Annotated in this window: 49 protein-coding genes and 1 other RNA gene (1 of these 50 running past the window's edge); 29 read left to right on the top strand and 21 right to left on the bottom strand. The window is 42.3% G+C overall.

Annotated features, from left to right (window positions below):
• The 3 genes from VXQ11_RS11845 to trxB all read right to left on the bottom strand — a co-directional run.
• Positions 1-512 carry the 5' portion of an arginyltransferase gene (locus VXQ11_RS11845; protein ID WP_416706113.1) on the bottom strand. It extends 304 nt beyond the left edge of the window, so 512 of the gene's 816 nt are visible here — the first part of the coding sequence; its start codon is at positions 510-512; its stop codon lies beyond the left edge, outside the window.
• A 21-nt stretch (positions 513-533) separates the two neighbouring features.
• Positions 534-1,265, bottom strand: a complete 732-nt coding sequence (gene aat, locus VXQ11_RS11840) for a leucyl/phenylalanyl-tRNA--protein transferase (RefSeq protein WP_064095801.1) — start codon at positions 1,263-1,265, stop codon at positions 534-536.
• Between the two features lie 82 nt (positions 1,266-1,347).
• Positions 1,348-2,310 carry a thioredoxin-disulfide reductase gene (trxB, locus tag VXQ11_RS11835; RefSeq protein WP_416706112.1) on the bottom strand — a complete coding sequence of 321 codons (963 nt, stop codon included), beginning with the start codon at positions 2,308-2,310 and terminating at the stop codon, positions 1,348-1,350.
• 249 nt (positions 2,311-2,559) lie between these two features.
• Between trxB and VXQ11_RS11830 the strand changes: the two genes are divergently transcribed.
• Positions 2,560-5,622 (top strand): DNA translocase FtsK, encoded by a 3,063-nt coding sequence (locus VXQ11_RS11830; protein WP_416706111.1) that lies wholly within the window; start codon positions 2,560-2,562, stop codon positions 5,620-5,622.
• A gap of 59 nt (positions 5,623-5,681) precedes the next feature.
• Here the strand turns inward: VXQ11_RS11830 and VXQ11_RS11825 are convergent, their stop codons facing one another.
• The 6 genes from VXQ11_RS11825 to VXQ11_RS11800 form a co-directional block, all read right to left on the bottom strand.
• A complete protein-coding gene (locus VXQ11_RS11825; RefSeq protein ID WP_064095798.1) occupies positions 5,682-5,969 on the bottom strand; it encodes a PA4642 family protein in 288 nt (95 codons plus the stop codon).
• A gap of 310 nt (positions 5,970-6,279) precedes the next feature.
• Positions 6,280-6,552, bottom strand: a complete 273-nt coding sequence (minE, locus tag VXQ11_RS11820; protein WP_005096032.1) for a cell division topological specificity factor MinE — start codon at positions 6,550-6,552, stop codon at positions 6,280-6,282.
• A 2-nt stretch (positions 6,553-6,554) separates the two neighbouring features.
• Positions 6,555-7,367 carry a septum site-determining protein MinD gene (gene minD / locus VXQ11_RS11815; RefSeq protein ID WP_064095797.1) on the bottom strand — a complete coding sequence of 271 codons (813 nt, stop codon included), beginning with the start codon at positions 7,365-7,367 and terminating at the stop codon, positions 6,555-6,557.
• Positions 7,368-7,433: 66 nt separating this feature from the next.
• Positions 7,434-8,147, bottom strand: a complete 714-nt coding sequence (gene minC, locus VXQ11_RS11810) for a septum site-determining protein MinC (protein ID WP_064095796.1) — start codon at positions 8,145-8,147, stop codon at positions 7,434-7,436.
• Positions 8,148-8,306: 159 nt separating this feature from the next.
• Positions 8,307-9,371 carry a preprotein translocase subunit SecA gene (locus tag VXQ11_RS11805; protein WP_416706110.1) on the bottom strand — a complete coding sequence of 355 codons (1,065 nt, stop codon included), beginning with the start codon at positions 9,369-9,371 and terminating at the stop codon, positions 8,307-8,309.
• Positions 9,372-9,373: 2 nt separating this feature from the next.
• Positions 9,374-10,315, bottom strand: coding sequence for an acyltransferase (locus tag VXQ11_RS11800; RefSeq protein ID WP_416706109.1), 942 nt, complete (start codon positions 10,313-10,315; stop codon positions 9,374-9,376).
• Positions 10,316-10,567: 252 nt separating this feature from the next.
• On the opposite strand from VXQ11_RS11800, the gene VXQ11_RS11795 reads away from it, so the two are divergent.
• The 9 genes from VXQ11_RS11795 (at position 10,568) to VXQ11_RS11755 (ending at position 19,895) form a co-directional block, all read left to right on the top strand.
• Positions 10,568-11,221, top strand: coding sequence for an OmpA family protein (locus VXQ11_RS11795; protein WP_064095793.1), 654 nt, complete (start codon positions 10,568-10,570; stop codon positions 11,219-11,221).
• A gap of 147 nt (positions 11,222-11,368) precedes the next feature.
• The gene (locus VXQ11_RS11790; protein WP_004730583.1) at positions 11,369-13,408 is read left to right on the top strand and encodes a UvrD-helicase domain-containing protein; all 2,040 of its coding nucleotides are present in this window, start codon (positions 11,369-11,371) and stop codon (positions 13,406-13,408) included.
• Between the two features lie 47 nt (positions 13,409-13,455).
• Positions 13,456-13,908, top strand: coding sequence for a dUTP diphosphatase (dut, locus tag VXQ11_RS11785; protein ID WP_416681229.1), 453 nt, complete (start codon positions 13,456-13,458; stop codon positions 13,906-13,908).
• A 385-nt stretch (positions 13,909-14,293) separates the two neighbouring features.
• Positions 14,294-15,712, top strand: a complete 1,419-nt coding sequence (locus tag VXQ11_RS11780) for a phosphomannomutase/phosphoglucomutase (protein ID WP_416706108.1) — start codon at positions 14,294-14,296, stop codon at positions 15,710-15,712.
• A 10-nt stretch (positions 15,713-15,722) separates the two neighbouring features.
• Positions 15,723-16,631 carry an acetylglutamate kinase gene (argB, locus tag VXQ11_RS11775; protein ID WP_064095790.1) on the top strand — a complete coding sequence of 303 codons (909 nt, stop codon included), beginning with the start codon at positions 15,723-15,725 and terminating at the stop codon, positions 16,629-16,631.
• A 132-nt stretch (positions 16,632-16,763) separates the two neighbouring features.
• On the top strand, positions 16,764-17,612 hold the full coding sequence (locus VXQ11_RS11770) for a class II glutamine amidotransferase (RefSeq protein ID WP_064095789.1): 849 nt from the start codon (positions 16,764-16,766) through the stop codon (positions 17,610-17,612).
• Between the two features lie 272 nt (positions 17,613-17,884).
• Complete coding sequence (locus tag VXQ11_RS11765; protein ID WP_064095788.1) at positions 17,885-18,340, top strand: bacteriohemerythrin; 456 nt, start codon at positions 17,885-17,887, stop codon at positions 18,338-18,340.
• A 143-nt stretch (positions 18,341-18,483) separates the two neighbouring features.
• The gene (locus VXQ11_RS11760; protein ID WP_416706107.1) at positions 18,484-19,563 is read left to right on the top strand and encodes a hypothetical protein; all 1,080 of its coding nucleotides are present in this window, start codon (positions 18,484-18,486) and stop codon (positions 19,561-19,563) included.
• Positions 19,563-19,895: an RnfH family protein gene (locus VXQ11_RS11755; RefSeq protein ID WP_416681234.1), complete on the top strand. Its 333-nt coding sequence runs from the start codon at positions 19,563-19,565 to the stop codon at positions 19,893-19,895. Before VXQ11_RS11760 ends, VXQ11_RS11755 begins: the two co-directional genes overlap by 1 nt.
• A 100-nt stretch (positions 19,896-19,995) precedes the next feature.
• Here VXQ11_RS11755 and VXQ11_RS11750 read toward each other — a convergent pair whose 3' ends face one another.
• Positions 19,996-20,394, bottom strand: a complete 399-nt coding sequence (locus VXQ11_RS11750; RefSeq protein WP_064095785.1) for an outer membrane protein assembly factor BamE — start codon at positions 20,392-20,394, stop codon at positions 19,996-19,998.
• A 112-nt stretch (positions 20,395-20,506) separates the two neighbouring features.
• Between VXQ11_RS11750 and fur the strand changes: the two genes are divergently transcribed.
• Complete coding sequence (fur, locus tag VXQ11_RS11745; protein WP_005096051.1) at positions 20,507-20,944, top strand: ferric iron uptake transcriptional regulator; 438 nt, start codon at positions 20,507-20,509, stop codon at positions 20,942-20,944.
• 67 nt (positions 20,945-21,011) lie between these two features.
• On the opposite strand, the gene VXQ11_RS11740 is transcribed toward fur, so the two are convergent.
• Positions 21,012-22,133, bottom strand: a complete 1,122-nt coding sequence (locus tag VXQ11_RS11740) for a PilT/PilU family type 4a pilus ATPase (protein ID WP_064095784.1) — start codon at positions 22,131-22,133, stop codon at positions 21,012-21,014.
• A gap of 27 nt (positions 22,134-22,160) precedes the next feature.
• On the bottom strand, positions 22,161-23,198 hold the full coding sequence (locus VXQ11_RS11735; RefSeq protein ID WP_064095783.1) for a type IV pilus twitching motility protein PilT: 1,038 nt from the start codon (positions 23,196-23,198) through the stop codon (positions 22,161-22,163).
• A gap of 123 nt (positions 23,199-23,321) precedes the next feature.
• On the opposite strand from VXQ11_RS11735, the gene VXQ11_RS11730 reads away from it, so the two are divergent.
• Complete coding sequence (locus VXQ11_RS11730) at positions 23,322-24,011, top strand: YggS family pyridoxal phosphate-dependent enzyme (protein ID WP_144724293.1); 690 nt, start codon at positions 23,322-23,324, stop codon at positions 24,009-24,011.
• A gap of 31 nt (positions 24,012-24,042) precedes the next feature.
• On the opposite strand, the gene VXQ11_RS11725 is transcribed toward VXQ11_RS11730, so the two are convergent.
• Genes VXQ11_RS11725 through VXQ11_RS11715 form a run of 3 tightly spaced genes read right to left on the bottom strand, consistent with a single transcriptional unit; the run spans position 24,043 to position 30,022 of the window.
• Positions 24,043-25,149, bottom strand: a complete 1,107-nt coding sequence (locus VXQ11_RS11725; protein WP_416706106.1) for an acyltransferase family protein — start codon at positions 25,147-25,149, stop codon at positions 24,043-24,045.
• 5 nt (positions 25,150-25,154) lie between these two features.
• Positions 25,155-28,760, bottom strand: a complete 3,606-nt coding sequence (locus VXQ11_RS11720; RefSeq protein WP_416706105.1) for an AAA family ATPase — start codon at positions 28,758-28,760, stop codon at positions 25,155-25,157.
• An 8-nt stretch (positions 28,761-28,768) separates the two neighbouring features.
• The gene (locus tag VXQ11_RS11715; protein ID WP_416706104.1) at positions 28,769-30,022 is read right to left on the bottom strand and encodes an exonuclease SbcCD subunit D; all 1,254 of its coding nucleotides are present in this window, start codon (positions 30,020-30,022) and stop codon (positions 28,769-28,771) included.
• 471 nt (positions 30,023-30,493) lie between these two features.
• On the opposite strand from VXQ11_RS11715, the gene VXQ11_RS11710 reads away from it, so the two are divergent.
• On the top strand, positions 30,494-30,952 hold the full coding sequence (locus VXQ11_RS11710) for an ABZJ_00895 family protein (RefSeq protein WP_416706103.1): 459 nt from the start codon (positions 30,494-30,496) through the stop codon (positions 30,950-30,952).
• A gap of 156 nt (positions 30,953-31,108) precedes the next feature.
• Positions 31,109-32,014 carry a TIGR01777 family oxidoreductase gene (locus tag VXQ11_RS11705; protein WP_416706102.1) on the top strand — a complete coding sequence of 302 codons (906 nt, stop codon included), beginning with the start codon at positions 31,109-31,111 and terminating at the stop codon, positions 32,012-32,014.
• Here VXQ11_RS11705 and VXQ11_RS11700 read toward each other — a convergent pair.
• Together VXQ11_RS11700 and hemB are read right to left on the bottom strand one after the other, a co-directional pair.
• Entirely contained in the window at positions 32,003-33,127 is a 1,125-nt protein-coding gene (locus tag VXQ11_RS11700) for an NAD(P)/FAD-dependent oxidoreductase (RefSeq protein ID WP_416706101.1), read from the bottom strand. The two genes, VXQ11_RS11705 and VXQ11_RS11700, sit on opposite strands and share 12 nt — an antisense overlap.
• 15 nt (positions 33,128-33,142) lie before the next feature.
• Positions 33,143-34,156, bottom strand: coding sequence for a porphobilinogen synthase (gene hemB / locus VXQ11_RS11695; RefSeq protein ID WP_064095775.1), 1,014 nt, complete (start codon positions 34,154-34,156; stop codon positions 33,143-33,145).
• Positions 34,157-34,261: 105 nt separating this feature from the next.
• Here hemB and VXQ11_RS11690 point away from each other — a divergent pair, with 105 nt between their 5' ends.
• On the top strand, positions 34,262-34,759 hold the full coding sequence (locus VXQ11_RS11690; RefSeq protein ID WP_416706100.1) for a thioesterase family protein: 498 nt from the start codon (positions 34,262-34,264) through the stop codon (positions 34,757-34,759).
• 79 nt (positions 34,760-34,838) lie between these two features.
• Here the strand turns inward: VXQ11_RS11690 and glpK are convergent, their stop codons facing one another.
• A complete protein-coding gene (gene glpK / locus VXQ11_RS11685) occupies positions 34,839-36,323 on the bottom strand; it encodes a glycerol kinase GlpK (RefSeq protein ID WP_416706099.1) in 1,485 nt (494 codons plus the stop codon).
• 130 nt (positions 36,324-36,453) lie between these two features.
• On the opposite strand from glpK, the gene ssrA reads away from it, so the two are divergent.
• From ssrA to VXQ11_RS11630, 11 genes are all read left to right on the top strand, one after another.
• Positions 36,454-36,812, top strand: a transfer-messenger RNA (tmRNA) gene (gene ssrA / locus VXQ11_RS11680).
• Between the two features lie 183 nt (positions 36,813-36,995).
• The gene (locus tag VXQ11_RS11675) at positions 36,996-38,135 is read left to right on the top strand and encodes a tyrosine-type recombinase/integrase (protein WP_168406609.1); all 1,140 of its coding nucleotides are present in this window, start codon (positions 36,996-36,998) and stop codon (positions 38,133-38,135) included.
• 611 nt (positions 38,136-38,746) lie between these two features.
• On the top strand, positions 38,747-39,955 hold the full coding sequence (locus VXQ11_RS11670) for a hypothetical protein (RefSeq protein WP_416706098.1): 1,209 nt from the start codon (positions 38,747-38,749) through the stop codon (positions 39,953-39,955).
• A gap of 196 nt (positions 39,956-40,151) precedes the next feature.
• Positions 40,152-40,903 (top strand): IS5 family transposase gene (locus VXQ11_RS11665; RefSeq protein WP_416706097.1). Its coding sequence is split into 2 segments (ribosomal slippage): positions 40,152-40,386 and positions 40,386-40,903, totalling 753 coding nucleotides; the frame shifts between segments, so codons are not numbered across the junction.
• 206 nt (positions 40,904-41,109) lie between these two features.
• Positions 41,110-41,997 (top strand): YagK/YfjJ domain-containing protein, encoded by an 888-nt coding sequence (locus VXQ11_RS11660; protein ID WP_416706096.1) that lies wholly within the window; start codon positions 41,110-41,112, stop codon positions 41,995-41,997.
• Between the two features lie 449 nt (positions 41,998-42,446).
• A complete protein-coding gene (locus tag VXQ11_RS11655; protein WP_416706095.1) occupies positions 42,447-43,481 on the top strand; it encodes a DUF932 domain-containing protein in 1,035 nt (344 codons plus the stop codon).
• Between the two features lie 150 nt (positions 43,482-43,631).
• On the top strand, positions 43,632-44,696 hold the full coding sequence (locus tag VXQ11_RS11650) for a YqaJ viral recombinase family protein (RefSeq protein WP_416706094.1): 1,065 nt from the start codon (positions 43,632-43,634) through the stop codon (positions 44,694-44,696).
• A 175-nt stretch (positions 44,697-44,871) separates the two neighbouring features.
• Positions 44,872-45,771, top strand: a complete 900-nt coding sequence (locus VXQ11_RS11645; protein ID WP_416706093.1) for a hydrolase or metal-binding protein — start codon at positions 44,872-44,874, stop codon at positions 45,769-45,771.
• 95 nt (positions 45,772-45,866) lie between these two features.
• Positions 45,867-46,097, top strand: a complete 231-nt coding sequence (locus VXQ11_RS11640; RefSeq protein WP_005096077.1) for a helix-turn-helix transcriptional regulator — start codon at positions 45,867-45,869, stop codon at positions 46,095-46,097.
• Between the two features lie 72 nt (positions 46,098-46,169).
• Positions 46,170-46,754 (top strand): class I SAM-dependent methyltransferase, encoded by a 585-nt coding sequence (locus VXQ11_RS11635; protein ID WP_416706092.1) that lies wholly within the window; start codon positions 46,170-46,172, stop codon positions 46,752-46,754.
• The gene (locus VXQ11_RS11630) at positions 46,747-47,766 is read left to right on the top strand and encodes an HNH endonuclease domain-containing protein (protein WP_416706091.1); all 1,020 of its coding nucleotides are present in this window, start codon (positions 46,747-46,749) and stop codon (positions 47,764-47,766) included. Before VXQ11_RS11635 ends, VXQ11_RS11630 begins: the two co-directional genes overlap by 8 nt.
• Positions 47,767-47,827: 61 nt before the next feature.
• Here VXQ11_RS11630 and VXQ11_RS11625 read toward each other — a convergent pair whose 3' ends face one another.
• The gene (locus VXQ11_RS11625) at positions 47,828-48,442 is read right to left on the bottom strand and encodes a hypothetical protein (protein ID WP_416706090.1); all 615 of its coding nucleotides are present in this window, start codon (positions 48,440-48,442) and stop codon (positions 47,828-47,830) included.
• Positions 48,442-49,446, bottom strand: a complete 1,005-nt coding sequence (locus tag VXQ11_RS11620) for a hypothetical protein (RefSeq protein ID WP_416706089.1) — start codon at positions 49,444-49,446, stop codon at positions 48,442-48,444. The genes VXQ11_RS11625 and VXQ11_RS11620 overlap by 1 nt, the downstream gene beginning before the upstream one ends.
• Before the next feature lie 197 nt (positions 49,447-49,643).
• Here VXQ11_RS11620 and VXQ11_RS11615 point away from each other — a divergent pair, with 197 nt between their 5' ends.
• The 3 genes from VXQ11_RS11615 (at position 49,644) to VXQ11_RS11605 (ending at position 56,844) form a co-directional block, all read left to right on the top strand.
• Positions 49,644-52,406 carry a type I restriction-modification system subunit M gene (locus tag VXQ11_RS11615; protein WP_416706088.1) on the top strand — a complete coding sequence of 921 codons (2,763 nt, stop codon included), beginning with the start codon at positions 49,644-49,646 and terminating at the stop codon, positions 52,404-52,406.
• Position 52,407: 1 nt separating this feature from the next.
• A complete protein-coding gene (locus tag VXQ11_RS11610; protein ID WP_416706087.1) occupies positions 52,408-53,631 on the top strand; it encodes a restriction endonuclease subunit S in 1,224 nt (407 codons plus the stop codon).
• Positions 53,632-53,703: 72 nt separating this feature from the next.
• Complete coding sequence (locus tag VXQ11_RS11605) at positions 53,704-56,844, top strand: type I restriction endonuclease subunit R (protein WP_416706086.1); 3,141 nt, start codon at positions 53,704-53,706, stop codon at positions 56,842-56,844.
• 30 nt (positions 56,845-56,874) lie between these two features.
• Here VXQ11_RS11605 and VXQ11_RS11600 read toward each other — a convergent pair whose 3' ends face one another.
• Complete coding sequence (locus VXQ11_RS11600; protein ID WP_416706142.1) at positions 56,875-57,645, bottom strand: TIGR02391 family protein; 771 nt, start codon at positions 57,643-57,645, stop codon at positions 56,875-56,877.
• Positions 57,646-57,671 lie beyond the last annotated feature (26 nt).

Raw genomic sequence — 57,671 nt, 5'->3', positions numbered from 1 at the left:
TCATCCAGCAGGTCGCAGGTGGAAACGCTGATTAAACGCTGATCCTGCCATAATTCCAGAAAGAAGCTATCAGTACAGCTTTGCAATAAAAATTTTTCAAACTGATCGCGAGTCGGAGGGAACATGTCGCCATCTGCGTGACGTTCGTTTATGTAGCGTTCATACAATGCATAATGTAAATCACCCGCCTGCTCTGGAGTGGTAATTTTCATCACCAGATCCTGATTACGTTTCCAGGCTTTTTTTTGTGAACTGTTCATGCGAAATTCAATAACAGGTACGCGCGAAGACAGGCATTGACGGCAAAGATGGCATTCAGGGCGATAGACGAAATCACCACTGCGGCGGAAACCGGTACGCGACAGCTCAGATAAAGTCACCACATCAATACGATGTGCAGGATCCAGAAAAACCATGCGCGCCGACTTATTGGGCAGATAGCTGCAATCATGCGGCGGCGTAATATAATACTGTAAATCGTTCAGTAGGGCCTTGGGCTGATAAGAGTTCATAACAACTACCCTCTGTTATTTTCATTCACTTAATCGCGCGTTTTGCGCTATTGTTTTACTTGAAAATACACCTTCCTGATACTTTTTCCAATCAATCGCCGGCTTTTTTACGATATCTTGTAACGAATTAAGATAGGCTTGGCGAGAAAGTGTACAGGCACCCAGACTTAACAGATGATCATTGACCAGTTGGCAGTCAATCCAGGGCAGCTTATTTTCTTGCCCAATCAACATTAAAGTGTAGAAAGCCATTTTAGAAACATCAGTTTGTGTACTAAACATGGACTCACCAAAACAGCCCTGACCGATGGTCACACCATAAAGTCCACCTACGATGCGATTTTCATCCCAGACCTCAATGCTATAGCCGTATCCTGCTTCAAACATGTCGCAATAGCCTGCGATGATATCTTCACTGATCCAGGTATCTTCAGCATAAGCACGAGGCAGGGAGCAGCAACGGATTACCCTTTCAAAAGCATGGTTGACTGTAATTTTATAATCCTGCTTTTTCATATTGCGTAGCAGGGATTTGCTTGGATGGTAATCTTCGGGGCGAATAATGCAACGCGGTTCCGGACTCCACCAGCAAATCGGATCACCTTCTGAAAACCATGGAAATAAACCATGCGTATAGGCTTCAAAAAGTGTGGAAGGGGAGAGGTCTGCACCAATACAAATCAGGCCTTCACCTTCAGGATCAACCTCGAGCGGATTGGGAAATATATACTGTGAAGGAGGAAGGAGATGCATGCAAAAATCCGATCTTTAAATAGGCTATTTTTATCATACATAAAAAAACCGCCCAAGATGGACGGCTTTTTATAGTTGCTGCTTAGTCCAGTTTGCCCATCGCATCAAGATATTTATCTGCGTCCAGCGCAGCCATACAGCCTGAACCTGCAGAAGTAATGGCCTGACGGTAAATACTGTCAGCAATGTCACCAGCTGCAAATACACCTGGTACAGAAGTTTGTGTTGCATTGCCTGCTGTACCGCTTTGCACTTGGATATAACCGTCACGAAGCTCTAACTGGCCTTCAAACATGCTGCTATTTGGCTTATGACCAATTGCGACAAACATGCCGGTCACGTCGACATTTTGAGTCGAGCCATCCAGGGTTGACTTAATACGCACTGAGGTTACGCCGGATTGTGCATCGCCCAGGACTTCATCGACCTGATGATTCCAGATAATACTGATCTTGCCTTCTTTTTCTTTAGCAAATAAATGCTCTTGCAAGATTTTTTCAGAACGTAATGAGTCGCGGCGGTGAACCAGGGTTACGTGAGAAGCAATATTAGATAAATACAACGCTTCCTCTACAGCAGTATTACCACCACCTACGACCATCACTTTCTGATTTTTATAGAAGAAACCATCACAGGTCGCGCAAGCGCTGACACCTTGACCCATAAAGGCAGCTTCAGATTCCAGGCCAAGGTATTGTGCAGTGGCACCGGTACAGATGATCAGGGCATCACAAGTAAACTCTTCCATATCACCTTTTAATACGAACGGGCGCTGGTTAAGATCCACTTCATTGATATGGTCATATACGATTTTGGTGCCAAAGCGCTCTGCATGGGCCTGCATACGTTCCATCAAGGCTGGACCGGTTAGGCCTTCAGGATCACCCGGCCAGTTATCTACTTCTGTTGTCGTGGTAAGCTGACCGCCCAGTTGCAAACCTGCAATCAGGGTAGGTTTCAAGTTTGCCCGCGCTGCATAGACTGCTGCACTATAGCCTGCAGGACCAGAACCTAAAATAATCAGTCGTGAGTGACGTGCGCTCATCAGCTGTATCCTTTTTTATTTAGAAATTTATTGAATTATACGTGAAACTGTATAACAGTGGTGTGAGATTAAAGTCGATATTATTGATCATTGAAATCGATTTGGGCTATATAGCATAAGTAACATTGTGCTTGCACAATAGTGCATCTTTTTTTATAGAACAGGTGCATAATATATAGATTATTGCGTCGCTTTTTTTAAGTATTAAAGCAAAAGAATATTCATGAAGAATTGGTTACAGGACAGTATATGACAGCGGTGTCGAGTGCCTATGCACAGCGCTTAATAATGACATTATTTTTAGTCTCATTTGGGATTTATCTGTTTCTTGCAACAGTGACCTATACGCCATTTGATCCGGGATGGATGCACATTTCCAGTGATACACAAACCGTTTCGAATGCGAGTGGGGTTGCGGGTGCCTGGATTGCAGACCTTTTGTTTGGCTTTCTCGGTTGGGCAAGTCTGCTGATTCCTGTCTATCTGTTTATGGAAGCAATTCAGGTCTGGTGGCCGCGCAGCTTCCTGAACCGGCCATTTCGCTATGCTGCCCAATTCTTCCTGTTACTGACCACCTCAGCATTGCTGTTTTTATTTTGGCAAGTGCCTGCAGATACGCTGGATAATTCTTCCGGCGGTATTATTGGCTATGAATTAGGTCAGAGTCTGGAACAACTGCTGACTGTATATGGTGCAGCATTCTTCCTACTGGTGCTTTGGGTGGTATTATTTACCTTGGCGTTTGGGGTGAAGTGGAACAAGACCTGGAGCAGCCTCAAAGCAACGCCTGCTTATTTACAAGACCTGTTCTACCGTAATGTGCCTGAAGGCATGTCTGATTTTGACCGTACTGCACCTGTTGCGAAAAAAGAGCCAGTCAATACTACGAAAAAAGTAGCGGTTGCAGTCACGCCTGCGCCTGAGCATCAACTGGTAGAAATAGATCCGGTAGTGCGTGATCAGGTGGCTGAACGTCTATTTGATGATTTTGCCGATAAAGAATCCCAGCAATCCCGGTTCGATGACGATATTCCTGAAAATGTGCAGCAGGTTGCTGAGGAGCCAGTCGAAACATTTAAAAAAGCACAGCAAGAGCCACCACAGTCTGATCGTGTGGTAGCAACAGGGCAGATATGGCGTGCCTTACATTCTACTGAGGATCAGCGCCATAAACAGGATATTGATGCCTTACTCAAAGCAGCCGAAGAGGAACAGCTTAACTCTTCTGTATCGCCTTTAGCTGCAGAACAAGCTGTTTCAGCGCAGGCTCCTTCTCAAACCAGAACCACATCTGCGCCACATACAGGCCTGGACTGGGATGATGATGAAATCTTTGACGAGCTTCTGGCTGCGGTTCCACAGGGCAAGACAGCGACGGATGTGCATAGCCCATTCAATCCGGTAACGGCTGAAAAGACCTCAAGAATTGTAGAGGATATGGTAAATGTTGCTCCGGCTATGGCTGCTATGGCAACGGCACATGGGGTGAAAAATAGCGCATTACAGGCCGATCTGGATGACCTGGGTGATTTGCTGATTGAGGAAGATGAACCAAGGCAACCGGTACGTGCATCGAGTTATGCGCAATCTTCTGCTTTTGTACAGGCCCCGATTCAGCATCAGGGTATAGAGCAGGCTAAATCTGCCACTTCGGCCAGCAATGCTGCAGTCCGGGAAGCATTATCCAAAGAAGATTTTATTGAAGCCTGGCATGAAACTGCTGGCAAGCCACAGGATGAAGACGAGTTTGATTTTGATGCGCCTTTAACTGATGCATCAGGACGTCCGATGTCACGTGCCATGCAGGTGGCAGAGCGCCGTAAAGATTTATCACCGCTTCCAGGTCTGGATTTACTGGATGAAGTCGATCCAAATAAAAAAGTGAATTTTACCGAAGAGCAGCTGGCACGTTTATCTGAACTTCTTGAAATCAAGTTACAAGAATTCAACGTCAAAGCCAAGGTGGTAGAAGCACAGCCAGGTCCAGTCGTGACACGTTTTGAACTGGATCTGGCGCCAGGGGTAAAAGCTTCTAAAGTGACGAATATTTCGCGTGATCTGGCACGTTCGATGTCGATGGCATCGGTGCGTGTGGTTGAAGTCATTCCAGGCAAGCCGTATATCGGAATTGAAGTACCAAACAGTACCCGTGAAATGGTCCGTTTAATCGAACTTTTGACCATTCCCGCCTTTACTGATCCGAATAGTATTCTCTCTATGGCAATGGGTAAGGATATTTCCGGTAATCCGGTAATTGCTGATCTGGGTAAAGCGCCGCATATGCTGGTGGCAGGGACCACAGGTTCCGGTAAATCGGTGGCGGTCAACTCGATGATTCTATCGATGTTGCTGAAATATACCCCAGATGAATTGCGTCTCATTCTGATCGATCCAAAGCAGCTGGAACTGGCAAACTATAATGATATTCCACATTTGTTGACGCCTGTAGTCACCGATATGAAAGATGCGGTCAGCGCATTGAACTGGTGTGTCAATGAGATGGAACGTCGTTATAAGCTGATGTCTTTCCTGAAAATCCGTAAACTGAGCGACTATAACCGCAAGGTGGAAGAGGCGATTGCCAATGGTGAAGACCTGATCGATCCAACCTGGAAAGCTAGCGATTCTGTTGTGGGTGAGCGTGCGCCGCGTTTGACGCCGTTGCCTTCTATTGTGATTGTCGCGGATGAGTTCGCGGATATGATCATGCAGGTGGGTAAAAAAGCCGAAGAAATGATTACCCGTCTGGCACAAAAATCACGTGCGGCCGGTATTCATTTGCTGCTTGCGACCCAGCGTCCCTCAGTAGATGTAATCACCGGTTTGATCAAAGCCAATATTCCAACACGTGTCGCATTGCGGGTTAACTCCAAGATCGACTCGCGTACTATTCTGGATGCGGGTGGTGCAGAAGACTTGCTCGGTCACGGTGACATGCTGTTCTTGGGTCCGGGTAAAATCGAACCTGAGCGTGTGCATGGCGCTTTTATTGCCGATGACGAAGTCAACCGGATCTGTGATGCATGGCGTGAACGTGGTTCACCAAATTATGTCGACGAGATCCTGACGCCATTTGATGAAGAGCCATCGAGCCGTGGTTTTGAAGACGGTGGCGACGGTGGATCAGACCGCGATGCGCTGTATGACCAGTGTGTTGCTTTTGTTTTGGAAACCCGTAAGGCTTCTACTTCATCCTTGCAACGTAAATTCAGTCTGGGCTATAACCGTGCTGCACGGATCATCGACCAGATGGAAGAAAACGGCATTGTCAGTGGTATGGGTGCTAATGGCAAACGCGAGATTCTGGTTTAGTAGTCTAGCTTCAATAAAAAAGCCTGCTTTGAAAGCAGGCTTTTTTATGTATTTTTGACTCAGGCAAACTTTGCCAAGACATCCAGAAACTCGGCACTTTGACGTGGGTAGGTGGCAATCACGTCATGAATGCGTTGGCCTTCCGGATTGGTTGCATTGACATTGCGGCCATCAGCAACAAATTTCGTCAACAGGCGTTCATAATCGAATGGACGCATATGTTTGAAAGCATGATACAGCACATGAAAATCCGCATTAACACCTGCAGGAGGAAGCTGGTTCAGGTAGGCAAATACACGCTCATCTGACCATTCTTCGTTAAAAGTTGCTGGTTGAGATAATGCCATCGCAATTTCCTTGATCTAATGTAGTTTTTTCGGCATGAAAAAAGGCAAAATATGAGTACGCAAGTGACAATGTCTTTAAAACGACGTTGTCTAGGCGAAGTCTCGTTACTCGTCTTGCGACTGGGTAAAGCAGAGCTTTATGACCAGCCTACTCGAAGCAAGTTTCTCGCCTTGCGGCCGGGTAAAATAATACTTGGTATATCTAGCTTACTCGCAGCAAAGCTTCTCGTCTTGAGCCTGAACAAAGCAGTGCTTTGTTCAGGCTCATATTTTGCCTTGAATCAATTTGCTTGACCAATCAAAAATCAGATTATCGTTCTTCAGGTAAATTGATATTCATTTCAAGCATTTCAATATTGGCTTCCGAACGTACCGACATTTGAATATGCTGCTCATCGACACCGCGGACATAACGATTGACCACCTGCATGATTTCAGTCTTCATCTGGTCAATTTTGTCTTGGCTCAAACGACGACCCAAGCCTTGTTCGGATGCAACGATGACCTTCAAACGGTCTTTAGCAGTCCGTGCACTTGATGGTTTATCCTCGCCACTAAAAAGTTTACTCCAGAATCCTGCCATGTCTACGCTCCAAATAGTCGTGCTAACCAGCCCTTAGGTTTCACCTCGATATGACGGTAAGGACGCTCTTCTCCAAGGAAGCGCGCAACCAGGTCATCATAGGCCTGACCAGCTGCAGCTTCAGTGAAATTAATCACTGGCTTACCTTCATTCGATGCCTGTAAAACGCTTGGACACTCAGGAATAACGCCTAAGGTTGGTACACGTAAAATATCCTTAGAAATATCATCAATGGTCAACATTTCCTGTTTATCGGCACGTTCCGGATTGAAACGGGTAATACACAGGTGCTTACGAATGCGACCTTCGTTTTGTTCTACTTTTTTTGTTTTGCTATCGAGCATGCCAATGATACGGTCAGAGTCACGTACTGAAGAAATTTCAGGGTTGGTCACAATGATCGCTTCGTCAGCATGGTACATGGCCAAAATAGCACCACGCTCGATACCGGCAGGTGAATCACAAATAATATAGTCAAATTCCTGCGAAAGCTCATCCATTACGCGTGCCACACCTTCATCGGTTAAGGCATCTTTATCACGTGTTTGGGAAGCAGGTAAAATATATAAGTTTTCAATATCTTTATCGCGAATCAGTGCTTGTTGTAATCGTGCTTCGTTATTTAAAACATTCACAAAATCATAAACTACACGGCGTTCACAGCCCATAATCAAATCAAGGTTACGTAAACCTACATCAAAATCAATAACAACAGTTTTGTGACCACGTAGGGCTAAACCTGTTGCAAAAGATGCACTTGTTGTAGTTTTACCTACACCACCTTTGCCTGACGTTACGACAACAATTTTCGCCACCGAATCCACTCCTGTTATGGTTCAAATCCCCTGTTTAAAATGGGGTTTTTGGTGTTTATTTATACATTAAAATTGTAGAGCTTCAAATACAAGCTCTAGTTGATCATTCAAGTAAATATGCACTGATTTTTTAACCACATGAGGTGGAATGTCATCCGCCACACAATAGGTTCCTGCAATCGAGATTAGTTCTGCTTCGAGGTTATGGCAGAAAATGCGTGCTGCAGTATTACCGCCAGCACCCGCAATCAGGCGACCGCGGGCACTGCCATAGACATGGATGTTACCCGATGCAATGATTTCTGAACCGCTGTTAAGACCGGCATTGAGAATAATGTCGCCATTATGTTGCACAATACATTGACCGGTACGCAGAATTTCATCATGGTATGAGGTGATGTGGGCAACGATTGGAGGCGCAGATGTTTGCTCATTATCCTCTGCAGCAGGTTCTGGCTTAACTTCCACGACCTGCTCTTTGGTGGCTTTAATTTCTTCTAGCTGGCGGTCAGGTGGCAGTACCGGGAACTGAATGGCACGCGCCTGATCGCCAAGTAAGCCTTCAGTTACGGCCATAGGCTGTACATCCAGACTGATTAACAGCTGGATTAATGCAATGAGTTCCTGTTCAACTGAACTTTCAATGACTGCCAAAGTGCCGGGTGGAAATGCTGCTTGTAATTTTGGGCTAAGTTGCTGGCGGATTGCATCATGATCATTGGTATCTAGGCTAATGCGTATCGCATTGACCATTCTGCCTTTTATCCGTATATCAGCCATAATTCTTCCTTAAATACTTCTGACGTGCTGGTTTTGTGTCGAAGCAATGTTGTAAATAGTGCAAATCCTAGAACAAATTGCAGTAATTCTCTAGCGATCTCAGTTATTTTTTTATGCGAACAGAACCGGACGGATTGATCCGATTCTGTACTTTAAAATTTACTTATCTATTGAGCTCTGATTTTGCTCATGTTCTTCTAGAATCTGTTGCCACTGTTTGACTTTTACCTGTTTTCGGATTGCTTCAAGTGTTTCAAAAACAGCCGATTCAACCAATTTATCAATATGTGGATTATGTTCAATCTGTATCTGGCTGATTTTATCTGAAATTAGGGTAAAAGTCGGATTTTCTTTTGTACCTGTATGGGTAAACGGCTCAATCAGGCCCTGAGTAATATTTTCGCCTAGGCGTTGACCAATACTTTGAATTTGCTGTTCAATCCGGCTGCCCACAATTGGAATCAGACGTAGCAGCTGAGTAAGTTCTGGAGTATCTTCAATCGCCTGATTAACCACTTGTCCAACATTTTTAGCGATCATGGAACGTTGAGCCTGTAGTTCCTTGCCTAAAGATTCCTGCAAGATATCTGCCAAAGCAATGGCCAGTAATTTACGGTGATGTTCCACCAAATCATCAATCAACTGTTTATGTGATGTGCTTGTGGTCAGTTCACGCTTGATACCGTCCAGTACGGTCAGGACCACCCGGCTGGAAAGCTCTTCCATCAGCATGTTGTAATAAAAATTGCCTTGGCGGTACCAGCGAGCGGGAATCACTTTATAACCATGGCTATGCAGGTTATAGCCAATCGCCACTGCACGCAGCAGACGCAGAAAACGCAACTGCGGGAGAATGGCTAAAATTTCATACCAGTGCACAAAAGGGAAGAACCACCAGCGTCGGTGATGACGCAGGACAATCGCAATGACCCAGCGTGCCAGTAATTCACAGATCAAAAAAGTGGTAAACCAGCCCTCGGTAATGATGACCCAAGGACGTAATTCAGTTTTATAAAACTGTAATATTTCAGGTAAACGAATGAAGTCAAACAACCAGTGACCAAAATCGCTCATTAAAATGGCATTGGCACTGAGACAGAACAGGTTGATGATAATTAAAACCATCATGAAAATGTCGTAAATCAGTGCAATTTTCCAGCCCCAAGTTCCTTTACGAACAAATTTAAATGAGCTGGAGGTAATGTCCGGGTTGTCGTTGTTCATAATTACTCAGTTACAGATCCGATCGGGGCTTGGGCAAAGTTCTGCTGCATTTGTGCGATGAGCTGATCTTTTTCAGTCCAGATCTGATCTATCCATTTCTGGAAACGTGCACGGTATTCAGCATCATCTTCATAATTGCCACCGAGCACCCAGTCAGGAATATCAATTTTTCTTAAATTTACCGCAATACGTGGCACTTCACCTAACCAGAATTCACCATAACCTGGAATGCCGTCAGGATAAACAATGGTCATATCGACCAGCGCATCAATTTTATCGCCAAGAATACTGAGTGCCAATGCCAGACCACCGGCCTTAGGCTTCAGTAAATAGGTATAAGGAGATTGCTGCTGATCATGCTTTTCCTGGGTAAAGCGGGTGCCTTCCAGATAATTTAACAAGGTAAATGGCTGACTGATCAGCTGTTCACAAGATTTACGTGCCTCTTCCATATCCCGGGATTTCAGCGCAGGATTTTTGGCAATCTGTTCCTTGCTATGTCGTTTCATCATCGGGAAGCCCAAAATTTTAAAGGCCTGACCAACAAAAGGAATAAAAATAAGTTCCCATTTGGTAAAGAAACGCGTCAGGGGCATACGGGATACGCCAAAGTATTGATTAACGGTCGTATCCACCCAGCTTTGATGATTACAGGTCATCAAATAGCGGCCCTGCATATTCAAATCCAGTGATTCATCTACGCTAATTTGCCATTGCGTATTTTTCAGGACATGATCAATCAGCCAGTTGTTGACCCCTAACCAGCTATTAGTAATTTTGATATTGGTTTCATCTACTTTTGCGGATTTTTTAAAAAGTTTAGTTAAGCCCAAAGCCAGCACCGGGGGACCATGAAAAAAAGTACTGCCGGTCATGACTGAAGTGACCGTCAGGCCACGTGCCAGTTTTTTTAACGTCGGTTGCTTGTTGCTATTCGATGACATATCAGATCAGTCCCCCGAGATTAATCGCTTAAATTTTTTCATATTTTGAGTAATATAGAGACAGTTGAGCAAATAAAAAAGTCTGAATAGGAAACTATGAAGATATTGTGATGAAGTACCTTGAAATAGTTACATATAAACATTACAAAATATTACTAAACGATTTATTATTAACAAAAATTCAATGGTGATCCCATTCTATTTCATCCATTATCTCGCTTATACAACAAAGCATACAAAAGGAGGCATGCAATGCGTGCACTAGTAATTTCAGCAGCTGTAGCAGGGGCAGTAGCGCTTACAGGTTGTCAATCAACAGGGAATAACCTGGGTGGTGTTGAGTATGACAAAACTGCTTTAGGTACCTTGATTGGTGCAGCAGCAGGATACGGTATTTCTAAAGGCAATGCGAATACTAGCCGTCAAAACAACCGTGCTGCTGCTATTGGTGCAGTCTTGGGTGGTGCAACGGGTGTTTATCTAGATAACAAAGAGAAAAAATTACGTCAGCAAATGGCGGGTACTGGTGTAGAAGTTAACCGTAATCCAGACGGCTCTGTTGGCCTGATCATGCCAGGTAATATTACGTTTGATACCAATAAATCGAATATCAAACCGAATTTCTACTCAACTTTAAACAAGGTTGCACAAACGCTGACTGAAGACACCAAGAGCGGTATCCTGGTGACTGGCTATACAGACAGCACTGGTAATGACTCAATCAATATCCCGTTGTCTCAGGCACGCGCACAAGCTGTTGCAAACTACCTGATTGCTCAGGGCATTTCACCTACACGCATTAATGCGCAAGGACTTGGTTCAGCGGATCCAATCGCATCTAATGCGACTCCACAAGGCCGTGAGCAAAACCGTCGTGTTGAGCTAAGCATTTACGCAATCCAATAATTCTTTATGGATTGAACGGCGAATTAAAAAACCACCTTCGGGTGGTTTTTTTGTGCCAGAACCTTGACCATTAAAAACGTAATTTGCATTAGGCAAAGTGCTACAGAGATGACTATAATCGGAGCCGAATCTAGAAGAGGAAGCCGTATGTCACTCGCCAGTCAGTTAAATGACAAGCAACTTGAAGCCATGAAATACACTCAAGGACCCTTGTTAGTACTTGCAGGAGCGGGTTCAGGCAAGACTTCAGTGATCACGCGAAAAATCGCGTATTTAGTCAAGCATTGTGGGATTCCCGCACATCGTATTACTGCGATGACCTTTACCAACAAGGCAGCGCGTGAGATGAAAGAACGGGTCAGCAAATTGTTGACGCGTGAAGAAAGTAAAGGCGTTTCAGTTTCGACCTTTCATACCTTTGGCCTGAATATGCTGCGCCTGGAGTTGAAACATACCCCACTTAAAAATAATTTCTCGATTCTGGATGCAGATGACTGCAAGCGCATTCTGATGGATTTGATGCAGCGTGATAATTTGTCCGGTGCGGAAAGCAAAGAACTGATTGCCAAAGCCATGAAAATGATCTCGGACTGGAAAAATGATCTCATTCCACCCGAGCAGGCGCACACCACCTGTGAAACGGCCGAAGATGTCCAGTTTGCGCATCTATATCAGCTCTATGAGCGCAATTTGCGTGCTTATAATGCAGTAGATTTTGATGACCTGATTGTGATGCCAACGCGCCTGCTACAGGAAAATGCCGAAGTCCGTGACAAATGGCAAAACCGCGTACGTTATCTGCTGGTGGATGAATATCAGGATACCAACACAGCACAGTATATTCTGGTGAAATTACTGGTTGGCGTGATGGGACAGTTCACTGCCGTAGGTGATGATGACCAGTCGATTTATGCCTGGCGTGGGGCTAAACCGGAAAATATGGCTTTGTTGCAGCAGGATTTTCCTAATCTGAAAGTGATCAAGCTGGAACAGAACTATCGTTCGACCAGTCGTATTCTCAAAGCTGCCAACACCGTGATTGGCAATAATCCGCATATTTTTGATAAAAAGCTCTGGTCGGACAAAGGCCATGGCGAAGTGATCCGTGTGATTACCTGCCGCAATGATGATGACGAAGCAGAACGCGTGGTCAAAGACCTGATCACGCATAAATTGATGAACGGTAAAAGCTGGAAAGATTATGCGGTGTTGTACCGCGGTAATTTCCAGGCGCGTATTTTGGAAACCCATCTACGTCAGATGCAGATTCCGTATAAATTATCTGGCGGACAGTCCTTCTTCGCACGTGCCGAAATCAAGGACATGATGAGTTATTTGCGCCTCATCATTAACCCTGAAGACGACAGCGCATTCCTGCGAATTATCAATACCCCAAAACGGGCGATTGGTCCGGTAACGCTGGAAAAACTTGGATTATTTGCTCAGGAAAACAACCTGTCCTTGCTGGCTGCAGCAGCGGATCAGCGTCTGACCATGGCGATTCCGAAAAAGGCCACGACTCAATTGGCCGAATTTGCCGATTTTATTGAGGGCTTTACCCGCAATTTACTGGATGATGATGAACCGGTACCGATCATCCGCCAGATGATGATTGAAGCCGGTTATATCGATTACATCAAGGAAACTGCAGCTACGCCGGCACAGGAAAAAACCAAGCTCGACAATATCGAGGTGCTCTACAGTAGCATTCAGAGCCTGATTAACCGCGCTGAAGATGTTGATGAAAAAAATATTGAAAGTGTGATTCGTAAAATGGTGCTGCTGGATATGCTCGAGCAGCAACAGGAAGAAGAGGACACCGATAAGGTCAACCTGCTGACCTTGCATGCGTCCAAAGGTCTAGAATTTCCTTATGTCTATTTAATCGGGCTGGAAGAAGAAATTCTGCCACATAAAAACTCGATTGCTGCTGAAACGGTCGAAGAGGAACGCCGTCTGATGTATGTGGGGATTACCCGTGCACGTCAGGGACTGACCATTACTCTGGCAGAACAGCGCAAGGCAGGCGGGCAGATGAAGCAGATGACCCCAAGCCGTTTCCTGGATGAATTGCCGGAAGATGAGCTGGAATGGTTAGGTCGCAAGAAAAAGCTGGCTGGCAACATCGATCCAAAATTACAGGCACAGCATTATCTGGATAATTTGCGCAACCTCATCAAACGATAAGGTGCAGCGCTGTCACTTATTTTAAATGAAACAACAGGAATGAATAAATGAAAGTTCAGGTGAAAGTCCTTGACTCGCGTCTCGGTCAGGAATGGCCATTACCCACTTATGCTACGACGGGTTCAGCAGGGCTGGATTTACGTGCGTGTGTTGCAGAAACTACGATCATTGAACCAGGCCAAACGATTTTGGTAAAAACTGGTCTAGCCATCTATATTGAAGATCCTGCATTTGCTGGCTTGATTTTGCCTCGTTCGGGTTTGGGCCATAAACACGGGATTGTGCTGGGTAACCTGGTGGGTTTAATTGATTCTGATTATCAGGGTGAGTTGATGGTGTCGGTTTGGAACCGTAGCCAGACTGCCTTTAGCTTAGAGCCGGGTGAGCGTTTGGCACAGTACGTGCTGGTGCCGGTAGTACAAGCTGAATTTGACCTGGTGAATGAATTTGAAGCAACCGAACGTGGTGCTGGCGGTTTTGGTCATACTGGTAAAAACTAAGTTTTAATAGTGACTTAAATGACTTACATTCTTTAAATATGATGTAAGTCATTTTTATGTTGTTGAGAAAATATTAATGAATGGACTGATTAATATGCATTTAAACATACAGGTCTATTTTATGGTCAGATAGATTTATTTAAATTTATATATAGATTAGAGGTTGAATAAGACAAAATTTAAAATAAATATAAGTAAATAATCGCTATTTGATTACAAGAATCCTATACTTCTAAAGTTGTTGATTATATTTTTATAATTGATTGTTACATTGAAATCGTTTAAAAATGGCTAGTCTTAAAACAAAAACAAATGTTTAAAGTCATTATGATGAAACCATCATTTTATATCTCCTGATACTAACCAATTGTGAAAAGAATAGTTTATGGGATCCCTGAAACATCCTCTCCCTTTACATATTTTTCGTGCTTATGACATACGCGGTAAAGCCAGTGTGTTGGGTGCGGGAATTATTGATGCAATTGCCCACGGTTTGGCACAGCAATATCGGGCTGCGGGACAGGTGCGTGTCGCCATTGGTTATGATGCACGGCTCAGCAGTCCAGCTTTTGCAGACATTATCGCGCGTATTTTTAAAGATTATTCACTTGAGGCTACTATTATCGGCTGTTGCTCCAGCCCAATGCTGTATTTCACTGCACGTCAGTTCGATGGCAATGGCATTATGGTCACTGCCAGTCATAATCCTAAAGAAGATAATGGAATTAAATGGATAATCTGTAGTGAGCCGCCCTGTCCTGATCTGATTCAGCAGGTGGCGCAGCTGGCAGAACCTCACTGTAGTCAGCAGTTGCTGACATTGCCGGAACAGCCACATCTGATTATTCCAGAGTTTTGTCTCCAGTATCAGCAGGGAATATTAGAAGATATTCAATTAAAGCGACCGTTTAAAGTGGTACTGGATGGCTTGCACGGCTCAGCTGGGCGTTGTGCCCATCTGGTACTCAATAAGCTGGGATGCGAAGTTACAGCATTGCGTTGTAATGCTAATGGTCATTTTCCCGATCATGCACCGGATCCTTCACAAGACAAACATCTTGAGACCTTACGCCAAACTGTCATGCAACAGCAGGCTGACCTCGGTATTGCCCTGGATGGTGATGGCGATCGCCTGGTTCTGATCGATGAGCAGGGTCAGATTATTACAGCTGATCAATTGTTATGCCTGTTTGCTGAAATCTGCCTGAATGATTCGGTGTCACACCAATTTGTTTATGATGTGAAATGTTCGACTCTGGTTCGAGATACGGTGCAATGTCTGGGTGGCGAAGCGGTGATGATCCGTACAGGTAGTTCCTTCTTGCGGACTTATCTGGCGCAATCTCAGCAGCAGGCGATTTTTGGTGGTGAATATGCCGGGCATTATGTATTTAATGATGGTCGTGGCTGGGGCTATGATGATGGACTCTATGCAGCGCTCAGAGTCATGGAGTATCTAGACCAAACGGGACAAACTCTGGCACAGGCCTTGGCAGCTTATCCAAAACGTCATGGTACTGAAGATCTTTATATTTCCACACATCACGTGCCTCCTGTTGAACTTTTAAACTTCGTTGAGCAGCAATCTGAAAGAATTAATGCGCAAATCAGTAAAATTGATGGCATACGTCTTGATTTTGAGGATGGTTTTGGCATCATTCGAGCATCCAATACAGGTGAGTATTTCACGGTGCGCTTTGATGCCAATAATGCCCAAGCTCTGAATGAGATTCGTCATCTGTTTGTAGCCATGTTGCGTGACCGTTATCCAGAGATCGCTCAAGACATTTTAGATGCTCAATAAGGAGAGGCGAATGCCAAATCAACAAACAGGCATCGACAAAGCACAGATTTTGACAGAAGCTTTGCCGTATATTCAACGCTTTGCGGGTAAAACCCTGGTGGTAAAATACGGCGGTAATGCGATGACCGATCCTGAGCTGGAAAGTTCATTTGCACGTGATATCGTATTATTGAAAACAGTCGGTATTAATCCGATCGTGGTGCATGGTGGTGGTCCGCAAGTCGATTCCATGCTGAAACAGCTGGGCCGTGAATCTGACCGTATCGACGGAATGCGTGTGACAGATCCGGCGACCATGGAAGTGGTCGAGATGGTACTTGGCGGTAGCGTCAACAAATCTATCGTGAACCTGATCAACCAGCATGGTGGCCGCGCCATTGGTCTTACCGGTAAAGATGGTAACCTGATCCGTGCACAAAAACTGCTGATGGAAAAAGTGGCTGAAGATGGTTCGGTTCAGCAAATTGATCTGGGTCTGGTCGGTGAAGTTGTTGGTGTAAAGACCGATGTTCTGGAAATGTTTACCAGTAGTGATTTTATTCCTGTCATTGCTCCGCTGGGTGTGGACGAAGCAGGCAATACTTATAACATCAATGCCGATCTGGTCGCTGGTAAAGTCGCTGAAGCTTTGGGTGCAGAAAAACTGATTCTGCTGACCAATATCACGGGTGTTCTGGATGAAAATAAAAATCTGCTGACGGGCTTGACCACTCAGGAAGTTGATCGTCTGATTGAAACCGGCGTGATTTATGGCGGCATGATTCCGAAAGTGGGTTGTGCCCTAGATGCCGTAAAAGGTGGGGTGGTGAGCGCACATATCGTCGATGGCCGTGTACCGCATGCAAGTTTGCTGGAAATTTTCACTGATCATGGTGTTGGTACCCTTATTACCAACCGTGTAAATCCGCATCGTTCATAATCGATTTTTTGTGAAAAAGAGTCTCTATGCAGGCTCTTTTTTATTTGGATTTCTTATAGCCAGCTATTTGAAATGGCAGGGACAGTCATGCACAATAAGCTTCTAAGTGAAATAAAGAGCTGAAATCAGACCATGTGCCAACTGCTCGGAATGAATTGTGCTACGCCAACAGATATTACTTTTTCTTTTCGCGGGTTTTCCCAGCGGGCAGGCATTACCTCTGATCATGCCGATGGTTTCGGGATAGCTTTCTTTGAAGATAAAGCCTGCCGTCTGTTTGTTGATAACCAGTCGGCGGTTGAATCTCCGATTGCTGAACTGGTACGTAATTATCCGATTAAATCCCGCAATGTGATTGCGCATATCCGCAAAGCCACGCAAGGTAAAATCAATCTGGAAAATTCCCATCCTTTTAGCCGCGAACTCTGGGGCCGGCAATGGATTTTTGCTCATAATGGTGATTTGCATGATTATTTCCCCGCACTAAGTGGACGTTTCACTCCAGTAGGGAATACGGATAGCGAGCGGGCTTTTTGCTATCTGCTGGACCAGTTAGTGAAACGTTTTGGCTATCATGAACCAAAACTGGATCAGGTTTTTGATCTGCTGGCCGAAATTTCACCTGGAATCGCGGAACATGGTACCTTTAATTTCTGCCTGTCGAATGGTCAGGCGCTATTTAGCTATGCGATTACCAAACTCCACTGGCTGGTACGTGAATACCCGTTTAGACCGGCGCAGCTCATCGATATTGATGTCGAAGTAGACTTTAGTCAGGTCACCACACGTGAAGACCGTGTGGCAGTCATTACTACTGAACCTTTGACCCAGAATGAAGAATGGACAGCCTTTCAGCCCGGTGAAATGATCCTGTTTCAACATGGGGCGAAAGTGCGTTCTCAAGTGACGCATGTCGAACGTTTGGAACGTGAACGGCTGGATCCTTCCCTAAAACGCATCACGCGCGCTGACCAATATTAAAAATTGCATCAAGACGGAGTTTAAACTCCGTTTTTATATTAAAAAATAGAGAAAAATTTAAGAATAAATAATGGTTTAACACTCATTTTTGGTTAATTAATATCTTAGCTTTTTACTCAAGATAAATTATTTTTAACTATATATAACAGAAACTTAAAATGAAAATACCGGCTTTGGGCTGAAAGCCGACTAATTTGCTTCATTTTTATTTGAATCAATAAGCTATATGCTCATTTTCACGTTATAAGTCCTTAATATTTCTAGGTGGTCGTATGAAAATGAAATGGGTCCCAGATTATAATACTGGTATCGATGTGATTGACGATCAGCACAAACGAATTCTCGATTATATCAACGAAATTGATGGAATCGATGCAAATACCGAACGTGCCCGTATTAAACAGATTCTTGACAATATTATTGATTATACCCAGTCACATTTTACCTTTGAAGAATCTCTTCAGGAAGAAGCCGGGTATAAATACCGGGTGCCGCATAAACGTGTGCATGATCTGTTTATTAAGAAAATCGAATCTTATCGTGACCGTTTTGAACTGGGACAGTCAATTGAAAATGAACTGCATGAAGTATTATCGAAATGGCTGATTAACCATATTCAGCATGATGATGCCGATTATGTGGGTGCAGTCAAAGAAAATATGATGGGTATCATTAAAGAAAAAGAACAGAAAAAAGGTAAAAACTGGTTCGCCCGGTTTTTCTCATAATAAAAAATTTCAGCAAATAAAAAGAATTAAAATTTAATTATAAATTTGGCGCAGCAAATCATCCTCATGGTGGTTTGCTTTTTGTTTTTGATTTTCACTGCTTCACAAGGCAAAATAGCGCTAGATTTTTATAGGAATGCATCATGCAGGACAATGCTATGTCAAAATGGTTATCGCCGCTGATGGCTTTCTGTCTATCGTTTATTATCATCGCGACACTCGCACCGATAACCGGTATACAGATTGAACGTCAGCTGGATTTCTGGATGCTCTGGTTAGCCACCATGCTGATTCTGGCGCTTCCAGTCTGCTACTTGGAAATTGCTTTGGCCAAGCGCTCCAAAACGACGCCATTACAGGCGCTGTCGTCGCTGACCCGTGAAGCTGATGCGTCACAGAAATGGCGTATTGTCGGCTGGTTAAGTGTGATTTTTATTCCGTTTTTGGCAGGTGCAATGCTAAACAATGCCAGTAATGTTCTGGCAGTAGCTACCCTTGATCTTGCACCAAATCTCTTGTTGATCGGATTGGCAATCGTGGCGCTGGCTCTTTCATTGTTACCGCGTCAAATTCTGTTAGTAATCACCACGATTGGGGTACTGGCATCTTTGATCTTGGCAAATGTAATGGGAACTGCGCTACCTGCATGGCAAGTTACGCCAGTTGAGTTTTCTGAATGGGGAAATGCAACGGTATTGGCACTGGTTGCAAGTGGTCTGGGCATGGGCTTGTACTGGCAATCTAGCCTGAACACTGTGCGACAACAGGATATCGCCAGCAAAACGGTATTGCCGATCTGGGTTGCGCAGTTAGTTGCTGTTATTGCATTTGCCTTCTTCGCAGTACAAGCGCAAATTCCTGCATTTACTTTGGTCACCGCCATAGTGGCGGCTGCTGCATTAATGCTGCAAATGGCACGTGAACAGCTACAGCAACGTCAGCTTCATCCTGTAGTGCAATGGGCAATTGTCGCTGTAGTCACGCTGATCTGGGTTATTCCAAATCTAAGCCCAATTTTCAATGTGGTCTTACTCGTCTGGGGGCTGGTGATTTGTCTGATTTATGCACTGTTTGCCGGCTGGATTATGAAGATCAGTCATTTGCGCAAATCGATGAATTTCAGCTCTGAAGCGTTTTATAACATTTGGCGTATTGCAGTACGTGTAGTGTTGCCAGTTGGGATTATTCTGGCAATAGCCGCTGTTCTAGGACAATTCGTCTAATGAGTGAGGCGATGATCTGGGTGGCGTATGCGACGCCGCAACAGCAGTTTCATCTGGCTGTGCCATTTCAGCCCGGCATGACGGCACTGGATGCGATTGAGCAAAGTGGAATCCGTGAGCAGGTCGACTTGCCTGAACCGTTATCTTTGGGCATCTTTGGCGTGCGTTTGCAGGCTCATCAGCAACCACTGGTAGCAGGGGATCGGGTAGAAATATACCGGCCACTGACCATTAATCCCAAAGATATCCGGCGTAAACGTGCCGAGAGAAATCCGGTAGGACGTTATGCCAGAGGTAATCTTTTAAGAAAGCTGAAACCGTCTTCCGAGTGAAAAGCTGTTGTAAAGAACAGTGTACTCCATGATCTGCTCAATCAATCAACTTAATCAAAAAAGCCCCTGATGATTCAGGGGCTTTTTTATAAGGAACCGGTTATAGTGGCGGAGCATTTAAAATTGCTTCTTTTGATCCTGGTAAACCGGGTTGAGATTCCGGAATCGTTTCCAGACCTTCAATGCGTTCCACGATCCCAGACTGGTTAAAGTAGATTTTCAAATGCTGGCCTTGGGCCGCCGGGATCTTGGCTTTTTTCGCATAGGTCCCTGGGGTATAGTTATAGATGTAGTCCCAACGTAAAGGATTCAGGGGATCACTTACTGTTGGACTGCCCAGTAAGAAACGCACCTGTTGATGACTCATTCCCACCTGAATTTTAGCGGCTTGTGCCTTGGTTAAGGGAGTTCCTTGTGGAATATCTACTTTATAAACACCTAATGTCGAACAGCCGACGAGCAATGAAGTGACGAATAACGTCAGCATGATTTTTTGCATTTTGCTAAACTATCCCAAATTAATTATGATGCATTTGATCCAAGGATAGATCATACTGCATCTAAACTTTGTTGCATATTCCAACTTTGATTTTGTTGAGAGACCTTTTTACATGACTATTTCAAACCAAGATTTACGAAAAGCTGGACTGAAAGTTACCCTTCCACGAATTAAAATATTAGAATTACTAGAAAATTCAAGACAACATCATTTAAGTGCGGAAGATATTTACAAGACTTTACTCGATCAGGGTGAAGATGTAGGTTTAGCAACTGTGTATCGTGTGTTAACGCAGTTTGAAGCCGCGGGTATCATCGAACGCCATAATTTTGAAAATAATCATTCAGTTTTTGAAATTATGCAGGAAGATCACCACGATCACCTGGTATGTTTAAATTGCAGCAAAGTTGTTGAATTTATTAATGATACGATTGAAAAAGAGCAGCATGACGTTGCTGAGAAATTTGGATTTGAATTAACTGGTCACTCACTGAATCTGTATGGCTACTGCGATGCGCCTGCCTGTCAGGAAGTTTTCCGTAAAAAATAATTTGAGCGCTGGTTCAAACAAAAAACAGGCTTCATGGGAAGCCTGTTTTTTTATGCCTTTACGATCATTAGCTCTGACCATCAAAAGTAATATTGGAATGCGCACGTAATAAGTGGCTGCCACCTTCTTCTGAGAGCTTGATTTGCAGACGCAGGTCGTTAGGCGAGTCCGCATGTTTCAGCGCATCTTTATAGCTGATCTGTTTTGCTTTATACAGATCATACAGCGCCTGATCGAAAGTCTGCATGCCCAGTTCACGGGAACGCTTCATCAGGTCCTTGATCTCATGCACATCACCTTTACGGATCAGGTCGGCAATCAGTGGTGAGTTAATCAGAATCTCAATCGCAGCACGGCGGCCATTGCCATCGATGGTTGGGATCAGTTGCTGCGCCACAATGGCTTTCATATTCAAAGACAGATCCATAAACAGCTGGTTATGCCGGTCTGCTTCAAAGAAGTGAATAATCCGGTCAATCGCCTGGTTGGCATTGTTGGCGTGTAGCGTGGCAAATACCAGATGGCCGGTTTCAGCAAAGGCAATGGCATAGTCCATGGTCTCGCGGGAACGAATCTCACCAATCAGAATCACGTCTGGTGCCTGACGCAAGGTATTTTTCAGAGCAATTTCAAATGAATCCGTATCAATACCGACTTCGCGCTGAGTAATAATACAGCCTTTATGCTGATGCACAAACTCGATCGGATCTTCAATGGTAATGATATGACCTTTGGAATTTTCATTGCGATAACCGACCAAAGATGCCAGCGAGGTTGATTTACCGGTACCGGTTGCCCCGACAAAAATAATGATGCCACGTTTGGTCATTGCCAGTTCTTTCAGAATTGGCGGTAACTTGAGTTCATCCATCGTGGGAATAACAGTTTCAATCCGGCGCAGCACCATCCCCGGTTCATCACGCTGCTGGAAAGCACTGACACGGAAACGTGCGGACTTGTCCGGATTGCTGATCGCGAAGTTACATTCACGTGTTTCGGCAAATTCCTTACGCTGCTTTTCGCTCATAATCGAGTTCAGCAGTTGCCCCACAGCCGGCCCCGGCAATTTCACCGAACCAATGGGTAGAATTTGACCGTTAATTTTGATAGAGGGTTCGACATCGGCTGTGATGAACAGATCCGAGGCCTTTTTCTCTACCATGTAGTTGAGTAAGCCGTTAAAGTCCATGATAAAACCCCAATAAAATGAATTTTTTTATAAGAATGATTCAGGCTGTTTTGCTGCAGTACGGGCGACTTGCGGGCTGATAATACCTTTAGACACGAGTGTTTTCAGGCTTTGATCCATGGTAGTCATACCATAATTGGCACCGGTCTGGATCGCAGAATACATTTGAGCCACTTTGTTTTCACGGATCAGGTTACGGATCGCCGGAATACCAATCATGATTTCATGTGCAGCTACACGACCGCCACCATTTTTCTTGAGCAGGGTTTGTGAAATTACCGCTTGCAGCGATTCAGACAACATGGCACGAACCATGTCTTTTTCTTCGGCCGGGAATACATCGATCACACGGTCAATAGTTTTTGCCGCTGAGGTGGTATGCAGGGTCCCGAACACTAGGTGACCGGTTTCTGCTGCAGTTAATGCCAGACGAATCGTTTCAAGGTCACGCATCTCACCGACCAGAATAATATCCGGGTCTTCACGTAACGCAGAACGTAATGCTTCATTAAATCCATGAGTATCACGATGTACTTCACGCTGGTTGATCAGGCATTTTTTGGATTGGTGTACAAATTCAATTGGATCTTCAACTGTTAAAATATGGTCATAGCGGTTGTCATTGATATAGTCTAGCATCGCTGCAAGCGTGGTCGATTTACCTGAACCGGTGGGCCCTGTGACGAGGACCAGACCACGTGGGTATTCGCAAAGATCTTTAAAGATTTGGCCCATGCCAAGGTCTTCAATGGTCAAGACTTTAGATGGAATGGTACGGAAGACTGCACCTGCACCACGGTTCTGGTTAAATGCGTTGACACGGAAACGGGCCACGCCGGGAACTTCAAAGGAAAAGTCAGTTTCCAGATTTTCTTCATAATCGCGGCGTTGCTTGTCGTTCATAATGTCGTACACCAGTTTGTGTACTTCTTTATGTTCCAGTGCAGGCAGGTTGATGCGACGGACTTCCCCGTCTACACGGATCATTGGCGGTAAACCTGCTGATAAGTGTAAATCCGACGCACCATTTTTAGCAGAAAAGGCTAACAGTTCTGTAATATCCATAAGGTCCCCGAGTTCATTAAAATGTTATTTATTTTGCTAGAATAATAAGGCTTTCCCACAGCTTAACCAACACTTAGTTCACGAGCAAGGGAAAAAAATCCGGACGAAATGAGAACCCCATCAATGAATATGCTGCAACAGTCACGAAATCAGGTTTTAGCTCAGATCCAGGCCGCATGCACTCAGGCCGGGCGTGAGCCGGATTCGGTACAACTATTGGCCGTGTCCAAAACCCAGCCGAGTAGTGTGCTGGCAGAGATGTATCAGACAGGCCAGCGGGCCTTTGGTGAAAATTATTTGCAGGAAGCACTGGAAAAAATCACCGAACTGAAAAACCTAGAGATTGAGTGGCATTTTATTGGACATGTGCAGCGTAACAAGACCAAGCATCTGGCAGAAAATTTTGCCTGGGTACATGGAGTCGATCGCCTTATTATTGCCGAGCGTTTATCAAATCAGCGTGGAGATAATCAGTCCGCACTGAATATCTGTATTCAGGTAAATATTGATGGTCAGGATACGAAAGATGGTTGTCAGCCGGCAGAAGTTGCAGATCTGGTGGCACAAATCAGCCAACTGCCGAATGTACGTTTACGTGGTTTGATGGTGATTCCAGCACCGAATAATCCTCAAGCTTTTGCTGATGCCAAAGCTTTATTTGATGTAGTAAAAACACAACATGCTCATCCTGAAGACTGGGATACTTTAAGTATGGGCATGTCTGGGGATATGACCGAAGCGATTACTGCGGGTTCTACCATGGTTCGTGTTGGCACAGCCTTATTTGGTGCACGGCCTAAAAAAGATGTATAAACTACTAATGTCAGTTTTTTGCAGCAAAGCGTTATCGCAGGGTATTGGATAACGCTTTTTTTCTGGCTGGTTCGAGCCATTTAGCCATCAGCCAGGCAAAAACTATTAAGCTGCACATGCTCGCAAGCAAGGCTAAAATTGCTCCGCCCAGACCATAGGCCAAAGTTGCCGGAATACATCCCAAAATAAATAATAGTAAGGGGAAATGGGTGACATACAAGGTATAGGAAAAGTCTGCAGACTGAACCCAAACCGGATGATAGTGACTGCGGTGATGTTGGAGTTGTACCAGCCAGCAACTAAATGCCAGACCCAGACAGAAATTAAAAGGGACAAAATTCACAGCACGGTATTGCTGGGCCTCATCAATCACCTGAAACTGGTAAGCATCAAAACAGGCGATTAGAAATGCTAAGCCGAATAGGGCTAATTTGACCGATTGTAAGCGGTTTAAAAAACGTATCTGGATATATCGAAATGAACAGGCAAAGGCACTAAGCCAGACCAGAAAATAAATAAAAAACTGGATGTTCAGTAATGATAGTATAGCCAGAACCATAAAAAATCCGATTTTGGCTATTTCCGAATTTTTTAAAAAAGGTAGGAATCCGGCCAGCACATAAAACCACACTTCATAGCTCAGGCTCCAGAGCGCAGCATTGGCTGAAACCGTTGGCGTCACAAAGCCATTTAAAAATAGCAGCGAACCAACAAATTCCATCATGTCTACACTATAGTCAGTCCGGATCATCATGCCAAAACTGTGTTGAAAAGCATGCGTGTGGCTGGCAAATAACAGTGGAGCGAGTAGATAAAGAACCAGCGTCAACCCCATGGCAAACAGGAAGGGCGGCAAAATTCTGTGGCAACGCTGTCGAGCATAACGGTGCAGATTGAACTGACCATGCTGATGAATGTTGTGCTGAATCGAATAGCCAATCAGATAGCCACTTAAGGCAAAGAAAATCATGACTGCAGCCTGCCCAAGCAGACGTATCCATGAATAAATGCTGGTATCGAAAGGCGCAATAAATGCCTGAAAGCAGTGACTGAACAGCACCACAATGGCACTGATCCCCCGTAGGCTCTCAAGCTGTAGGCTGAAATAGGGCGAGAGCGTATTCGGGGCAGTATCCATGATCGTTAACCTATAATCTGAATGGTACTGGCGCCTGCACCGACAGGCTTGACCTGAATTTGTACCGGAATCCGTTCATGCATTTCCTGTATATGTGAGATCAAGACGACTTTACGGCCCTGGCTTTGCAAATGATCCAGCGCATTCATGACCATATGTAAGGATGCCGGATCGAGCGTCCCGAACCCTTCATCAATAAACAGTGATTCCAGTTTCATGGAGCCGGAGGCCATATTGGCAATTGCCAAAGCCAAAGCCAATGAAACCAGGAAGGTTTCACCCCCCGATAGGGACAGCACAGGGCGGACTTCACTATTCATGTCCAGATCAATAATCGCCAGACTCAGGCTATCCGGAATACGGTGTAACTGATAGCGGGGTGCCAACGGTTGTAACTGCTGATTTGCATATTCCACCAGAATATCCAGATGATGTTCCTGGGCAATTTTCTGGAATTTGGTGCCTTCCTTATGTCCGATCAGATCGTAAATACGTCCCCAACGGTATTCTTCTGCTTTGATCTGCTCAATTTGCTGCTGATATTTGGCATAGGTGTTTTGATTATTGGCATTCATACGCAGTTTGGCATCAGTTTCATTGAGCACTTCCTGCTGCATTCTTTTTTCCTGATGCAGCATGCCAAGCTTTTGTTCAATTTCTTCAAATTCATGTTCTGGCTGTAGTTTTAAATGGGCCTGATATTGTTCTTCCAGTAATTGCCAGGCTGTCCTGGCATTTTCGAGTGCCTGTTTCTGGTTGGCCAGATTCTGACGAATGCGTTGATGGGTGCTCAGATCAATACTGAGCCATTGTTCAATTTGAGCTGCCGTCACTTGCGGATGTGTTGCTTGCCATGCCTGAATATCTTGCTGATATTGAGCCAATTGCCGATCGATCTGCTGAAGTTGGCTGATAAATTCTTGTAATTTCAAGTGGGTTTGATGCCACTGTTTTTCGGCCTGCGCCGTGCATTGACGCTGTTGTTCTAAAGCCTGCTCTAAGGTCTTGGCTTGTAGATCTAGTGCATCGCGCCATTCTGCAGCGATACGGTAGACTTGTCCTGCATGCTCTTTGGTCAGTTCAGCCAGTTGTTGACGCAGGTCTTTGCCTTGCTGAATTAACTGCTCTACAGACTGGCTTAATTGAGCAAAATTTTGCTGTTCCAATTGTAGTTGATACTGGCTCTTTTCCAATATCTGCTGCTGTTGATGCAGGTCAGATTCCAGCTGCTTTTGTACTGCCAACTGCTGCATGCGCTGCTCTAATTGTCGTTGCAACTGAGGTAAGCAGAGCATAGGTGGCTGCGACTGGTACTGCTCGGGCAGTACGCTTAAAACTGGATGTATCAGCTGGTCGAGTTGCTGACGTTGCTGTAGAGCCAGTTGTAATTGGTGCAATTGCTGTTGTTGTTGACGCCATTGTTGTAATGGTTGCTGGAGCTGTTGTTCCTGCTGTTGTGACAGTTCTAGCTGCTGGACCAGACTTTGAGTGTGATTTGCCAGTAACTGGATGAATGTAGGAAGATCATTGTGCTGCTCGGTAACCACTTCCAGTTTGAGTAGTTGAGATTTACAGTCAGCAGAGGATTGTTGAATCTGGTTTTGTAGGACCTGGCAACGCTGTTGCTGTTGCTCAATTACTGTTTGTGCTTTGGATATTTCAATGCGTTGCTGCTGCTGAGATTGCAGTTGCTGATCGAGCTGCTGTTTTGCCTGCCGTAACTGTTGCTCCTGTAACTGGCTCAGGCTCTGTTCCAGACGTTCATGGGCGGCATCGACAAAAGGATGGGCCATACTCCCACAGACCATGCATGGCTCATCCGGTTTTAACTGGGCACGAAGATCCTGCACACTTTGCGCATGCAATAAACGTTGCTGGGCAAGTATTTGTTCCAGGTGTTCATATGCCTGTTGTTCAGTCTGAATCTGCTGATACAGTGCCTGTTCGGCCTCTTGCTGGATTTTTAGTTGTTGCTGTTGGCTATTTACAGCAGATTGCAGTTGTTCAAATTCTTGTGATTGTTGAACGATTTGTTGCACCTGCTGTTGCAGCAGGTCGAGCTGACGCTGTTCGGTTTGGCGTTGCTGACGCACTTCCTGAATGGTTTTGAGCTGCTCTTCCAGCCGTTCCAGACTATGATGCTGTTGTATCCACTGGTTCAGATTTTCTGAAAGTGCTGTAACGGTTTTTTCCAGTTCAGGCAAAGGCTGCTTCAGGCTGTCCGGATTCTGTTGCTGCAGTTGCTGATACTGACGCATAAAGTCTTGTATACGTTGCAAGGTACTTTGCGGTTCCAGATCGAACACATTTAAAAAGCCAGATTCAGCCAATTGTTGTGCAACCTTTTCTTGCCGAGCTTGTAGCTGATTCAAAGTCTGCTGTTGCTGTCGAAGTTGTTCTTCTAAAGGCTGTAGACGAAGGATTTGAAACTGGCTTTGTTCTGCATGCAGTTTTTTGTACTGCTCTGATACCGTATCAATTGCATGATCCAGTCTTAAACCTGCTTCCAGATGCGGTTTCAGGCCTGCCAAGTGTTGCTGAAACTGTTGCTGCTTTTGTTGTAAGGCTGTAAATTTGGCTTCTTCTGCTACAAAGCTCTGTTTGAGCGTTTCAAATTCCAGTGTAAATTGGGTGTGCTGGTGCTGAATCTGCTCTTTTTGAGGGGCTAGACGGGTACGACTCACAAACTGATCCCGGATCGACTGGAATTCATCCAGCTGCTCCAGTAGCTGTTGCTGTCCTGCAGACTTATTTACTGCATCCTGCTGTACTTCGTAGACTTCTTTTTTGGCATGGACTTCTGCATAAAGTTTATGTCGGTCCAGATGCCATTGTTTCTCATTTTCCAGCAGTTTTTCAGATTGCTGCAAATTCTGAAGTTGCAAAGACAAAGAGTTCTGCTGCTGTTGTAAAGCGCTGATGTCTTCTTCAGACAAAATTTCAATATGCCCGATCAGCTTTTCCAGATCGTTGCGCTTGTTTTTGACTTCGCTGAATTTCTCTGCGGCTTTCTGACTGACCAGACTGAAAATCTGTGAATTAGTCAGATATTCCAGCAAATCTGCACGCTCATTGTCTTTGGCTTTAAGAAAGGCACCGACTTCTGACTGTGGCAATAAAACTGCGCGGGTAAACTGCTCAAAACTTAAGCCCACCAGTTTTTCAATGAGGGGGGTGACTTCCGATATTTTTTGCGTCAGTGTCGTGTCATCATCCAGACATTTGACGTAGCGGTCTACTTTTAGATTGCCATCGACTTTCTGGCGTGCCCGTTTAATTTCCCAGCGTGCCATATAGCGTTTGCTGTCGAGTGCAATAAATTCCAGTTCGGCAAAACCATGCACGCAGCCACGGCGCAGAATATTCTTGGAATCCTTGATGGACACATCCTGACCGCCAGTATCTTTCAGGCTGCCTGTGGCACCTTTTAGGCGGGGAATTTCATTATATAGCGCCAGGCACATGGCATCGAGCAGGGTGGATTTCCCGGCACCAGTTTTTCCGGTGATGGCAATCAGCCCGGCATGAGCCAAAGGACTCGATTCAAAATCAATATGATGGGTGCCGGTGAGGGAGGCCAGATTATTAAGACTTAGACGTAAAATTTTCATGGCCGATCCTAGGCTTGTTGTTTTTGTGCAAGTTCATGTTGGGCTTCATTCAGTAATTCCTGAAAATCCCGTTGTACCGAATGATCCTGCTCATAGCCCATTTTTTTCCAGATATTGAAAAATAGCGATTCCGGGGTAGGGGGTGCCAGATCAATTTTAGACTGGCTTGAACTAAGGTCGACCTGTTGCTGGTAAATCCGGCTGATGCGTAGCAGTCGGTAACGGTTAGCAGGTAGGGCCTGTTCTATTTGCTGACGCAGATCTACCGGAGGCGGCGCATCAGTGGTGTATTCCACTTCCAGAAAATGCCGTGCAGAAAGCTGCCCGATTTCTCCGGCAGGCAAGGCCTGAATTGTAGTGATTAAATTTTCCAGCTTTTCACGAATGCGGAACAGCTCGACAGTACGCGGAATGCTTAAGGCATCGTACTGAAAGCGGTTTTCCGGGTTTTGTTCGGGATCAATCCGGACTTCAACCACCTGATGCTGGTAATGGATTTCACTAAATGATAGCGGAATCGGGGAGCCACTATAGCGAATATGCGGCTGACCGACCTTTTGTGGTTTATGCAAATGCCCCAGCGCGACATAATCAATCACGTCATCAAACAGTGCCGTCGACAGGGCTTCTTCATTGCCGACAATAATCGGACGTTCAGAGTCCGAGGTCTCACCACCTTGCATGTGCGCATGTGACATTAAAATCAGTGCCTGATGTGGCTGTTTGCGGGCTCTGGCTTCGGCAATCAGTTGTTGATGCAGATAACTGATCGCGTTCTGGTTATTGCTGGTATATTCATTCAATCCGGTAATTTCGGCACTGCGTAAATAGGGCAGGGTCAGACACCAGGCGATGATATTTTTATCCTGATCATAAATAGGAATAAGCAGACGATCCAGGTTCAGGGTATTTTCTGCAGTGCGGCCTACAATTCCCACTGCTTTGGCATTGAATTTGGCCAGCAAGGGTTCAACCTGCTCAATCCGGTAACCGGAATCATGATTGCCTGCAATCATCAGGGTCTGCATATGTGGCGCCAGGTCGTGGGCATCGGCCAGAAACTGGTACAGCTGTCTTTGCGCACTGGACGCAGGATTGATCACATCAAAAATATCACCGGCAATCAGCAGGGCATGCGGCTGCTTTACTTTGATTTGCTCAAGTAGCCAAGTCAAAAACTGCGCATGTTCAAATTCACGGTCATGGTTATGGAAAAATTGTCCCAGATGCCAATCGGAAGTGTGAAGAAAATGAACTGCCATGTAATGAACCCCAAGATATCTGCCTTGCTACTATAGGAAAAAGCACAGGTAAAAATCTACTTGTAAAACGATATTTCAGCGAATTGTTGGTGATGCTTAAGCTGAATTTATTTTGATCAGTATGGATATTAATGGACGGTTGTATCCGGATCATCAGATATTAAAGGCTCTGCAAGCCCTCAGATGTTAAAAATAGGGATTTTAAAAAATAAAAACCGACGATTCGAGTGATGATGAAATCGTCGGTCAAATTTGTGTTACAGGAAGATTTTGGCTGCTATTCAAAATTTTCCTGTACACTAAGACTTATTGCTTTAGCTCTAAAGGTCAGCAAAAATTCGTGGATGCCAGTCCAAATTTTTGCCCCTTGTACTCTATATAACGTCACCCTCTAGTGGATGGTTGACAATAAAATGAAAAAAAATTTAAATTTTTTTATACTCACCTGTTGAAGATCACCGAGCCATGCACATGTTGCCACTAAGTCGTTATTTTACCTGGTTTTTCTTTATCTGTTTTATTTTTACCTGTATTTGTGGTGTGGTGGCAGCCCTATTACCGATGGGTATGGGCGCAATCTTGACGATTGTTCCCTATCTGGTGGCCATGATTTGGGTGCTTTTTAAATTTCTAAAACAGCAAAAACGTGCGCCGACCCAGGCAGAACGTAAAAAATTCACGCTCGGTTTTAGCCTGATTTATTGGGGTTATAATTTATTATTTCTCTTGCTCGGTATTGTAATCGCCACCCGTTCCAATCCAAGTGCCTGGCAGGACTTTCTGCTGTATCTACAGCAACCACAGTTTATGAGCATTGTGCTGATCATGTTTTTGATGATGGCGATTCCGCTGTATCTGCTGACGTACTGGTTTTATGGCAAGCAGTCACAACGTATGGCAGAGAAAATGTTTGGCCATCCACCTCAGTAAGTATAGATGAATCATTGTGTGACGGCCGATATTCATAAATTAATTGAATGATGAAAGATACAAATTCTCCACTACAAAAATATTCCTGCTTTAAAAAAGCTGAAGATGAGTGGCGTATAATTTAAAACCAAAAAATAATAAAGTGAAGAATGACTGATGTATAAACCTGTAGTGCTGGTGACGGGAGCGAGTGGTTTTATTGGCAGTCATCTCGTACGGTTTTTACTGGATCGTGATTATCGGGTGATTGGTCTGACCCGTCAGAAAAATAAACCCGAACCACATCCGGACTTCCATTGGATTAATCAACTGGAAGAATTACAACAGCATCAGATTGATTATGTGGTCAATCTGGCTGGCGAAAGCATCGGTCAAAGCCGCTGGACGGCAGCGCGTAAAAAGAAATTGCTGGATAGCCGTTTAGACACTACCAAACAGGTTTTTGATTATTTAGAAAAATATCAGATCAAACCGAAACGAATTATTTCAACATCGGCCGTTGGTTATTATGGCATTGATCCGACAGAGCGTTGGGAACAGGTCTGCACGGAGCAAAGTCCGCCACAAGATATTTTTATGTCTGAACTCTGTGCGAAGTGGGAGCAGCGGGCCTTATCCTATACTAACCAGAACACCAAGATTGTTCGCTTTGCGGTGGTGTTTGGCAAAGGTGGCGGGATTCTTCCGCAGATGCTATTGCCGATTAAATTGAATCTGTTCGGGCGGATTGGTCATGGACATCAGCCAGTGACCTGGGTGCATCTAGAGGATGTACTGCGAGCGATTGAATTCTTGATGCTTGAGGATACAATCGAGCAGATCTTTAATGTGGTCGCGCCAGAAAAGAGCAGTCAGGCCCAGTTTGCGCGAACCGCGGCCCAGATTCTGCAGCGTAAACCCTTACTTCCACTACCCGCATGCAGTCTGAAAATGATGCTGGGAGAACAGTCACAACTGGTATTGAACGGTCAGTATGTACAGCCCAAAGCCTTGCAGGAGGCTGGATTCCAGTTTCATTATCCAACCCTAAAAGAGGCGCTGGATAATATCCTAAAGCACTAAGCGACTGGGCTCGAATAAACGGACTGGATCATAAGGATCCGGATCAACGATCGGGCTTTGTTCAAGTATGAGTTGAGCGAGTAGTTTTCCTGATGCTGGCCCCATGCATAAACCATTCCGGAAATGTCCAAAATTGGCCCAAGCATTTTGCAGCTTGGGAATTTTTCCAATATAGGGAATACCATCGGGTGAGCTGGGTCTTAATCCGGCCCATTGCTTGACCAGCGGAAAATCTGCCAGTTCCGGTACCATCTCGATACACACCTGTAAAATATCCTGCCGGATTTCCCTAGAAGGCGAGGTGTCGAAACCGATCTGACGCATACTGGACCCACATAACACATGTCCGTCTGGTCGTGGAATCAGGTACATCACCTTATTCATGCACATGGTCGGCAGCCAGTTTTCTGGCGTTTTAAACAGCAGCATCTGGCCTTGCACCGGTTGTACCGGAATTTCCAAACCAAGTTGCTGTGACCAGTATTGTGACCATGCTCCGGTTGTGAACACATACTGATCTGCCTGAAAAATCCGGCCATGTTCATCTGAGATACTTTTTACACAGCCTTGCTGAAGATTGAGCCGAGTGATTTTACAGTCTTCTTGCCAGGTGACACGAGGATGCTGCTTCAAATAGCGAATGATCGACTGTAATAACCGTGGATTACGGATATTGGCCAGTTCAGAAAAATAAATCGCCTGTTTGAACTTGCTATTATCAACTTTGGGATTGATCTGTTGCAGTTTAGCTTGATCAAGTAATTTTGCCTGTTGCTGCGGCTCTTGATGTGTTTTGGCATAACTTAAACCGATTTCAAAATCGGATTCATCAAAAATCAGCATACCTGTTTCATGAATCTGGAAATCGATGCCAGTGAAAGGTTGCAGTTTTTGATTCCAGTCCTGATACATGGGTTTGGCATGTCGGGCCAGAGCATTTACAGCAGCGGGATAACGCCACGGATACATCGGGGAGAGGATACCTCCTCCAGCCCAGGATGCAGCCTGTCCGGCGGCCTGCTGATCAAAAAGGGTAACAGAACATCCCTGTTCAAGCAGTTCCAGCGCCGACATCAGACCGGTGATGCCAGCGCCGATAATGGCAATATGCATTACGCCGAAATCCTTTTACTTCATGTCTTTCAGTTTAAGCGCAGCTTCTTCAGCAAAATAGGTCCAGATACCATCTGCACCGGCACGACGACAGCTCATCAATGATTCTAAAATGACGCTATCAGATAACCAGCCATTTTGAATTGCCGCAGCCAGCATCGCGTATTCGCCACTGACCTGATAAACAAAGGTCGGTACGCCAAAAGTGTCTTTGACTTCGCGGACAATATCCAGATAAGGCATGCCTGGTTTGACAATCACCATGTCCGCACCTTCCTGAATATCCAGCGCAATTTCATGCAGGGCTTCAGCACGGTTACCGACATCCATCTGGTAATTGTATTTATTGCCGCCTTTTAAGTTGCTGGCAGAACCAACTGCATCACGGAACGGGCCATAGAAACTTGATGCATATTTGGCTGAATAGGCCATGATCGAAGTATAGATATGACCATTTTGCTCAAAGGCCTGACGAATCGCACCGATCCGGCCATCCATCATGTCACTTGGAGCAAACACATCTGCACCGGCTTCGGCATGGCTCAAGCCCTGTTTAATCAGGCACTCAACCGTTTCATCATTTAAGACATAACCGTTCTCATCAATAATGCCATCCTGACCATGCGTGGTATACGGGTCTAATGCGCCGTCAGTAATCAGCACCATTTCTGGCAGTTCTTTTTTCAATAAACGTAAGGTGTTTTGCACCAGACCATCTTCACGCCATGCGGCTTCTGCAGTCAGGCTTTTATCTTCTTGTGGGGTGACCGGAAATAGCGCCAGTTTATTGACACCGAGTTCCAGCAGACGTTCTGATTTTTTTAACAGCAAGTCCGCTGACAGACGCTGGATATTCGGCATGCTTGGAATATTTTGGGTCTGGTTTTGTCCTGGCAGGACAAATACTGGATAAATGAGATGATCTGCCGCGAGATGGGTTTCACGAACCATCGAACGTAAATGTTCATTTTTACGAATACGACGCATGCGAGTTGCAGGAAACGCGGGACGATTGAACGTATAAGTCATAAAAATCTCAGTAATCAGTATTAAACTAGGCCTCTATTGTAGCCCTAACTCAAATTTTTGGGCATAAATTAGCGGTTTTTTATTGTGGTGGATTCGGGCAGAGTGATGAGTAAGACAGAGAGAAACTGGACGGGTAATATACATCTGGGCTCGAAAGTGGATATTGATGTAGTCCTGAACCAGCTGGTACATGCTTTTAATAGCTCTCCTTTTTTTAAGCATAACGGCATGACCATGCGGGTGGTGGATGGCCAGATTGAGGCCTATGTAGAAATGCAGGATTTCATGATTGGTAATGTGGCTTTCCAGATTCTGCATGGCGGTCTGGCTGCAACTGTACTGGATAGTGTCGGTGGTATTGTGGCCATGGGCGAGCTGTATAAAAAAGCCGAACCGGAAACGATTGCAGATACCATTAAAAAAGTGTCGCGTCTGGCGACGGTCGATATGCGGGTGGATTATCTGGCGCCTGGACGTGGCAAATATTTTATCGCGCGTGCAGAAACCTTACGTTTGGGGCGTAAGGGCTGCACCATGCGCATGACCATGGTCAATGATGAAGATAAGGCGATTGCAACAGCGATTGCGTCTTATGCCTATTAATGAAATCGTGAACTGAGGGAGTTAAAAAGCACTGTTTAACAGTGCTTTTTTATGATGATCAAATATGAACCTAGAGGATTTAGAGATCAGATTTAGCCCGTTTCAAGGCATTTTTCCATTTGGCTAAATGCATTTCTCTTTCGTCATTTTGCATTTTGGGTTCAAAAGCACGGTCCAGCTGCCAGGACTGGGAAATTTCATCCAGGTTTGAAAATACGCCAGCTTTTAATCCGGCCATGGCGGCCGCACCCCAAGCAGTAGCTTCCAGCATTTTCGGACGCAGTACCGGTACATTCAGAATATCGGCCTGAAATTGCATCAGCATGTCATTGCTGCTGGCACCACCATCAACCCGCAGTTCTTTAAGTGGATGTGCAATATCAGATTGCATCGCACTGAGCACATCCGATACCTGAAAGGCGATTGATTCTAATGCTGCACGAGCGATATGCGCTTTGGTTGTACCGCGTGACATGCCACAGAGTAAGGCACGTGCTTCACTATCCCAATGCGGCGCGCCTAGTCCAGTAAAGGCTGGAACCAGAACCACGCCGTCACTATGCTCGACCTGGTGTGCCAGTTTTTCCACATCACTGCTTTTTTGAATAATTCCGAGGCCATCGCGTAACCATTGCACTACAGCACCAGCCATAAATACGCTGCCTTCGAGCGCATAGGTAGTTTGGCCCTGGGCTTGCCAGGCGAGAGTAGAAAGCAGCTTGTTCTGGCTGAGCTGAATGTTATGCCCGGTATTGAACAGCATAAAGCAGCCAGTACCATAGGTGTTTTTAGCACTGCCCACCTCAAAACAGGACTGGCCAAAGAGTGCAGACTGCTGATCCCCCAAAATTCCGGTAATGGGTATATTGGCCCCAAGTAAGCCAGAAGCAGTGTCAGCGACATAACAGTCAGAAGAGATAATTTTCGGTAAGACTGAAGCTGGGATATTAAACAGCTCGAGTAGCTCTTCATCCCACGACTGTTGCTGCAGATTCATTAACATGGTACGAGAAGCGTTACTGGCTTCAATGACGTGCTCTGCGCCTTGGGTCAGATTCCAGATCAGCCAGCTATCGATCGTACCAAATGCCACATGGCCTTGTTCAGCGAGTGCCCGTACTCCCTCGACATACTCTAAAAACCAGACAAATTTTCCCGCACTAAAATAAGGGTCAATCCGTAAGCCTGTTTTTTGCTGAACTTTGGACATCAGGCCCTGTTCAATCAGCTGGTTACACCAATCTGACGTACGACGATCTTGCCAGACGATTGCCGGGGCGAGCGGTTTGCCATTTCTACGATCCCAGACCACCGTGGTTTCTCTTTGGTTGGTCAGGCCAATGGCTTTAATATCCTTCGCCAGAATACCTGCGGTAGCGAGAGCTTGCTGTACCACAGCAATCTGTGAACTCCAGATTTCCTGGGCATCCTGTTCTATCCAACCAGAGTGAGGGGTGTGGATCTGCGTTTCATGCTGCGCTGTGGCTTGGACTTGCCCGTGTTCATTAAAAATAATGGCCCGACTTGAAGTGGTTCCCTGATCCAGGGCCAGTAAATAGCTCATAATTTTTCTGTTATTCGGCTTGAAAAGTAAAATATTAGCGCAATAATGTAATTAAGCGCATCAAGTTGTGTAAATGTTCAGAAAAGGCATCGTAATTTTTGACATTTATGCTATGATTGCCTTGTACTTTGGGGGTGTTTCTGGCTTCGACGCTGGTGATGAAACTCATAGATGCATGCCGAGAGCGCATTTTCTCTCGTAAATCAAATTTGCATTTTTTAGTCGCAAACGACGAATCATACGCTCTAGCTGCCTAAGGGCAGCTTGTCCGCCTCTCCGAATACTTGTGGTTAGAGAGTCCGACTGAAGCGCACGCACACAAGTCCGTATAAAGCCAAGCCTCGGGGCTTTGTACTAAATTAAGAGGATCGCGATTTGTATCCTGTTCGTCGGGTCACAAAGAGTTAAAACAATAGACGATATCTAAGCATGTAGTATTCTCGAGCGTAATGCTGGCGGACGCGGGTTCAACTCCCGCCACCTCCACCAAAATTCTTTCCGAAGTAATCCATCGGAATCTAAAAAAGCCTTTAAACTCAATGTTTAAAGGCTTTTTTTTTATGCCTGTTTGTCCGATATAGTCTGATCCCATTTGACCCCATATTTGCTCTTTGTGGGTAAATATTGGGAAAATTTACCCAGAAATTAATACATCAATTATGGGTAATCGACATGCCACTTACAGATACTGAATGCAGAAAAGCACAGCCGAAAGATAAACAGTATCGTCTTTCGGATTTACATGGTTTATCCCTCATCATTACCACCAAAGGTCAAAAATATTGGAATGTACGCGTCACTGTCCATGGTGAACGTAAGTCTGAATCGCTTGGCCCATATCCAGATTTAAGCTTAAAAAAGGCAAGGGAGCTTGCATATGAGCTTAAGTATCGATACTCACGTTCAGTATTGCATGAAGACTTAAAGCCCTATTTCAAAGAAGTTGCAGAAGATTGGTTTAATAATCAAAAAGAAACCTGGTCATCCAAACATATCAGTAATGTGCGAGCTTCATTGGATGAGCTTTATATTGCTCTTGCTAATAAGCGTATTAATCAGATTCAGGCTCCTGAGATTCTGCAAATCATTAAGAAGATTGAGGCAAGAGGCTCGCTTGAAATTGCAAAACGTACCTTATCTCGTTGTGGGATGGTCATGAAATACGCTATTGCCCATGGATACCGCTATGACAACCCGGCAGGTGATTTAGTTTATGCCCTCAAGAATAAACGGGTCAAAAACTTAGCTTCGCTTTCGGCTTCTGAAATGCCTGAATTTTTAAGAAAGGTAAGAGCATACCCAAGTGATGCTCAAACGCACCATGCCATTATTCTGATCATGCTGACAGGCGTTCGGGTTAGTGAGTTGCTGCAAGCACGCTGGGAAGAATTTGATCTGGAAGGACGTAAGTGGGATATCCCTGAAGAACGAATGAAGAACAGACTTCCGCATCGTGTACCGTTGACGGACATGATGATTGCTGTGCTTCAGGCATTAAGACTTACTCATAATCAGGAGCTGCTTTTTCCACATCGTTTAAATAACAAAGAACCGATGCGTAGCGAATCTATTTTAGCGGTAATCAAACGTTCAGGCTATGCAGGTCGGATGACCACACATGGTTTTAGGTCGCTATTCAGTACAGTCGTAAACGAATCGAATCTATTTAATCCAGATGCTATTGAGCGCCAGCTTGCCCATGTACCACAGAATAGAATTCGCTCGGCCTATAACCGAGCACAGTACTGGGATGAGAGAGTAAGGTTGATGGAGTGGTACGGAGAGCAAGTGAAAGGGTGGATGGCTCAGTAAAGAGCCTTGCCTTCATCATCACACATTTCAAGTAAATACGATTCATTAATCAATTCTTCAAGCATTTCACTCTCACTTTTGTTTTTAAAATTGGCAAGTTTTTTTAGCTCGGCCTTTGCTTTTTTAGAGCCTATCTAGTATTAATTTTCATCTGAAGTTTGTCCAATTTTTAGTTTGCTAAATCCATTTTTTTCATTAAAAAACCGCTGCTTCGGAAAGTCTTAGAATAAGCCAAATACAATTGTATTTGGCTTATTTTTTGGTTTGAATATTTAAAATAATTAATTAAAAATTTAGAAAATTTTATTGTTAAATATAGTAAACTTCAAAAAATAGCTTCTGACTTAAAGTACTTCATTCTTACTTTTTGTATAAGGAAAAATATTTTAGAATTTAAAATATATAGAAAAATCTTAAGACAAATAAATAAAATAAATACCAAAAAAAGAATTTAATATGGAAAATATTAAATTCTTTAATTTTTTTTATATAAAAATATGTTTTTTATTAAAAAAATAAGGTATTAATAGACATTAATTTATCTAAATTATACAAATATACGGTTTATAAATTTATTATTTAATACTTATCTTATTGAATTGGTGGTGATTTTGAGGGTTAAACTAGATATTTTGGTTGATGAAATAAAAATTATTATGCGTGAGTTGCATCAAAATATGCATTTCTACGACACTAGGAGTACAAGATACTCGGCAAGTTCAAGTATCGAAAATTTTCAAAAAGCTGAAAAAATTGAAGTATTCATAGCTTACATCATGCATTACAAGAGTGACTTGTTTCGGAGAGCACCTTCAAGAAGAGCTGAAACTTTCGCATTTGATTGTACAAACCTATCTAGTGTATTTATTCCTTATGACTTTTTTGAATACTCTTGTGGAAATAGGCAAGTTTTTTTTTATGGCTATCAACGCTATAGTCTAAATTTACAAATGTTTGTAAATTTATTACATGCACAAAATTCGGAACATAAAACTGCTATATGGATAAGAGATCAAGTGGGTTCCTATGGAAATACTCCTACACATTTGCTCACTGATGACAAACTTTCAAACTCCACTAGAGAGAATATAAACTTATTTGTAAATACTTTAAGATCAACCTTAACGAAAGTAGAGCATGAAAAAAAGTTAAAAGTTTTAATTAAGAAAACAAATACAAAATTTCGTGACTATAACAACTATATAGATGAAATTTTCGATAAATATGGAGATTTATCATTTGTTTGCGTAGAGTTGAGTTTAGGTGCTAAGGGATTAAATACAACAACTTTAGGGAATGCAGCTATCTTTGAAGCAGATAGTCCATGTATAAATTTAGCAGAGTTTAAAGACAAATTTTTAAACAATGCGCGAAATGTAGACCCTTTGAGTAGGATGGTAGGTTATATCGGGAAATGGGAATGGTCGGTTATTAAATGTGGACTATATTTTCGTATTATATTTATTTTTCCTACTTCTGAGCTAGGTGATATGAATGCTCTTCAACATGAAATAAATTTCTATTGGTGTGAGAAAATTACATTTGGTCATGGCCTGTGTCATCATGCTCCTATTGCGGTAGCACCAGCAAAATTTAAGAAACCGTATTGTCATATTAAAAAGAGTAATGTGAAGGAAAGGGAAGCTTTTAAGGAAAGAGCAGTGGGCTATATTACAAAATCTGAAAAATTCTACTATCCAGTAGAGCTAAAGAATTTATTGAATAGCCTAAAAACTGAGAAAGTATCTGAACGAGAGTTGAGTTTAACCTTTCGATCAAAGTCGAAAAAGAATAAGTTAACTTTAGCTTCAAAAAAATGATGAATGATAAGGGTGGGCTGGATTGTGTTTCTTATGATCGTTAGCCCCCCCATGTTCTTGAGCTATTCTCTTAATGGGTTTTTATAATTATATTTAATATTTAATTTAATATATCTAGGGCGTGTCCTCATTTGAAAAATTGGTTTTAAATACTTAAAATCCTCCTTTAAGCTCTTTTGATTTCTATATTTTTTCAATGGCACGTACTCTTCTCACCGATGATATCTGGCAGCAAATTCAAGATACTATGCGATTACACGGTTGTTACTGTTCAAAGAATAGTAGAAATATCATGGAAGCGATCTTATGGAAACTGCGTACAGGCGCCACATGGCGTGATATTCCTCAAGAATTTTGTCCTTGGCAAACTGCTTACAATCGCTTTAATCGTTGGGCAAGCAAGGGATTGTGGGATAAATTTTTTTTAGATTACGAGGCATCTTGGATCAAGAATGGGTATTCATTGACGGAAGCTACATACGCGTGCATCAACATGCAAGTGGAGCTCGGCATGGTTTCGAAAGAGCAATTGGACAATCACGCGGTGGACGAACAACAAAAATACATCTTGCAACCGACGCGAATGGATTACCGATTGATTTTAAAATCACTGAGGGTGACGTCCACGACAGTCAAGTTGCAAAACAACTGATTGATACGGTAGACGAGGCAACTTATCTCATTGCTGATAAGGGGTATGATGCTGAGCACATTAGAATATATGCCAAGAACAAGAATATGATTCCCATTATTCCATTGAGATCAAACAGTAAGAGATCGAATAAGGAATTTGATAAATATCTATATAAATTAAGACATTTAGTTGAAAATGCTTTTGCGAGATTAAAACATTTCCGTGCTATTGCAACTCGATTTGATAAACTGGCACGCAATTATAAATCTATGATTCGTATAGCCTATATATTTATTTGGTGCAAAGCCAAATGAGGACACACCCTAATAAGAATTTAAAAATATCTAATCTATTCATTTCCTTACATAGAGATTTACCATTGAACTGGTCTCACTGCTTATGGCTAGCAGTGATAGATAAGAAGCTCATAAAAAAATACATAGCATGCTTAGGTATGATTAATAACCTAAGCGTGATGAGCATGTTTGATACTTCATTATTTTACAATGAGTCCTATGTGATGACTCAAATTGATCTTTTTATAAGAAAAATCCCTTACCAAGGGATTTTGTTAAAAGAGTTCAGGAAAACTCTATCTGAATTAATTGCACCCTTTAAATTTCATGATAAGCCAGAACTATCTTATTGCCTATCTATTAAACTATTTTCCCATATAGTTGCTTTAATTGATAGAAAGTTAGAACTAGATGGATTTGGTATAAATTATAATAAAATTATAGGCTTAGATGATAATTTAACTAAAGCTCTTATTGGAGGTATAAAGGACCAAGGATCTGCTCTGAAGGCAGATACAGAAAAGTTAAAAAGACAGGAAGTCTTAAACCGTGAGTCTTTAAAAGAATATGTAAATCAACTTACACAGCATTATGCAAAATTGCTTTTTGTGAGAGTGGATCTTTATTTTGATGAGGAGGGAGCAATAGACGTATCAATGGTTGAATATGCTCAATATATGAAAACCTTGAGAAATAGAATATCCAATAAGGATGGTTGTTTTTCTGATTTACAGGGATATGCCTGGGCAGTAGAGCAAGGCGAGCAGCGAGGATACCACTGCCATTTACTTCTTATCTACGATGGTCACAAGCATCAAAATGACTGCTACTTAGGTTTAGAAGTGGGTAAGTGTTGGCAAAAGCTTCTCAATGGAAAAGGGACTTTTTTTACATCCAACTATCCGGATTATAAAGCCAAATTTAAAGATGCTGGTTCTTTGGGAGTGGGAATGATTCATCGTAATAATGCCAGTGAAGTAGCTAATGCAATCAATGCGGCAATGTATCTCGTGAACCCTGAGAAAACCAATCAATTTTTAAAAGTCAAATTACCTAAAATGAAAACATTTGGGACAGGTCAATTTAATGTTAGCTGGAGAAGAGGAATCTAAAGCTAAATTATTTCAAATATATAACATCACTATGAATGTCATGGCTCTTTTACTTTGAGCTATTAGATCAATGAATTTTAAGCCTGCCTTCAAAAGCAGGCTTTTTCGTTATTTGGAGCTATATATTATGAAGCAATGCCCATCTTGTAATTCTAGTCAGATCAGCTTGATTGAGATCAAGTCACGAGTGCCAGCAGTATCCGATGTTTCAACTTTACTGACTTCTCCTACCACAATGTCAGCATTAGGGGTAAACCTAATTCGTTCAACCAATCTACCCCCAGTTATTGGGGCAATTGCAGGGATCGTTATTAGCGGGATGTTTATGGTGTTAATGAATGATGAAACTAATCAACCTATGTACTATTGCCATTCATGTAAAAACCATTTTGATGCCAATTTACGTCAATCCCCTCAAGTCTATAACGGATATTAAAAGGAGACTAACTATGGCACATCAACTTGAACAAATGGCTTATGTCGGTGATACCCCTTGGCATGGCTTAGGTAATCAACTCACTCAAAATCAGCCGATTGAAGTCTGGGCCCAGCAAGCAGGTATGGATTGGCGCATCGAATCCTCGAATGTAAGTTACATGGCACAGAATGAACGTGGGCAGAGCATCATCATGCCGTATGAAGAACAGCGGGTACTGTATCGTTCCGATACTCATGCTCCCTTGTCTGTGGTCAGTCAGCGTTATCAGGAAGTCCAGCCGATGGAGATTCTGGAGTTCTACCGGGATCTGACCGAGCAATCTGGCTTTGAGCTGGAAACCGCAGGTGTACTCAAAGGTGGGAAGAAGTTCTGGGCATTGGCACGTACCGGGCAATCTACGGCACTCAAGGGCAAGGATGTCAGTAATGGCTATATTCTGCTGGCGACTGCCTGTGACGGTACACTGGCGACTACAGCACAGTTCACCAATATCCGGGTGGTATGCAATAACACCTTAGCGATTGCCTTACGTGGACAGAGCAGCAGTGCGGGTGTGGTCAAAGTCCCGCACAGTACCAAGTTTGATGCGGACAAGGTCAAACAACAATTGGGTATTTCAGTCCGTGCATGGGATGAACACATGTATGAAATGAAACAGCTGAGTCAACGTAAAGTCACTCAAGGTGAGGCAGCAGCTTTCTTTGATGCAGTGTTCAACAATACCAGCATGAGTGTTGCCGATCAGGAGGAGAACATCATTCAATTCTATCGCAATATCGCTACTCCAACTCCAGCCAAAGAAAAGCCTGAACCGAATGGACGTGCCATGGCTAAAGTCATGGACATGTTTAATGGACAAGGTCGTGGTGCAGAACTCAGCTCAGCCAAAGATACTGCTTATGGTCTACTGTGCAGTATTACAGAGTTTGCCGATCATGAACGTCGTGCCATGAGTACCGATCATCGTCTCGATTCTGCTTGGTTTGGTGCAGGTGCTGCATTAAAGCAGCGTGGACTGGAACAAGCACTTCGCTTAGTGGTTTAAGTTTCATTTAAGCTAGTGCTATTACAATAATGGTCAAGGGTCATGTAGATGATCCTTCTCCAGTGAAAATCCCCTTTTGCCACATCTCCAGATGTGGCTTTTTTTATGCCGAAAATTTTTACAGACCTCACTCTTTATAAGGATCAGAGCATGAATCAGATTGCACCGATAAATATCCCTCAACGAACTCATTTCCCAATTCCGAATGAGAGCAATGAATCAAATACAGCCGCTAAAAGAACAACGACTGCCAAGCGTTTAGCCAATACTAAAAATATGGATTACCAGGAATGGCTGGAAGTACGTAAGCAAGGTATTGGCAGTAGTGATGCCGCAACCGCCTGCGGCCTCAACCCTTACATGTCGATGCTGGAACTTTGGATGATCAAGACTGGTCGAACTCAGCAGAATGTTGATGATGACAGCTCAGGCATTGCACCGTTGTATTGGGGCAAACAGTTAGAGCCGCTGGTGGCTGAGTACTATAGTCTGCACACCAATAATAAAGTCCGTCGGGTCAATGCCGTGCTTCAGCATCCCGACCCAGACAAAGCTTTTATGTTGGCAAATCTGGATTATGCGGTGGTGGGGAGTGATGACGTCCAGATCCTGGAGTGTAAAACTGCCGGAGAGCATGGTGCCAGGCTATGGCGAGATGGTGTGCCGTTGTACGTGCTGTGTCAGGTGCAACACCAACTTGCAGTGACAGGCAAGCAGGCAGCGCATGTCTGTGTTCTGATCTGTGGACATGAAACCAAGATCTTTAAAGTCAGCCGTTCTGAATCAGTCATTCAACACATCATTCAGGCAGAGCGTTATTTCTGGGAGTGTGTAGAAAACGATACACCGCCATCAGTCGATGCCAGTGAATCCGCAGCCAAAGCCATTCTGCAACTCTATCCAGCGCATGTACCCTTGACTGTTGAAGATCTCTCGCAAAATGAAAATGCCAATTTGATGTTCGATCAGCTCATCAAAATGAAAGAAGAAATTCAACACAAGCAGGAACGTTTTGACCAAGTGAAGCATCACATCCAGATGCTGATGAAAGATGCTGAACGAGCCACCTTTGCTCATGGCTCGGTGGTCTGGAAGAAAGCCAAGGACTCCATCAGTCTGAATACCAAAGCATTACTTCAGCATCAGCCTGAACTCATTGAGCTTTATCCACTTCAAAAGCAGGGTAGTCGTCGATTCAATATCTATACCGACTAAGTCTGTTTCAGCCCATTCAAATAGCGATACACAAAAACCGCTCCCCGCCCTCCATTCGCTAGGAATAGAGGGCAAACGGTCGCGGCTTTTGTAGCGAGCTATATACATATTTCTTGAATCAGGTGATCTGCATAAAGCTGGATGATCTGTACAAAATCAAATTGAGGAAAATAAAATGATTAAAGGTTTAGCGATTACACCACCGGCTCTGGGGCGTATCAGTATTGGTCGGGTAGTAGAAAAGAATGGAAAACGCCTACCTGAAAAAGATGATCAATTCACCATTACGTCCCAAATCCAAAGCAAAGAAGGATGGGTGAAACATCCACTGGATGAACAGCTTCGAGCCAATACACCTAATCAAAAACTCAGAACTATACCCGTCCGAATGATCTTCAATGATCCTGACTTAAACCTACGTGCAGAATACAGCCTATTTGACCGCCAGACTGGACGGCCAGTTTGTGTCGGCAACGGTGAAACCTGCCAGCGCTTAACCAATCAAGGCGTAGAGCAGCATCCTTGTCCATCGCCAGATTTATGTCCTCTGGCACAAGGCGGCAACTGCAAACCTTATGGACGTTTACATGTGAACCTGGATGACTCGGATGAGTTTGGCACCTTCATCTTTAGAACTACGGGCTTTAACAGTATTCGGACTTTGGCTGCACGGCTGAGTTATTACCATGCAGCTTCAGGAGGCTTATTGTCTTGCTTGCCTTTGCAACTCACTTTAAGAGGCAAAAGCACCACACAAAGCTATCGTCAGCCGGTGTATTACGTGGATCTGACTTTACGGGAGGGCATTAGTCTGAATGATGCCATTACTCAAGCCAAGCAAATTGATGAACAGAGCAAGCAGGCAGGGTTTTATCAGGAGGCTTTGGACTTTACGGCAAGGAAGGGTTTTGCGAATGCGCGATTTGAAACGGATATAGAGGAAGGATTGGATGTGCTGGAAGAATATTACCCTGAACAAGAACAAAACCGGGTGATGGAGCAACAAGCTTCGCCTGAAGAGTTTGTACAGGATATTCAGCAGGGGTTGCATCAGAGTGTGAGAGCGGTGAATTAAGCCAGAGGAGAGAAGATATCTAACGTTAAATTTTACAGACCAGCTCTATTATTTGAGCGAATAGCCGCTCGCATCAATGATTAGGAGCTAGCTTCATGAATGCGTTTATCGGTCAAACATTTCAAATGAATCAACTCATCAGTATTAAGCAGGTCGTAGAATTTGTCGGTGTGGGGCGTTCTACCATCTACGAGATGATGGATGAGGACTCACCCTACTATGATCCAACTTTTCCAAAGAAAGTTAAAATTACTCAAAATCGTATTGGCTGGTCAGCTTATGAGATCCATCAATGGATTGAAAGTAAGTTGGCGAGTCGAGAATAAGGGATGCTATTAGCTCCCTTATTTTTTTGTTTTCTTGTAGACTGAAAATGTCTTTTAGCCTAAGTGTCGGTAATGAAAACAATAGACTACTACAATAAGCATGCAGAAGAATTTACAGCTTCAACGTTTGAAGTTGATATGGAAAGCCTATATCAGCCATTTTTAGCTGAGTTGCCCGAAGGTGCTCGGATTCTTGACGTTGGCTGTGGTTCAGGACGAGATACTCTGGCTTTTAAAAATAAAGGCTATCAAGTTGAGGCAATAGATTATTCTGCCGAGCTGGTTAAGAAAACCAAGGAGCTGACCGGCATTGAAGTACGTCAACAAAGTTTCTATGAATTAAATGAGAGTGAAAAGTACGATGGTATTTGGGCCTGTGCTTCTCTTTTACACTGTGACAGAGATTGTTTGCCTGAAGTGATGGGGCGCATATTCAAAGTACTAAAGCCCAATGGTGTGTGTTACATGTCTTTTAAATATGGCAATACAGACCGTGAGAAAGATGGGCGTAGCTTTACTGATCTAAATGAGCAGCAAGCGCATGACTTACTTAAGCAGATTGATCAAGCTTTACTGTTACAACAATGGATTACGATAGATAAACGTGCAGATCGTGATGAAAAGTGGTTAAATCTACTTTGGAAAAAGCATGCCTGATTTTATTCCTACAGCACAGCAGCAGCTTAAATTCCTAAAGAATATCCAATTAATACTGCAGTCTGGCAGTTTTAGTAGTACCTATAAATTTGCTTTACTGATTAGCCTTAGCCGATTGGCTATTGAAAAAGGTGAAGACTCAGGTGAGAGCCTATCACTTGAGTATGCAGAGATTGCAGAAAAGTTTATCGAGCTGTATTGGAAGCAGGCTGTACCGTATGTATTTAACGATGCAGGACAACTGATTTTAAATCAGAACAATGGTAAGCAAGCTGCCATTGTAAACCGAATCATTGAGCTTCGGCAGAGTTACTCATCTCTTGGGCTGTTAAGACGAGACTCACTGGTATGGTTAAAGTTAGTTAAAGATGTCGCTCGCACTCTAAAAGACATGCCAGTTCGTTACTTACAAAACATCAATGGTCAAAATTTTGAGTTTTTATATCAGCTTGACCAATGTGGAAAGCAACTCCTCCTTTTACCCCTAGTTATGTATTGCTTACGACAATTTAGTGAAATTATTGAAGAGTTATGTCAGAAAGGTTGGATTGACTATATCCGTAAGAACAGTAGTAATGCACCGATTTTGAATCAGTTACCTAACCTTGAACAATTCATGTTTGAGCCAAGTCGTAACCAATTAAATGCAGTGGCAAATGTCTTAGTTGAGTTACAAGACTGCAAATGTTTCTACTGCAATAAATCGATGCGGAAAGGTAGTTATGCCGTTGATCATTTTATCCCTTGGTCAATGTATCCATCGGATACAGGGCATAATTTTGTGCTTGCGGACTCAAGTTGTAATTCTAAGAAAAGTAATTTACTGGCATCAGATGAGTTTTTGCATAAATGGCAGGAGCGCAATGAAGAACACGATTTGATTATTGTGGATCGGATCTCAGTGCTTGGTTTTCTGACAGATAAGGAGCGGTCGCATAAAGTGGCGGAGTGGGCTTATGCACAGGGAAAAGAAAATAATTATTTGATGTGGTTTTGGGGATCAATTGATTGAAGTTAATATGCATAGTCGATAATCATAAGGTGTAACCCCTTGCTCCTATCAGTGGATATATTTAATGGTCTTTATTTGAATCAGATTTATTATTTATCAACCAGTGCAAAGTTGTGGCAACTGAATTATAAATATTGAAAATAAATGAGCTGAGTTCGCAAAATAGAAAAGTAGTACCTGCTGCTAAGAATGTAAGAACTAAATAGTTAGTGTATTTATAGATGTCCCTTAGGGTATCTATTTTAAAAGTATCGTTTCCTAAACTTAAATTTAGGTCTTTAAAAAAATATATAATAAATAATAAGAAACTGAAGATTATAAAATAAATGAATACTCTAATAAATGTAAAATGAACTTTCTTAAAAAAAATTAGCCCAGATTTGTTATCAGTGTATTCAATCATTTTTTTTTGTAAATCTAAGGGAGTTATTGTACAAAATATTGTATATCCAGCTACTAAAAAACCTAATGTTGCAAATAATGATGAAAACAAGAAAGAAACCAACTCATTAATTTTAGTGTAACTTGTTTCAATGCTTACATCATTAATTGTAAGGATGAAGAAAAAGAATAGGCCGAGAGAGATTGGAAAAAACCTATTAAAATTTGACAAAGGTATAGCTTTGGATTTTTTATAGATCTCACGAATATTTTTTTCTTCCAATAATCCGTTCATCATTCGGTCTCATTCTCATGGATTATCATAACCTTATTTGTATCAATAGTATTTAGAATTTCTTGGGTTTCCTCATCTGTGTGCTTGACTTTAATTTCTTTGGACTGAATTAGTTTTTTGAAGGCTGAAAACATATGTATAACGGTAGCAAAAATATTATTTTGAACGACATCAATAGTTGTTTGAATTTTAACATCTTCATTGTCAATTTTTAATTTTTTCCCAGAGGCGTCAGTACCAAGAAGTATAATATTTTGGTTGCCTTGTATAGTTGCTTTATTAGCTTCTTTCGCAATAACTTTTTGGTTTAAACCTTCGTTATTAGTAATTTCAAATTTTCCTTGACCTCCAGCTTCATCTGAAGTTTCTTGCATTTGACGGAACATATCCTCTCCATCAATTTCAGAGTTACGATCATTGAGAATAAATGTAACTTTTTTCAACTTATTGAATAAGTATATATTTTCACTTAAAGTTTTTTGGTTGGTCAGTGGAGTCAGTGTCAGCTCAACAATTGGGAATTCTTTTAAAAAGGGATTTCTTTCTTCTTTTGGTAAACTATCTTTATAATTAATTTGTTCATTTCTTAAAAAATATGACAATGTGCTTCTAAAATTTTCTGGAGTTGGAGCATATTTTGTTTCAGCAGCATAAAGTAATCTATGGTTGTTTAAAATTAAAGCAAAAATTGCAGAAGGTGCCGAATCAAGTTTTTTCTTATCTTTTACTAGTTTTCCAGTTGCAGCACGATACTGCTCACGTTCAAGTTTGGTCTGTTTAACAAATCGGCCAACTAAAGCAAGAGTATCCTTTTCCCCTAGGATATCGTCACCTAGATTCACCAATGAAACTTCATCAAAATAGAAATTACTTTTGCCAGCTTTTCGATTTTTGTTTTTGAAAAATGAAGGCTCCACAACTTCTTTATATAAGTCTAATAAATTGTGATCCCCAAATTTACATACTAAATTTGCTATTTCTAAGTTTTTTTCTAAAGTTGCCATATGGTGAGTGTCATTCAAGTTAAATGCATGAAAATATTATATTAAATTTAATTAAATATAAAACACTTTAAAATTATAAATATTTCTTATTTGATGGTTCTTATTGAGAATACCCCCCAAATCAACGACAATACAGGCATCATAAGCCTTCTGGTCATTAAAGGCTTTAACCTTATTTAAGAACTGTAGACAACCCTATGAACAAGCAACAACTCGCTTCCAAAATCTGGGAATCAGCCAATAAAATGCGCTCAAAGATTGAGGCAAATGAATATAAAGACTATATCCTAGGGTTCATGTTCTACAAATTCTTGTCTGATAAAGAACAAAGCTTTTTAGAAGGCAATGACTTTGCACAATCAGATATTGAAGCACTGACAGAAGAAGATGTTGAAACAGTAGAATTTATTAAAAATGGTATCGGTTATTTCATCGCTTATGATGACCTATTTTCAACATGGCTTAATAAGGGCTTAGACTTTACCGTTGCTGATGTTCGTGATGCGCTTTCTGCTTTTTCACGCCACATTCATAGCTCTCACAAAAAAGTGTTTGATGGCATCTTTAAGACATTAGAGACAGGTCTGAGTAAGCTTGGCGATAACTCAAATAGCCAGACCAAAGCGATCAGTGATTTGTTGCAACTGATCAAAGTAATTCCAATGAACAACAAGCAAGACTATGACGTGCTTGGTTTCATTTATGAATACTTAATTGGCTCTTTTGCTGCAAATGCAGGTAAAAAAGCAGGTGAGTTCTATACACCGCATGAAGTTTCAGTTCTTATGTCTGAAATCATTGCGCATTATTTAAAAGATCAGCCTGAAATCAAAATTTACGATCCAACAAGTGGTTCAGGGTCATTACTGATTAATATTGGTAGCTCTGTCGCGAAGCATGTTAATGATGCCAATAAAATCAAATATTACGCACAAGAGTTAAAAGAGAATACCTATAACTTAACCCGTATGAACTTGGTGATGCGTGGTATCTTGCCTGCTAACATTGTGGCAAGAAATGCAGATACTTTAGAAGATGACTGGCCATTTTTTGAAGACAACGATCCAATCAATACTTACGAACCACTCTATGTAGATGCAGTAGTATCGAACCCGCCATATTCACAAGCATGGGATCCTGCAAATAAAGATGCAGACCCTCGCTATAAAGAATTTGGTTTAGCCCCTAAAACTAAGGCGGATTATGCGTTCTTGTTGCATGATTTATATCATTTAAAACCAAACGGTATTATGGCGATTGTCTTACCACATGGCGTGTTGTTCCGTGGTGGTGAAGAAGAGCGTATCCGTACCAATTTAATTAAGAAAAACCACATTGATGCGATTATTGGTTTACCTGCAAATATTTTCTTTGGTACAGGTATTCCAACGGTCATTATCATTTTAAAACAACAACGTCCAACCACAGATGTGTTGATCGTTGATGCGTCTAAAGGATTTGTAAAGCAAGGTAAAAATAATCATTTACAAGCGTCGAATATTAAGAAAATTGTCGATGCTGTGATTGAACGTAAAGATGTTGAACAGTTCTCACGTCTGGTGACGCAAAAAGAAATTCGGGATCAGGGCTATAACCTGAATATTCCTCGTTATGTAGATTCTTCAGCAACGGCTGAAACATGGGATATTTATGCCACCATGTTTGGCGGTATTCCTAAAAAAGAAATTGATGCACATGCTGCATATTGGAAGGCATTCCCACAGTTACGCCAAGACTTATTTACCGAAAGCGAAACGCCTTATGTCAATTTGGCGACGACTGAAATTAGTCAAGCGATTCACAGCCATCAAGATGTGAAAGGCTTTGTGACTCAGTTTAATACTGCATTTGCTGATTTTAAGGATTACTTAAAAGGCGAGCTCATTGGCAAAATGGAGAGCTTGCATATTGCTCAACAAGAAAATGTTTTAAGTAAAGACATCTTTAAGCGTTTAGCCGATATTCCACTGGTAGATAAATATCAGGCTTACCAAGCGTTAGATGATCAATGGCAAGGTATTGCAGGTGATTTGGAGATTATTCAATCTGAAGGCTTGGATGCTGCTAAAATCGTTAATCCAAATATCGTGATTAAAAAGAAAGATGGTAAAGAGCATGAAGTACAAGAAGGTTGGGTAGGCTATGTATTGCCATTTGATCTTGTACAGCAGCGTTTATTGTCTAAAGAATTGGAAGCTTTAAAAGCGAAAGAACGTGAACTTGCAGAAGCGAGTGCTGAAATTGAGTCTTTGATGGAGTCATTATCTGAAGAAGATAAAGACTATTTATTGAATGATAATAATGATGCCTTTGTTGTTGCTCAAGTAACCAAAGCTATTAAACAGGCTTATGCGGATGTAGAAACACCTGAGACTATTACATTGGGCGATTATTTGGAGTTTATTGGGGCTAAGCCTGCTCCAAATAAAGCAGCTAAAGTTAAATTTGTTGAAGATCATCCAGAAGTAAACTGGTCAAGCATAGAAGCCAATAAAGATGGGACGTATGGAGTTGGTAAGATCAATGCTTACTTAAAGTCTTTACAATCATCAATTACTTTTGATGAAAATACCTTAGAAGCGACATTAGTAAATGTTGATGAATTACTTACTTTAGAGAAAGAGTTAAAAGCTCAGATCAATGAAGATGCTAAAACACTTCATCTTTTAACCAAAACAACCATTGAAGCTCTAGAAGAAGCGCAAGTGAAAGCGTTGTTAGAAGCGAAGTGGGTTGAACCGATTGTTTCTGCGATTTTGGCATTGCCGAATGAAGTGATTGAGCATCTGACCGATACGGTACAGGCGTTGGCAGATAAGTATGCAGTGACCTATACAGAAACCACGCAAAAGCTGACAGAAGCAGAGCATAGCCTTGCAGATTTGATTGATGACTTAACAGGTGATGAGTTTGATATGAAAGGCTTGGCACAGTTTCAAGCATTGTTAAAAGGGGTGTAATGTGGAAAAGCAAAAATGCCCTGAGATAAGATTTAGTCAATTTAAAGAAGCATGGTTTGAAACTACATTAGGGGATGTTGTTGATATTGTGGGTGGCGGAACACCTGATACCAATGTTCCTGAATTTTGGAATGGTGAAATTGATTGGTATTCACCAACAGAAATTGGTAATAGTGTTTATGCCAATGGAAGTGTTAAAACAATTACCAAATTAGGTTTAAAGAACAGTTCTGCAAAAATACTGCCTGCGAAAAGAACAGTTCTTTTTAGTTCAAGAGCTGGTATTGGCGATATGGCAATTCTTAATAAGGATGCGGCGACTAACCAAGGATTTCAATCATTTATTGCTAATAATATCGATGTCTATTTCCTTTACTCAATGGGATTTAAAATTAAAAAATTTGCATTGAGTAAAGCATCAGGTTCTACATTCTTGGAAATTTCAAGAAATCAACTTGCTCAAATGGAATTTTTGGCTCCATCAATTGATTCAGATGAACAAAAGCACATAGGTCAATTTTTCCAACACCTTGACCAATCTATTGCTTTACATGAAAAGAAGTTGGCTCAAACGCAAAACTTTAAAAAAGCGATGTTAGAAAAAATGTTTCCGAAACAGGGGAGTAAGCGTCCTGAAATTCGTTTAAAAGGGTTTAGTGGGGATTGGGAAAAGAAAAAATTAGAAAATGAAGTAGAGTTTTTTAGTGGATTAACTTATTCACCAAATGACATTACTGATAAAAATGGAACTTTAGTATTAAGATCATCAAACGTACATGATAATCAGATTGTTACTGAAAATAATGTATATGTAGATAATGAAGCCATTAATGTTCAGAATGTTGAAGTTGGAGACATTATAGTTGTAGTCAGAAATGGTTCAAGAAACCTTATAGGTAAGCATGCTGTTATCAATGAAAAAATGGAAAATACCGTTATTGGTGCTTTCATGACAGGAGTGAAAGCATCTAATCCATATTTCATTAATGCTTTATTTGATACAAATTTGTTTGATGTCGCTGTTAGTCGAAATCTAGGCGCTACTATTAATCAGATTACTACGGGAATGTTTAAAGAAATGGAATTTAGTTTTCCAAATGAAGATGAACAGATTGCAATAGGTCAGTTTTTTCAAAAAATTGATGAAACATGTCTATTGCTAAAGCAACAGCTGCAAACTTTAAAAAACTTAAAACAAGCATTTTTAGAAAAAATGTTTGTTTAATCACTGCTATATCCCCCTTTATTTAAGGGGGATTTTAGAATCTAAATACTGACTTTATAACACCAAACAAATATGACTTTTAAAAGCGAAACAGCATTTGAACAAGCACTCATTGACCTCCTTTTAAAAAAAGGTTGGCAAGATGTCATTAAAAATCCAACGGAACAGGATCTCATTAATAACTGGGCAGAGATTCTCTTCCAAAACAACCGAGAGATTGATCGACTGAATAATCAGCCTTTAACTCAAGGGGAAATGGCTCAGATTATTGAACAAATCAATACGCTACGTACACCGTTTGCCCTCAATGGATTTATTAACGGTAAAACGGTATCCATTAAACGTGACAATCCAAATGACGAACTACATTGTGGTAAAGAAGTCAGCTTAACCATTTACGACCGTCAGGAAATTGCCGCAGGTAAAAGCCGTTATCAAATTGCGCAACAACCGAAATTCCCAACCAAATCTAAAATATTAAATGACCGTCGTGGCGACTTGATGCTCCTCATTAATGGTATGCCAGTTTTTCATATCGAGCTAAAACGCTCAGGCGTACCTGTCAGTCAGGCAGCACACCAAATCGAAAACTATGCACGTTCGGGCATCTTTACAGGTTTGTTTGCATTGGTACAAATCTTCGTGGCAATGAACCCAGAAGAAACTTGGTACTTTGCCAACCCGGGACCTGATGGGACATTTAACTCAGACTTCTATTTTAATTGGGGTGATTTTAATAACGAACCTGTGAACTATTGGAAAGATATTGCGGGGAACCTGCTTTCTATACCAATGGCACATCAAATGATTGGTTTCTATACCATTGCTGATAAAACCGATGGTATTTTAAAAGTCATGCGCAGTTATCAGTGTTTTGCTGTGCATGAAATCACGGATCGGGTGGCAAGTATTGAATGGGATGGCCGAGATCGTTTAGGTGGGTATATCTGGCATACCACAGGATCTGGTAAAACCATGACCAGCTTTAAAGCAGCCCATTTGATTGCGCTGAGCAAAGATGCAGATAAAGTTATCTTCTTGATGGACCGTATTGAGTTGGGTGTGCAGTCACTTGAGCAATATAACAACTTTGCTGAAATTGAAGACTTTGTTCAAGCCACTGAAAATACCCATGCTTTGGTGAGTAAACTCAAAAGTAAAAATCCAAATGAAGTCTTGATCGTAAGCTCAATTCAAAAAATGAGTAATATCAAAGATGAAGATGGCGGTTTAAATGCACATGACATTGAACTGATCAACAAAAAACGAATTGTCATCATTGTAGATGAAGCACATCGCTCTACATTCGGTGAAATGCTGATGACCATTAAAGATACCTTCCCACAAGCAGTATTCTTTGGTTTTACAGGTACACCAATTCAAGAAGAAAACGAAAAAAATATGAATACCACGGCAACGGTATTTGGCAATGAATTACACCGTTACAGCATTGCAGATGGTATTCGAGATAAAAACGTTTTAGGTTTTGACCCTTATTTGGTTTCAACCTATAAAGATGCCAAGTTGCGTGAAGCGGTTGCGCTTGATGAGGCTAAAGCCAATACGGTAAAAGAAGCTTTAGATGATCCTGAGAAAAAAGCAGTCTATCAACGCTTTATGGACAGTAAGCAAGTTGCAATGGCAGGACATATGGATAAGACAGGTAAATACATAAAAGGGATTGAGGATTACCTGCCAACGTCACAGTATCACCGTACAGAGCATCGCAATAAAGTGGTCGAAGATATCAAAGACAATTGGGTGCAGTACAGCCAAAATCATAAATTCCATGCCATGTTTGCGACCAGTAGTATTCCTGAAGCGATTGAGTACTATCGACTGATTAAAAAGGCGATGCCAGAGCTAAAAGCAACGGCTTTGTTTGATCCAAATATTGATAATAATGGTAATGCTGCCTTTAAACAGGATGGCTTAGTTGAAATTATTCAAGACTACAATGCACTTTATGGTGTGGACTTTAGTTTAGCTACTCACGCCAAGATGAAGAGAGATATTGCAGATCGCCTATCACACAAAGAAGCCTATAAACGCATCGAAAATACGCCTGAAAAACAGCTTGATCTGTTAATTGTGGTGGATCAAATGCTGACAGGTTTTGACTCAAAATGGGTCAATACGCTGTATTTGGATAAGGTATTGGAATATGCAAATCTGATACAAGCTTTCTCACGTACCAACCGCTTGTTTGGCAAAGATAAGCCATTTGGCATTATTCGTTATTATCGTCGTCCGCATACCATGAAGCGTAATATCGATGCTGCGGTAAAATTATATTCGGGTGATAAGCCATTGGCTTTATTTGTCGATAAATTGCCAAGCAATTTAAAAAACATCAATGACATCTTCGAAAAAGTTGATAGCGTATTTAAAAATGCCAATGTATCTAATTTTGAGAAGTTACCAGAAGACGATCAGTCCTGTGCTTTATTTGCAAAACTGTTTAAACAACTCAACGAATATCTTGAAGCAGCTAAAATTCAGGGCTTTAAATGGGATAAGTCAAGTTATGAGTTCGTTGATGAGCATAAAAAGAAATTTACCATTCAATTAAAATTGGATGAACAAACCTTCTTAGTTTTGGCACTACGTTATAAAGAATTGTTCTTGAATGGTGGTAATGGTGGTGGATCTGGTGGGGGTAACATACCTTTTGAAGTAGAAGGCTACTTAACAGAAATCGATACGGATAAAATCGATTCCGACTACATGAACAGTCGTTTTGATAAATATCTGAAAGCACTGCGTAATGGTGGTTTAGAGCTTTCTATTGAAGATGCTTTAAATGAATTGCATAAGAGTTTTGCAATGCTCAGTGCCGAAGAACAGAAGTTTGCTAATATCTTCTTGCATGATGTACAGAGTGGAGATGTGACTCTTGTTGCTGGTAAGTCGTTCAGGGATTACATCACTGAGTATCAATTCCAAGCACAAGAAGATGGAATTCATGATCTTGCAGAAGCATTAGGACTAGATGAAACGAAGTTAAGACAATTGATGAATACTCAGGTTACTGTAAATAACATCAATGAGTTTGGACGTTTTGATGAGCTTCTAACATCAGTGGATAAAGTCAAAGCAAAACAGTATTTAGAAGCTAAAGATGGAGCAACCATTCCTCCCTTCAAAGTAAATATTCGAGTGGATGCAATGTTGCGGAAATTCATCTTAAGTAACGGCAAAGAATTAGCATAGAGATATAAGACAAGGCCATATGGCCTTGTCTTATTTTAACTCTCTTATTATTGCTTCAGCTTCTAGTAGATATAATTCATTGATCAACAGAAACTCTCGGTATTGATGAATTAAGTTTTCTTCTAGTTTTTCCCTATGGGTACGAGCATTTCTAAAAGCTTGATAAGTACCCAAAAATAGGTTGGCTCGACCTACAACTTCAGATTTGTAAGGTACAAGCCAAGTTAAGGGCGCATTTGACATATTAAAAGCTTGAGAAAAAAGTTTAGTGCTGTGCTCTTTAATCCCTGTACGTGTACGAACAATGTCTTCAAGTCGTTTATATGCTTTTGTTAAAGCAGAGTCAGGATCTTGCTTGAAGAGTAAAGCTAGATCGAAAATCCTGTCATCAATAATCGAGTAGGGTAGTTCTAGCGGATAATAACGCTTTAGATTGGATGCTTGATTTACTTCGTTTTCGAAGGGATAGATATAGTCATGTAATCTAAGAGGACGAATGATTTTTCCCTTGAAAATTAAATCAATATCATTGTCGTTTAGTGATGAATTATTCAATTTATTCATCATTTTTGGCTTAATAAGAATTTCTTCGGTTTCGATGGTATGCTTATTTAAGAGAGTGAGTGCTGTAGCTAAACCTTTGGGCCCTTCACCAAGATAACCGGAGGTGAAACCTGATCGGATGACATAATAGGTTCCAGAATCATCTTTAAGTAGAAAGGCATGCACTTGGTCATTTGTAAGAAGTAAAGAGGTGGTCCCACATGTTTGAACAACTAAAAGCGTATTTATAAGTGATATTCCGCTCTAGTTAAGCCACCTTGTTT

Origin of the sequence: Acinetobacter sp. 197, assembly GCF_048148385.1 — a bacterium.
In the GTDB taxonomy this organism is placed as follows: Bacteria; Pseudomonadota; Gammaproteobacteria; order Pseudomonadales; family Moraxellaceae; genus Acinetobacter; species Acinetobacter pecorum.
The sequence above is the reverse complement of the archived record's forward strand: the minus strand, read 5'-3'. Positions and strand labels throughout refer to the sequence as shown.

Bases quoted from the DNA above. Each gene is read 5' to 3' on its own strand.
- VXQ11_RS11675 (WP_168406609.1), top strand. From the start codon at position 36,996: ATGCCACTTACAGATACTGAATGCAGAAAAGCACAGCCGAAAGATAAA.
- argB (WP_064095790.1), top strand. From the start codon at position 15,723: ATGCCAAATCAACAAACAGGCATCGACAAAGCACAGATTTTGACAGAA.
- VXQ11_RS11690 (WP_416706100.1), top strand. From the start codon at position 34,262: ATGAGTAAGACAGAGAGAAACTGGACGGGTAATATACATCTGGGCTCG.
- VXQ11_RS11635 (WP_416706092.1), top strand. From the start codon at position 46,170: ATGAAAACAATAGACTACTACAATAAGCATGCAGAAGAATTTACAGCT.
- VXQ11_RS11615 (WP_416706088.1), top strand. From the start codon at position 49,644: ATGAACAAGCAACAACTCGCTTCCAAAATCTGGGAATCAGCCAATAAA.
- VXQ11_RS11805 (WP_416706110.1), bottom strand. From the start codon at position 9,371: ATGAACAACGACAACCCGGACATTACCTCCAGCTCATTTAAATTTGTT.
- VXQ11_RS11770 (WP_064095789.1), top strand. From the start codon at position 16,764: ATGTGCCAACTGCTCGGAATGAATTGTGCTACGCCAACAGATATTACT.
- VXQ11_RS11700 (WP_416706101.1), bottom strand. From the start codon at position 33,127: ATGCATATTGCCATTATCGGCGCTGGCATCACCGGTCTGATGTCGGCG.
- VXQ11_RS11825 (WP_064095798.1), bottom strand. From the start codon at position 5,969: ATGGCATTATCTCAACCAGCAACTTTTAACGAAGAATGGTCAGATGAG.
- VXQ11_RS11625 (WP_416706090.1), bottom strand. From the start codon at position 48,442: ATGAACGGATTATTGGAAGAAAAAAATATTCGTGAGATCTATAAAAAA.
- VXQ11_RS11640 (WP_005096077.1), top strand. From the start codon at position 45,867: ATGAATGCGTTTATCGGTCAAACATTTCAAATGAATCAACTCATCAGT.
- VXQ11_RS11720 (WP_416706105.1), bottom strand. From the start codon at position 28,760: ATGAAAATTTTACGTCTAAGTCTTAATAATCTGGCCTCCCTCACCGGC.
- VXQ11_RS11790 (WP_004730583.1), top strand. From the start codon at position 11,369: ATGTCACTCGCCAGTCAGTTAAATGACAAGCAACTTGAAGCCATGAAA.
- VXQ11_RS11750 (WP_064095785.1), bottom strand. From the start codon at position 20,394: ATGCAAAAAATCATGCTGACGTTATTCGTCACTTCATTGCTCGTCGGC.
- VXQ11_RS11620 (WP_416706089.1), bottom strand. From the start codon at position 49,446: ATGGCAACTTTAGAAAAAAACTTAGAAATAGCAAATTTAGTATGTAAA.
- glpK (WP_416706099.1), bottom strand. From the start codon at position 36,323: ATGAGCTATTTACTGGCCCTGGATCAGGGAACCACTTCAAGTCGGGCC.
- VXQ11_RS11650 (WP_416706094.1), top strand. From the start codon at position 43,632: ATGAATCAGATTGCACCGATAAATATCCCTCAACGAACTCATTTCCCA.
- aat (WP_064095801.1), bottom strand. From the start codon at position 1,265: ATGCATCTCCTTCCTCCTTCACAGTATATATTTCCCAATCCGCTCGAG.
- minC (WP_064095796.1), bottom strand. From the start codon at position 8,147: ATGGCTGATATACGGATAAAAGGCAGAATGGTCAATGCGATACGCATT.
- VXQ11_RS11645 (WP_416706093.1), top strand. From the start codon at position 44,872: ATGATTAAAGGTTTAGCGATTACACCACCGGCTCTGGGGCGTATCAGT.
- VXQ11_RS11725 (WP_416706106.1), bottom strand. From the start codon at position 25,149: ATGGATACTGCCCCGAATACGCTCTCGCCCTATTTCAGCCTACAGCTT.
- fur (WP_005096051.1), top strand. From the start codon at position 20,507: ATGACTATTTCAAACCAAGATTTACGAAAAGCTGGACTGAAAGTTACC.
- VXQ11_RS11715 (WP_416706104.1), bottom strand. From the start codon at position 30,022: ATGGCAGTTCATTTTCTTCACACTTCCGATTGGCATCTGGGACAATTT.
- VXQ11_RS11735 (WP_064095783.1), bottom strand. From the start codon at position 23,198: ATGGATATTACAGAACTGTTAGCCTTTTCTGCTAAAAATGGTGCGTCG.
- VXQ11_RS11740 (WP_064095784.1), bottom strand. From the start codon at position 22,133: ATGGACTTTAACGGCTTACTCAACTACATGGTAGAGAAAAAGGCCTCG.
- VXQ11_RS11710 (WP_416706103.1), top strand. From the start codon at position 30,494: ATGTTGCCACTAAGTCGTTATTTTACCTGGTTTTTCTTTATCTGTTTT.
- VXQ11_RS11630 (WP_416706091.1), top strand. From the start codon at position 46,747: ATGCCTGATTTTATTCCTACAGCACAGCAGCAGCTTAAATTCCTAAAG.
- minE (WP_005096032.1), bottom strand. From the start codon at position 6,552: ATGGCAGGATTCTGGAGTAAACTTTTTAGTGGCGAGGATAAACCATCA.
- VXQ11_RS11800 (WP_416706109.1), bottom strand. From the start codon at position 10,315: ATGTCATCGAATAGCAACAAGCAACCGACGTTAAAAAAACTGGCACGT.
- VXQ11_RS11755 (WP_416681234.1), top strand. From the start codon at position 19,563: ATGAGTGAGGCGATGATCTGGGTGGCGTATGCGACGCCGCAACAGCAG.
- VXQ11_RS11660 (WP_416706096.1), top strand. From the start codon at position 41,110: ATGACTCAAATTGATCTTTTTATAAGAAAAATCCCTTACCAAGGGATT.
- VXQ11_RS11780 (WP_416706108.1), top strand. From the start codon at position 14,294: ATGGGATCCCTGAAACATCCTCTCCCTTTACATATTTTTCGTGCTTAT.
- VXQ11_RS11605 (WP_416706086.1), top strand. From the start codon at position 53,704: ATGACTTTTAAAAGCGAAACAGCATTTGAACAAGCACTCATTGACCTC.
- VXQ11_RS11760 (WP_416706107.1), top strand. From the start codon at position 18,484: ATGCAGGACAATGCTATGTCAAAATGGTTATCGCCGCTGATGGCTTTC.
- VXQ11_RS11730 (WP_144724293.1), top strand. From the start codon at position 23,322: ATGAATATGCTGCAACAGTCACGAAATCAGGTTTTAGCTCAGATCCAG.
- VXQ11_RS11830 (WP_416706111.1), top strand. From the start codon at position 2,560: ATGACAGCGGTGTCGAGTGCCTATGCACAGCGCTTAATAATGACATTA.
- VXQ11_RS11655 (WP_416706095.1), top strand. From the start codon at position 42,447: ATGGCACATCAACTTGAACAAATGGCTTATGTCGGTGATACCCCTTGG.
- hemB (WP_064095775.1), bottom strand. From the start codon at position 34,156: ATGACTTATACGTTCAATCGTCCCGCGTTTCCTGCAACTCGCATGCGT.
- VXQ11_RS11765 (WP_064095788.1), top strand. From the start codon at position 17,885: ATGAAAATGAAATGGGTCCCAGATTATAATACTGGTATCGATGTGATT.
- dut (WP_416681229.1), top strand. From the start codon at position 13,456: ATGAAAGTTCAGGTGAAAGTCCTTGACTCGCGTCTCGGTCAGGAATGG.
- VXQ11_RS11795 (WP_064095793.1), top strand. From the start codon at position 10,568: ATGCGTGCACTAGTAATTTCAGCAGCTGTAGCAGGGGCAGTAGCGCTT.
- VXQ11_RS11705 (WP_416706102.1), top strand. From the start codon at position 31,109: ATGTATAAACCTGTAGTGCTGGTGACGGGAGCGAGTGGTTTTATTGGC.
- trxB (WP_416706112.1), bottom strand. From the start codon at position 2,310: ATGAGCGCACGTCACTCACGACTGATTATTTTAGGTTCTGGTCCTGCA.